Here is a 57,671-nt window from a genome sequence, read left to right on the forward strand (position 1 = left end):
GGCGCGCTGGTGCCGGCGGCGATCATGTCGATCGCCGCGGCCAACCTCTTCACCCGCAACATCTACAAGGACTTCCTCAAGCCCGACGCCACCCCCGCACAGGAGACCCAGGTCTCCAAGATCGTCTCGCTGCTGGTCAAGGTCGGCGCCCTGGTCTTCGTCCTCACCATGGACAAGACCGTCGCGATCAACTTCCAGCTCCTGGGCGGCATCTGGATCCTGCAGACCTTCCCCGCCCTGGTCGGCGGCCTGTTCACCCGCTGGTTCCACCGCTGGGCGCTACTGGCCGGCTGGGCCGTCGGCATGGCCTACGGCACCTGGGTCGCCTACGGCGTCGCCAGCCCCGCCCAGAAGCACTTCGGCGGCTCCTCCGACACCATCCCCGTCATCGGCCAGATCGGCTACATCGGCCTGACCGCCTTCGTCCTGAACGTCGCGGTCACCGTGATCCTCACCTTCGTCCTGCGGGCCCTCAAGGCCCCCGAAGGCGTCGACGAGACCACCAAGACCGACTACACGGCCGACGCCGAGGAGCGCGGCGTGCGCCCGGAGGTTCCGGTTACCGCCGGCCTCTGACGGACCCTCCGGGCGAGTAGCCGAAACGCTCACCTCGTGAGGCCGACTCCACGCATCGATCGCCGCAGCACGCGGGCGGCACATCATGCCGTCCGCAGTTCGAAGGAGCGCTCGTCCGGAGGTCCCCGTGTCCGAGATCGAAGTGGACTACGACGTCCTCGACGGCGCCAAGCAGCGGCTGTAAGCCCTGGCGGGCGAGATCGACCCGCTCATCAGCAAGGGCATCTTCGGCCGCCTCAGCGCAGGCCACTGCGAGGCGGAGTCGATCCTCGGCCATGAGGGCGTGGCACTTGCGATGTCGCTCCTCCACACCAAGGCCAGCGGCACAGTGGGGCGCGCGGACAAGGGCATGAAGAAGCTCGCCTCGGCTTTCGGCTCCGGGAGCGAGGCGTTCCGGGATTTCGACTCCGAGCCGAGCCCCTAGGTCGGTGTGATGAGCGCCAACCTGCACGTGCAGAAATGGAAGCAGCGGAAGGCCCAGTGGGATCACAAGCGGCAGCACTTCAGAGAGTGCGAGGGGCCAGGCGAGCCTGGACTTCTGCTCCGCCACGGACCCTGGTGACACGCCGCCCGACTTCGACTTGGACACCAACCGCGGTCACATCGATTCGCACGTGGAGGTCGACAAGGACGGCAACGTCACCAAAGAGGTGATCACCGTCGAGTGCGACGGCGAGAAGTACACCTCCACCACCACGTACACGGCTCCGAACTACACGACAAACCGCACGTACCCGGACGGCAGCACCGCCCACACGGTGGCGAACATCAGCGGCGACGGCAGCGGCACCACGTCCGCCACCAACAGCGACGGCGGCCACACCGAGTACACCCGCGGCCCCAAGGGTCCCGACGGCAAGACGCCGGAGTGGACGTGGTCCGGCGGCGACGAGCCGGGCGGTGACCCGGACGACCCGAGGAATCCCAACAATCCGGACGGCCATCCGCAGAACCCTGCCACCCACGGCGGCAACAAGCAGCAGATCACCTGACCGGGGCATCCGGCCCCGGCCGGTCAGCAGAACAGAAAGGCGATGCAATGTCTGCGAATCACACCGTTCCCGAGGACGTCCGGCAGCGGGCGGCGGCGCACGCGTCCACCTGCAGCGAGTGGATGCCCCGGCTGGAGGGCCTGAAGGGCCAGGTCGAGAGCATGCTGAACGACGAGCTGGTGCTGCTCCAGGCCGGCGGGGCCGTCCGTGACGCCTACCAGCAGTTCACCGGCAGCCTCACCCAGGCCATCCACGGCCTGGAGAACTTCGGTGAGGCGTTCACCTCGATCGCCAAGAGCGCGGAGGACTTCGACACCCAGGTCGCGAACAACCTCAACAAGAAGTAGGGGTCGCCCGTCAACGACGGAGGGCCGGACGGGAGACCATTCCCGCCCGGCCCTCCCTCGTTGACCGGGACGCGCGCCACAGCCCGCGTGGGGTGCGGGCCCGCGGCGCGGGCGTCACTCCGTGCGGAGCGACGTCAGCGGCACCTGCGGCGCCATCACCTCGCCACCCTTACAGCTCGCTTACGACGCCGCGTGCCCCAGTCGCCCTTGCGGCGGAGAATGCAGTGCGCCGGGACGACGACGAGGAAGGTGCCCCCGCGGCACGCCCATGTCGGCGGCTCCGCTCCGGTCCATGACGTGGACGCGGATGACGGCCCCGCGGTGGGCAGACGGGAGGGTACTCAGCGCGGCAAGCAGCACCGAACGGTCTTCCACGATGCCGGCGTGATCCTCGGAGTGCTCGAGCGCCGTACCCGCGAAGTCGGCGGCGGTGATGGCGACGGGCACGGCGCGTTGGCGGCGGTGGTGGTCGACCACGAGGTTGCGGGTGGCCCGGACAGCCGCATGCGGACCGGCCGCTCGTGCGCATCCAGCCGCCCGGCGCGGCTCCATCAGTTCCCCCGGACACCCGCAGTGTGTCCTTCGTACGGGTCCTCCAGCAGCCCGCCGAGAGGATGTGCTTCTGAAGGGCCCGGACGGGCCGAAACTCGCGCTTCGCGTGCGGAAGTTCGCTTCGGCCGCGTTACCGCAGAACTATCTCGGAGGCTTCCAGGACAAGCCTGGTCTCTTTGGATGTGGCGGCGGTCCGGCCGACGATTCGGCGGGAGAAGGCGTAGGCGACGAATGCGACGTAGATGACACCGGTCCAGGTCGCGATGTGGGTCAAGTGGGCGACTCTGCGGCGGTTTGGGGCCATGGCGACGAAGTCGCGTCGAGATCAGCAGGGGCCGGCTTCACGGCCCGAGATCGGTTCATGCGTCTACGTGGCCGTGAGACGTCAGCGCCCCACCGGCCAGGGCCGCGAACGCTGCATGCGGTGGAACCCGCACCGCGGGCCTTCGCCGGTGCCTCACACGACCCGAGTCACACCACCGGATGTGCGGACCCGCCGGCGAAAGCGCGCGTCGTGGCCCGACCGCTCAGCGCCGCGGAGAACTGGTCCGTGACGTTTCCCAGTGCCGCGGCGGATGGGGGTGCGAGGACCGGTACGCCCTCCTCGCCGGCGATGTCGCGGTCGAGCGTGAACCAGCCGGGCACGATGTGGGAGGCACCCATGGAGCTGAGAACCGGCCGCAAGGCGTAATCGATGGCCAGGACGTGGGCGATGCTGCCACCCGTGGCGAGAGGGAGCACGGTTTTACCGCTCAGGGCGTACTGGGGCAGCACATCGAGGAGCGACTTCAGCAGGCCCGAATAGGCGGCCTTGTACACGGGCGTGCCGATGACGATCCCGTCCGCTCGCGCGAACTGCTCCGCGACGGTCACGATGGCGGGGTGGTGGGAGTCCGCGCTGAGCAGCGCCTCCGCGGGCAGCGTGCGTACTTCCAGTGGGGTTACTTCGTGTCCCTGTCGCCGCAGACGGTCATCCAGGTGGCGCAGGAGACGGTTGGTGCGGGAGGTCGGGGAGGGACTTCCGGAGACGGACAGGACGGCGGCCATGCAGAACCTTCTGTTTTGCGGTCGGGGTGGGGTGGGGTGGTTTCGTGGAGAGTGTCGGCCCGTCACCAGGGGCTGAATTGCACCGGCGTCGGCGGCGGCAGGTCGTCGCGAGGGTCTCCAGGAAGGACACGACCTCGGCCGCCACCGTCCGGTGCCGGAGGTCGTTGAGGACGTCTTGGTGGTCTTCCTTGGTGCGGAAGGCCAGGCCGATGCCGGCGAGGGTGCCGACCTCGGACCAAAGCTCGATGGTGTTGGCGATGGTCTACAGGCCCTCGAGGAACGGAGATTGGTGGAACCAGTCATCGGCTGGGCCACCCGTCACGAAGCCAGTGCCCCCACCGATGACGTTCGCGGCACCGGCACGGCCCAGGGCGTCCCGGGGCCAGGCTGGTCCACGCGGGCAGGCCAAGGCCGGGCGGCACCTCCGTTCCGGCGCGCCCGGCTGTGGCCCTGTTGCCTGCGGTCAATTCGTTCCAGGCCGTACAGCTTGTGTCAGAACAGCTGCCGGCCGGGGGCGAAGCCGAACCGCACACGCCCGACCGCCTCGAAGAGGTCCGCGGAGTGGTTGGCGTGCTGAAGCACGACCATGCCGTCCCGGAAGAGTCGCTCGACGGGATTGCCTCGGTAGAGGGAAGAAGAACTGCCGAGCTCGTACATGTCCACCAGGACCTTCCTACTGACCTGGGCAGCGTGACTCATCGCGGCACGAAGGGACGCGCGCTGCCCGAGGGTGACGGGCTCAGAGCTCTCACGATCGGTGTACATCGCTGCGGCCGCCGAGTGCAGCAGGAGCCGCGCTGCCTGAAGAGCGGCCTCCGACTGGGCGATCACCGCCTGGACGCGTGCGGATTCGGCGAGGGTCCCACCGCTGGGCGTCTTCTTGGACACAGCCAGGGCGACCGTCTCCTCGATGGCTGCCTGCGCCATGCCCAGAACGATGGCGGTACACCCGGGAAGGACGAGCGCGGGGATGAAGCCCTGGTACAGGGGACGGTTGATGCGAGCCGGCTCGTCCAAGCCGGCGGTCAGTTCGTCCGGGACGAAAGCGTCGTGAACGGCAACGTCATTACTGCCCGAACCGAGCATGCCGCTGACGTTCCAGGTGTCCTTCATCTCCCACTGCCCTCGGCGGAGTGCGAAGAGTCGGACGTCCGGCGTTCCTCGATCCGTCATACGCTGGTTGCCGTCCTCGACGACCGCGCCGACCACGGCGAGCCAGGTGGCCTGACCGATACCGCTGACGATCTTCCATGTGCCGGACACGCGATAGCCACCGTCGGTGGGTACCGCGACTCCGGGTGATCCCGAGTTGGCGAAGACGGGCTCATCTCCACTTGCCCAGATTTGGTCGCTGCCCGCCTGGTCGAGCAGTGCACCGAGGAATCCCCAGTTGGCATTCCATACCGTCCAGGCTACCGACGCGTCGAGGCGACCGAGCGCCTCGTACACCTTGAGCACCGTCTCCAAGGTGGCTTCGAACCCGCCGTACTCGCGCGGGGTGAGCATGCGGAGTGCTCCGTGATCGCGCAACTCGTGAAGCAGCTTCTCGGGCAGGGCCCGGCTTTCTTCCATATAGCCGGCAGCTGCGCTGATGGAGGGTGCCAGTCGTGCGGGCAGTTCCAACAGGCTGTACTCGTTCGTACTCATCTTTTCTCCTGGTGTCGCCATGTGCAGCGTGGTTGGCGTGGGGCACAGCGTTCTGTGGCCCGCAAGCCGATGCCGAGGTTCGAGCGGTTCGGCGTGACCGCCTATCCCCGGAGCTGGGTCACTTGTGCCACAGCCAGGTGATTCGGTCGTACATCGGCGCAAATCCAGCTCGCCGCATGTTGTGAAGCGAGGAGTTGTGTTCGCCAGGACCTTCCGCCCCGGTCTCGGCCACCAGCCACCGACAGCCTGCGGCCAGAGCCGCCTGCGCGCGGACGGCGAGTAGCGCGGACTGGGCTCCGCGGCCCCGGCTCTCCGGGAGTGTGGCTCCGCCGAACATATCGGCGCAATCTCCGTTGACGAACAGGCTTCCGACGGCGATGATCCGCTCGCCTTCCCACACGGCATATTGCTGCCAATCGGGATTGCCCACACACGACGCGGCCACGTCGATCAGGCCGGTCCCGCCCATACCGAACGCCGCGATCATGACGGTGGCCCACTCATGGGCATCGCGAGGCTCCACTTTGGCAACGCGCAGACGCGGGTCGAGTCCCGCGATGCCGTCGTGAGCGGACTGCGTGCTCTTCGTCTCGCAGCCAAGCTTGACGATCCGACCTCCGGGAGTCAGCTTCAGTTCGCCGACGATCGTTTCCCAGTCCGCCGGCAGTAGCTGCGGCGCGATCACGAACCTGCCCTGAGACACGCCTTGACTGCGGTAGAAGTCACGGACCTGCGCCAGGACGTTCACGTCGATCGGCGCGTCCGTACCGAAGCCACCGGCCCGATTGAAGAATCCACTCGGATCCTCGCGCATCGCCATCGCTTGCACGGCCCCGACGCTGAACGAACCGACGCCCAGTGCCTCCCGTACCGACGCAGGCGCCCCCGTGACGAAGTCCACGTACGCCTTGATCTCGGTCTGCTCGGCCTCGCGGACCGGCACGGTGCTGCTCATGCCTGTTTCTCTTCTCATAGTTGTCTGTACAGCCAGTGCGGTGAATGTGAACTCCGGCGCTCTGTGTAGCACCGGCCCACGACTGCTTCCGCGCGACTTGCCCAGTTGTGCGTGAGGCGTTTTCGGTGCGCGCCCTGGTTCGAGACGCCCCTATGAAGACGGCCCTTGGAAGGGGCCCGTGTGGGGTTCCTCGGTGCGATCCGCTGACAGTGCCTGACGCACACTGCTCACAGGGCAGTCCGCCGCAATGCACGCAGCTCCCGGATGTCGGAGGTTCGGGAGCTGTCGGTGTTCGCAGTCACACCCGCATGATGCGGTGGGGGGCGGAAAAGTTTGCTCCAGGAGCGAAGATCTTTTCAGGGAGCGCGTGGGCGGTGCAGACGCAGCTCGGGCTTCCCCTGGTTCGAGACGCCCCTATGAAGACGGCCCTTGGAAGGGGCCCGTGTGGGGTTCCTCGGTGCGATCCGCTGACAGTGCCTGACGCACACTGCTCACAGGGCAGTCCGCCGCAATGCACGTAGCTCCCGGACGTCGGAGGTTCGGGAGCTGTCGTTGTTCGCGGTCACACGCGCGTAATGCGGTGGGGGGAAGTCCACCCCGGCAGCGAAGATCTTTCAGAGAGAGCGCGTGTGGTACAAGCGCAGCTTCGTCACGCGTCCACCAGCCAGGGACATCACCCATACGATCCCGGGCGGACAGTGGAAAGGATCCTCCGGGGGGTTGATCAGAGCGGCTTCGTAGATCGCAACTTGCCGGCTGGCCACCACATTCCGGAGGTGCTGCTGCACGCCGATGGCCTCGTTGTTGTCCCAAGCGACCTGCAGGTAGTCGATGCCCGTCCGTTTGCTGGTCGGCCATACCACGTCCGCTTCCGATGACCAGTGATCGGACAGCACGCAGGCGAGCTTGCCTTGTCGCGCGGACGCCAACGTCTCTTCCGCCAACTTGTGGTGCGCCGCTGTCAGAGCAGTGGCGTCGTGGTGCACTTGGTCAGCAGAGCCGAGCAGCCCATCGAGGAGCTTGGAGCGCGCTTTGTGGAGCCGACTGCGAACCGTACTGACTGGCGTGCCGCACACCGCCGCGATGTCGTCATAAGCACGCACATCGGTGAAGTAGCGCAGCATGGTCACAAGCCGAAGGTTCGGGGGGAGGTCCTCCAAGGCACTCCAAACCCAGTCCCTCATTGCGTGCTCTTCGAGTATCTCCGCCGGATCGGAGGGATCGTGCAAACGTTCTCGGGTGACGGCCTTCACAGGTTCGGCCATGGGTGTGGCCGACATTTTCCGCAGCTGCGCGCGACATGTGTTGCGGACCACCATTCGCAGCCATGGGCCGATGGCGTCGGGGTCTCTGACGTCGCTAATGCGGCGCAGGGCGACGATCGCCGCCTCCTGCACGGCGTCTTCGGCGTCCTGGCTATGGCCGAGCACGGCCAGAGCGACGGCACGCATACATGCCTGATGCCTGGCGAGAAGCAGGCCAAGGGAGCCGGCGTCGCCTGCTTGGGCGGCGCGTACCAGCTCGGAGTCCTGGGGCGCTCCACCCACCAATTGATCAGTCATTCGCAGAGTATACCGGAGAGCTTTACGCGGACCTTCTGGACAATTAAGCGGACGATCACCTGGGTATGGTAGGCGATGTGTGGGCGATCCGTGTTGTGTCGTGTTCGCGATCCGATCGTTACACTCATACCCTTGCCCCGTCACCGCACCCAGCTTTGAAATACGGGCCTGTCATGGCTGATCATTGGCTCTTTCCATTCTTCGCCAGATCAAGTCCGTGTTGTCATCCTCCGACGTTTATGGGAAGCCGATTCCGAGCGACGCCGCCCTATTTCACCTTGCCCTCGTGTGCTGCGTGCAGCACACGAGGGCACTGAGGTCTCTCGGCGACCGCACAGCCGGCCGCGACCCACGCCAAAGGCGGCAAACCGTCGACGTCAGGCGACGAAGATATCGAGCGACGGGCGCATCTTGGCGCAAACGCTCAGGATGTCGTGTACGACGTGGCCTTCGAATGAGTCGAAGGCAGTCGGGTCGACCTCCTTGCTGTCTACCGCGGGGTAGGCAGTCTGAGTCAGCAGGTAGTCGAATCGAGGCGCCCACTTCCGTGCTCCCAGGCGGGCCGTGGTCGAGCAGTTGTCGACCATGTACGCAATGCCCCGTGCGTGCATGTAGGGGTTGAGGGAATCGACGGCCTCGATGACCGACTCGTTGGCGATCTCGGAGTACGGGTGGTCCTGCTCCATGAGGAAGTCGACCTGGGCCATCATGACGCCGCAGAAAACACCGGCGGTGAAGGGGTTCAGGGGTGCATCATGGTCGCCTCGTTCGGCCCGCACCTGCTGGCCTACCCGCCACATGTCGGCCTGGTCGATCCTGCCCATGGGGAACCTGGACAGGCGCTGCCCGGCGAGGATGACGCTGCGGATCTCGTTCCCCAGGCTCACCTCGTCGTAGATCTCGGCGATGAGTTCCATGCCCACCGGGTAGGCCGCGGCGTAGGCCTCCGCGAACTCGGCCTTGCCCTCCTCGGAGTCGAGGTGCTCGTAGACACCGATGAGGCCCTTGGTGGAGATGATCGTGGAGATCGGTCCGGTGACGCTCTCCACGGAGTGGCGGTAGGCGTCGGCTCCGGTCATCCCCTGGCTGATGTAGCGGCGATACAGGCTCTCCACGATGCCGTGCACGCCGGCGAGCAGTATCGCGCGCTCACCGGTGAGGTCGGACAGGTACTCCGACTCCAGCGTTGTGCGAAAGGTGAAGGGGGCGCCCAGTGCGACCGACCAGCCCAGCGCCCGCTCTACGGCCCGGCCGCTGACGTCCTGGTGTACGGCGAAACTGGCGTTGATCCCAGCCCCGTTGACGGTCGCGCCCTGCACGTACAGCGCGCGCACCGAGGGGCCCATGCCCTTGGGGCACACCGCGATGACGTCCACGCCGGGAGGGAACTCCTCTCCGATGGCGGAGAGATGGCCCAGCAGGAAACCGTGCGAGAGCCCGAGGGTGGCACCTGGACGCAGCGCTTGGAACACCCCTTGGAAGAGCTCGGCCTGGGCGGCGTCGGAGATCAGCAACAACACCATGTCCGATGCGGCGATGACCTCGAACATTTCGCCAAGAGTGCCGTCTTCCTCGGTGAACCCCGCTTCGCGAGCCGCAGCCGCGGAGGACGAACCGGTTCGTAGACCAACCACGACCTTCACCGCGCCGTCGAGGGAGTCACGCAGGTTCTGCGCCTGGGCGGGGCCCTGGGAACCCCAGCCGATGACGGCTATCTGGTTGACCCCTTCGAAAGCGGCGGGCAGCCGTCCGAACAGGTGCCGACCACCTCGAACGATCGTTTCCTGCTGACCGCCGAGGGTGATGTGCTCGGTGTCGAAGACAGCGCTGGTGAAATCGAGTTCCGCCGATGGCATGGCTCTGTTCCTCTGTGCGGTGGTGTGAAAGCGGGAATGCACTTCTGCCCGAGCCTTGGCCGGCTGCCGGAGGGCCCGATGCTTTTGATCACCGGGTGGTCGTTGGACCGCCGGGACCTGTGTTTCGACCACTGTAGGAAGCCGTCGCCGCAAGCACGTAGAACACGAGCGCCACAACCGGTGCCCGGACAAGGGCCCAGAATGGCACGCGCCCGCCACCCCGAACAGTTCTTGGACTTGGACCACTACTCCACACCCCCGCACGACGCCGCGCGACGGCCCCACCCAGGCTGGGCTCAACCCGAATACCCATCAGGAGACCCATCACAAAACTCCGCGGCGGGAGCGGATGGCCTTCTCACGGCACCCGGGAACTGCGTACCGAACCACATAACCCGTCGAGGCGCAGAAATCCGACTTGGTGCGCGCCGCGTCGGGACGACGGCTCTCCGCCAGCACGTTCACCGTAGGCCGGCCTCGCCGTGTCCGGGCCTTCTGACGCCCACGTTCTATCCGCACCCAGGCACGACGTGATGGGTTGGAGCAGTTTCCGCGCCAAGACTCGGACGGCAGCTCCCACGGGGACCGCCGTCCCTCTTCCTCGTGCTCTTGCGCACGCGTTCGTCCTGCCGCAAGGCGGCTCTCCCGCACGGGTCCTGGCCGGTAGGCGCTGCCCTCCGACCGACGCTCAACTCCCCGAAAGTGATGCATGACACCGATGAACGACCCTCTCCGGCCGGTCGTGTATGCCTACACGGCCGTCTTCGAGGTGCTGTCGGCCGCTGCGACCGGCTGCAACGGACGACACCCCGATGGCACTGTCCTGGCCGTCTCGGGCGCGCCGGTAGCCGCGCTCAACGCGGTCATCAGCCCCAACCTCGAACCGAGCCCAGAGACCATCGAGGAGATGGCCGCCGGCGCCGGGCTGGCGGACCTTCCCTGGAGCATCAAGGTGCGCGGCATACCGGGACCGGGCGTCACCGAGACGGCGGCTCGGCACGGCCTGACCTCCAGTACCGCGCAACCGCTCATGATCAGGCGGCCTGACGCCGGAGCACCGTTGCCGACGATGAACGACTCCCTGCGGATGCTTCGCGTACGCGACGGCGAACTCGACCTCTACGTGACCGCGCTCGCAGAAGGCTTCGGCGTACCGCGCGAGGCGTTCGTCATGTTCGCTGCCCCAGAGCTGTCGAAGATAGCGGGGATCACCCACTACCTGGCATGGGTCGACGGCGTTCCGGTGGGGACGGGAATGGCCGCGGTCTCGGGCGGTCTACTGGGTGTCTTCAACATCGCCGTACTACCGGGCCACCGGCGACGGGGCTACGGGCAGGCCATCACGACCGAGATCGTCCGCGCGGGCCACGAGGTCGGCGCCACCACCGCGTACCTGTACTCAAGCACGATGGGTGAGCACGTCTACTCGTCGGCGGGCTTCCGTGTCGCGGAGATGCTCATTACCTTCACCGCACCCACGTAGAAGGCACCCGGCCGGAGCCACCCCGTACCGCCGGAACATGTCAAGGGGACCTTCATCGGGGAGCCTGCCTCAGGTCGTCGCCGACGAGGTCGTGAAGCGGCTCTGGGCGCCGACCGCTCCTGAGGCCGGCCGAAGGTGCGGGTTGTCGCCGTCTGAGGATCCCCGCCGACCGGCGAAATTTTTCCACGGATGACCAAGGAGTATCGCGCAATGTCCGACCTCGGACGCCTGGTGGCTGGGCGGTATCGGCTCGTCGAGCTACTGGGCCGCGGCGGCATGGGTACCGTCTGGCGGGCCGATGACGAAATGCTCGGACGCCTGGTGGCTGTGAAGCGACTGCACCCGCCCCATCTGCAATCCGAAGATGAGGATGTGGAAATGCTTTTCGAGCGAACGCGGCGAGAAGCTCGCAGCGCTGCTCGAATCAGTCATCCCAATGTGGTGGTGGTGCACGATGTGGTGGAGGACGAAGGTCTGCCATCCATCGTGTTGGAGTACGTTCCGGCGGTCACATTGGGTGATCTGCTGAAGGAGCGCGGGTCATTGACGCCGGTGGAGGCGGCGCGAGTCGGCCGGGAAATGATCGCGGCATTGCGCGCGGCCCATGCGGCTGGGGTGCTGCACCGGGATGTGAAACCGGGAAATGTGCTGTTGTCGGATACCGGCCGCGTGGTGCTGACGGATTTCGGTATCGCACAAGCGTCGGGCATGTCGAATCTGACGCGTACCGGTGAGCTGATCGGTTCGATCGACTTTCTGGCACCAGAGCGATTGACGGGGGGTGCGCCCGGTCCTGCGGCAGACCTCTGGTCACTGGGGGTGACGCTGTTCCAGGCGGTAGAGGGGCGCTCGCCGTTCCGGCGGAACACGGCCATCGAGACGGCGTACGCGATCGCCACCGATGAGATACCTGTAGCGGGCCGTGCGGGCCCTTTGGGATCTGTGATCGCAGGGCTGCTGGTACGGGAACCGGACAGGCGGCTGTCGGCGGATGAGACAGAGCGGATGCTGCACGCCCCCGCCCTCAAGGCCGAGAGCGGGGCGGAGACGGTGATCGGGTCGCGGGGCGCCCTGACGTCGTCGCAGGTCACCAGACCCCTCCTTGCATCGCTGCCTGGGCGGCGCGTGCTCTGTCGCCCCGTGAACCGTCGGGGCGCCCCGCTGTGGATCACCATCAGCGTCCTGGTGGCGGCCCTCGCCGGGGGCGGGCTGTACGTCGCCCCGCACTTCCACGGCGTGCCTCAGGGCGGCGCCGGCTCACTCGCGGACACACCCGCTCCCGGGTCTCCCGGCAATCGGCCTGTCACTCCGGCTACCGCTCCTTCTTCCGACTCGTACAGCCCGCCTCCCCTCTCTGTGCGCTACCACCTGGCCGAGGAGCCGGATCTCGGCATGGCGATTCCCGTGCCCAACGGGTGGAAGCGTAGGGTGATGAGCGATGACGGTCGGCAGCTCGCCTACGTCGATCCGTCGGGACTGGTCGGGCTGCGCGTCGCCTCGCTCAACTTCGCGGGGGCCGATCCGCTCCTGCATCTCAAGGACGTTGAGACGCAGACGGCCTCGGACACGGATGGCTACAAGCGCTTGCGCATGCAGAACACCCGATGGCGAGGACGGCTGGCAGCAATATGGGAGTTCACCTTCCGGGGTACGACCCAGGAATTCCACGCGATCCAGATCGGCTTCGGGCAACCCGGAAAGCGGGAGATCACCGTCTATCTGTCCGCGCCGTCCGCCCAGTGGGCCGACGACCAGGCGATCTTCGACACCGCGGTGGCTGGACTCCGCCTCGGCGAGTAGTGCCGGCGTGGCCGGTGACCTCCGCAGCGGGGTACGCATGCCGCCGGCCGGCCGCGTCCGCCCGAGTTTCCGGGTGGGGGCGGATCCTCTGGTCCGAGGGGTGCGGGGGTCCCCCAGGTCGATGCCGGGGGTGACGGCGGACTGGACGAGTTATCTGCGCATTCGTCCGCGCCGACCGGCTGACCGCCGATCCGGATCACGGGGGACGTCAGAGACCGTGCTTCGCATGGATTCCTACTCCAGGGCCCGCCCGGCCAGATGATGTGTGATCACCGGTTCCCACCACGACCGGCACTTCATTCATCCTCACCGGGTCCCTCGACGGCTCCACCGGACCCGCGGGCGAGCCGGCAGCCCGGCCGCCCACGTCCTTGACACCCTACGAGCCCGCGCCGTCCAGGTTGCGCACGACGGCTCACCTGTTAGGGCCGGTAGACCTCCTCCATCGCGATGACCTGGTGCTTCGCGTTGACATCGAGGTAGAACTCGTGAGTTGCGAGCGCGTCCTTGTTCTCCACCAGCCAGTTCGAACTCACCGTCTCCGGGGTCGAGCTGGTCGAGGTCTCCTTGAAAACCCTGATGGACGCGTCGGAGTCGAGGGTGTACAACTCGGCCGGGCCGACCGGGGTGTACTCGATGTCCTCGATGACGCTCTCGTCCACCTTGCAGGTGTCCTGGGTGACGTGCACGGTGACGACGCCCTGGGTGGCCTCGATCGACTGCAGCCCGAAGAAGTTGTCGTACCCCGTCTTCACGGTGCACGCCTTCAAGATGTCGCCGGAGTCGCCGGGAACGCTCGCCGAGGCCGAGGGGGTGACGCTGGACGCGGCATCAGCCGAGGACGAACCATTCGCTGCCGCACTAGAGGTGTTACCGGACGATCCGCACGCGGTCGTGAGGAACGCGACGGCCAGGCCGATGACGACGGCGGTGGCCTGACGACGATTGCTGGGCATACTGCACCTTCTCAATTTTCTGTCTTTTCAGGGGCTGTGCCGGCGCCGCAGGCGAAATTGAACCAGAGTCGGGAATTGCCGCATCGCATTCACGCGTACACATAAACCGCGTGGCGCTAATCCGGCTTCAAGCGCCGGGCACTGCGCAAACAGTAGGCCAGCCCAACGTCGGGGGCAAATGGAATTTGAGCGTCAAGCCACATGCCGAGCATGCGACCAGACTTCCGCCAATTCCTCGAGAGGACAGCCTCGTTCATGCTGCTGGGCGACGTCCGACCAGCGGATGCGGTGACTCCACATGCACCCAGGAAAGAATATGCCTGCCAAAATGCCGACGGACTGATGGTCATAGTGACCTGCCGCGGACTCATCTGTTACCGAACGAGGACGCCTGCGCCTTCGTGTGTGGGACACCAGGGCCGGCACTGTCGAACTGGCCATCCCCGAGCTACGGCGGGGTAGTTACCTGCCGAACGGGCTATTGGAACGCCACCGTCGGGCCGAACAGCTCTGATCTCGGTGGTGGCCACTGCCTACCCGCTGGGCGTGTCCACTCCCGCGTCGGCCGGCTCGCCGAGCCCCTCGGCGTGACACCGCTGAACAGCTCTCAGGTCAGTGCTGTGTCGCGGCATCTGGACGAGCAAGTGGCCGCAAGGTCGAGCGCTCCCACCGCAACGACGCGGAGGACTGCTACGCCTCGGGCAGAATGCCACAACTCAGATCTGATCGATCAACGCCAGTGACGCGCCGACAATGCCCGAAAAAAGCGAATCAAATCCAGGCGCCTATTTCTGCGGATCGACACGCCGGTTGCACTACGGAGCTTTGCTCCATCGAGGTGAACATTCTCGCGGGCCGGCAGATCCGCGCCGGCCGACTCGACAACTTGCCGTAGCTTGGAATGCCGGGTGCGTGTTAGGGGCTTTCGCGGCTTCGTCGCCACGTGAGCAGCCGCCACAGGAGAGGTTGTGTCTACCGTCTACGTCCGGGGCTCGATGGCGGTCAACGGTGAACACCAGCAAAAGCGTTTCCAGACGCCTCGATAGTCGTGGAACCACGAAACCCTGCTGAGCTCCCACCTCCCGGTGGGGCGATCATTCGATGCTGCTCACCTTGATCGCGCTTCCCTGCGTTGGCGATCCGGCACCCTCACGCAACGGGGCTTCGAGCTACGACGAACGTCGCGTCATGTCCGTAGCCGGCGGAAGTTGGCCGTCATGACTAGAAAATGGCCGCCAAGGAGGTGGCGCGCTCCTTCTGTTCTCTTGATCACGTATCAAACTAGCTTTACTGCGTCGGAGTTTTCGCCGGCATAAGTTCAACCAAGAGAGAGGAACAAGTCGATGCCTACCATCGTCACCTCGGACGGCGTTGAGATCTTCTACAAGGACTGGGGTACTGGTCAGCCGATCGTCTTCAGTCACGGTTGGCCCCTGTCGGCCGACGACTGGGACGCGCAGATGATGTTCTTTCTGCAGCACGGCTACCGCGTGATCGCCCACGACCGGCGCGGTCACGGCCGGTCGGAGCAGGTCAGCACGGGCAACGACATGGAGCACTGGGTCGAGGACCTTGCCGCGCTGACCGCGCACCTGGGCTTGAAGGACGCCATCCACGTCGGGCACTCCACCGGTGGCGGCGAGGTCACCCGCTACGTCGCCCGCTACCAGGACCGAGTCGCCAAGGCAGTGCTCGTCGCCTCCCTGACCCCGAACATGTACCAGTCCGACGACAACCCCGCGGGCCAGCCTCCGGAGTGGTTCGAGGCGATCAAGGACGGAACCCTCAACAGGCGCGCGGACTTCTTCCGCGAGGTACCGGAAGGCCCGTTCTACGGGTTCAACCTCCCCGGAGCCGAGCGGTCCGAGGGGATCATCGCGAACTGGTGGCGGCAGGCCATGGCCGGCAGCATCCAGGCCCACTACGAGACCCCCAACACCTGGCTGGAGGACTACACCGAAGACCTCCAGAAGATCACCGTCCCCGTCCTGGTCATGCACGGCGAGGCCGACCAGGTCGTTCCCTTCGCCAGCTCCGTCCCGCGAGCGGTCGAACTCCTCAAGAACGGCACGCAGAAAACCTACCCGGGCTACCCCCACGGAATGCTCACCACCCACGCGGACGTCCTCAACGCCGACCTGCTCGCCTTCATCCAGTCCTGACACCACCCACACCACCGCTCAACAGCAAAAACACCCCACACGGGCGCCTCGCCACACGAAAACAGCGCGAACGCCCGTGACGCCGGTTGGCCCTGACGTCAACAGGGCCAACCGGCCGAAAACCACGTCCTCCACGGACCGTCCCTGTCGGGCTGCACGGCTCCTTGATCTTGAAACCCGAAAACAGGTTGTGCCGTCGAAAACAACGCAGATGCTGCTACGCCGAGTCGCGACCTCGCAGGCAGTCGGGGGTGCACGGACCGGGGCCGAGTGGCGACGGACGGATCTGTGGTGGTCGAACCAGCGGAACAGATCGGGGGCGAGTGTGGAACTCGTCTCCAAAAGGTCGGCACTGGAGCGTCTGCCGTCGCAGGTCGCGTTCAACGACTGTGCAGGCATCTCGTCAGCCAGAGTGCCGACCGTAGTACATAGCGCTGGAGGGCGCCGTCCAGGCCCTGCGCGGCTGACCCGCGTCCGTCCCACAGGCCCGGAGGGGGCCGGGTGCGTCGTCCAGGCACCCGGCCCCCTCCGATCCACGTTCGGCCCGGCCGTCAGCCGGTGAGGGCCGGGGCCCTGTGAAGCATTCCTCGCTTCTGCGGTTGATACGGTCCCCTGCCGCATCCGGCGCCCCCGGTGCCGCGCGTCCTGGGCATCGGCGAGTTCGCCCTGCACCAGGGCCACGTCCGAGCGACGATCCTGGTTCCCATCGAGACCCGCCGCGCGATCGATCTGCTGCCCGCCCGCACGGTCGAAACCGTCGCAGACTAAGGACCTCAGCCTGTTCCCGCTCGGTGTTGCCGGACCAGTGTGGTCACGCCTGCTGAATCCCACTGCCTCTCCGAGCTTGACCAGTAATTCCCACATATGTCCTTCATGCGCCTGCGGGTCCGGGTGGATTCGGCCGCCAGGGATGACGAGCTTCCATATCTGGATCGGCTCGAGCTACCGGACTCCGGCCGCGGCTGCGGCTGCGTGCTCACGGAGATGCTCGGTTGCCCCGGCAAGTGCTGGAAGCCCGTCAGACCACCGCGCAACCCATGCCGTCGTAGCTGAACGCCCGCTTCAGACAGAGCCCGAGTGATCGCTTCGGAACTTTCATTCCCAGAAACGGCAACATCGGTTGTCCGGTGCATGGATGCCCTCCGAGAGTGGCACCCCGCGCTCTTAGCGGAAGCGTTGCGCATGCGGTGCGACTCGCTCGCCGTCGAAGCACAGGGGCCGTTGCCGTATCCATCACTGGGCAGTCGAGGGAGACCCGAATGAGCAGCTGGCGAGATGACGGTTGGCAGTGGCCCCTGGGCAGGCCCCGCGAGTAGGGACTGGGGGGCGATCCCGGACCTGAAGTACTGCTGGGCTGAGGCGGCAAGGCGGCAGGATCGCGCCGCCGCGCCGCCGAGACCGGAGCAAAGCCCTGCGGCTCTCAAGCCGTCGAGGCTCCTCGAGGCTCCTCGATCCCCTGACCTCACCTCCTCCGTCGTTGGTGAGTCCACCCAGGATCCTTCAAACCTGATGTCGGCCCTGCCACTGCGCGGGCCGGCGCAGGTCGCGCGTCAGACAGATCAAGAGAGGAATTTCCATGACATCTACCATCCCGGCAACGATCCTCGAAAAGGCCGAGGCGGAGGAGATGTATGAGTTCGAAGAGGGTGTCCCCGAGCCTGATCGGTCGCGTTGGGGGATGGACTCCATGCGACTGGGCGGTGGAGTCGTCCTGGCGATGCGGGACGACATAAGTGACTACTGGAGCAAGGCGCTGGGATTTGGCTTCGACGAGCCCGTCACGCTTTCACTGATGGAGGAAGTCATCGACTTCTACCAGGAGCGGGGCATCCGTGAAGCCACGATACAAATCGCGCCGTCGGTCATCCCTGAAGACTGGGCGGACATATGCGAGAAACTCGGCATCGAGCGCGGGCCGGTGATCCGCAAGCTCGGTGCCGATATCGACGCGGCTGTGACCGCCAGTTCACACGCCAGGATCGGCGAGGGTCTGTCCGTTGGTCCGGTGACCCTCGACGATGCCGCGGAGTGGGCCGAGGTCATGCCCCGAGCGATGGGTATGCCGGCGCAGGGTATGCAGCAGATGGCGGCCGCCTCTGTTGGCCGCCCCGGTTGGCACCCCTTCGCTGTTCGAGAAGCAGGTTCCATCGTTGCCACCGCGACCCTGCGCGTACAGGGTGAAGTGGGCAGCCTCTTCGCTGGATGCACTCTGCCCGAGGCGCGCAAGCGCGGCGCTCAGTCAGCACTGATCGCGGCACGGGTCGATGCCGCCCGTGAGGCGGGATGCCGACTGCTTGTCGTGGAGACCTTCGATGAGCCGCCGGGCACGCACAACTCCTCGTACCACAACCTGATCCGTGCCGGATTCACCCTGCGCTATCCGCGCCTGAACTGGATCTGGCGCAACCCGGGAGCAACCTCCCGGTGAGGCTGAGGAACTGGTGATCGGCAGAAGGGGACCGGCTGCGCTCACTGCCCGCACCTCCGCCATGGCCCGTACAGGCCGCACGCCGGCACTCACCAGTTCTTCCGACCGGTGGTGCGGTCCCCGCGCTCTGCGAGAGGGGACCGCACCTCGGCGATGCGGGTGAGCACGGAACGCTCCATCCCCATGCCGGGCCAGCAGGCCTGCGCGTGACGGATGGTCGCGGACGTCGCGAGAAGTCGCTCGACAGCGCGAGACCGTTGGACGACCTGTCCGCCGCCCCAAAATCTTCTGTCGCGGACGGAAACTTTTCGGGTCCTCGCAACATCGTGGGGGCATGAGAAGCAGCAACCACAGAATGGGCTGCCGGGGTACCGAGCACGGTGTCGCGGGTCAAGCACGGAGCGCCACCACGAACGGTGTGGATTCCTGGCGCGCCGGACCGGGGCCCCGAAGAACGGTGACGGTACAGATTTCGCATGCGCGGTCGGGGGTCTGGCCCCGTCGTCGGGTCGGGCCTTCCCAGGTGTCCACCAGTTGATTCTGACTTGACAGTTGGCCACTTACCCACAATCGCCTGAGCCGGCGATTCACAATAATCGTGTGCCTTGTCGTCGAATGCCCGCACACCAAGAGTTTTCGAAATCTTTGGCCACCGAATAGAAGGATGCAAGCCACATGTCCGATCTTTTTCTCGCGACAGCCAGTCGCGACATCTGCGACCGGAGCGCATCTCAGATCACCCAAAACGTCACTGACTATGCAAAGATGCTCATGTCCCTGCGCATCCCACCTCGGCCCATGCCTCAGGCCCAGCAGATTCTTCACCGATGGAGCCGCGCAAACCTGTTCCCGTACGTAACGAATCTCAATCTGTCCCCGTACGGCGGAGAGCGCAGTTTCCGCTTCGACGCGTACGGATACAAACTGGGTGACATGCTCTATGTGAATCAGTACTGTGATGCGGTAACCGGCCTCACGGACAAAGAGTGCCAACCGGATGCCGTGATCGCTCACTTCGTGCTTTCCGGCTCGATCGGATTCGAGAGTGGCGGCCAGGCGATCAGCGTCCGACCTGGGCAGATGTGCGTACGGGACATCAGGCAACAGCGCTTTTGGGTGGAGCCGGGAACGGTGACGCGATGGATGACGGTGCCACGGCCCATGGTCGTCAATCATCTGCGCGATGACAAAATGCCGAATCCCACGGTGGTCTGCAACTCGTCCCCCGAGGCGAAATTTCTGATCTCGTATTTGGAGGCAGTCAAGGCACAGGATCACAAACTCCTGTCACCCGCCGGCACGCGCGCGATCGAACAGGCTGCCGCAACGCTGCTGTCAGGAATCGTCGCGGGGATTTCGCCGCATGAATCGCAGCAATTTCGAAGTGCAACCCTGGGAGCGGCTCGAAGGTTCATCGACCTGAATGTGACGGATCATGATCTTACCCCCGCCTCTGTCGCGCATGGCATCGGCGTCTCAGTGAGGACCCTGCACCGCTCCTTCGCCGCCGCCGACGATACTGTCATGGGATATCTTCGGCGACGTAGAATGCACGAGGCTCATGCCGAGCTGCTCAGAACTCGCGGAGCAGTGACGGTCGCAGACCTTGCCGCGAAATGGAATTTCTCGGACTCAAGTCACTTCATTCGCCAGTTCAAGGACCTGTACGGAACCACCCCGGCGGCCTATATGAGAAATCTTTGAACATTCCGATGGATTCCATCGGGCGACGCGGAATGCACGTGCTCGCCTTGTGCTGCTTGACGGCACCCGATGACACCCGGGCGCGTCACTCCAAGGGCGCCATCAACTCCGCGGCACGACGGGCGATGATGTGTGCCCCGCGTTCATGCGAAACGGCCTCAGCCTATGCACCCGCGGCCCTGACGACGTCCGAAGGCGCGCCCCGCGCGTGCACCACCCTCGTCCGGAGCAGGAGACGCAAGCCTTCGGTGAACCGCACATCATGGACATCGGACAGACATTCGGAACGGTCGAGGGCGGCGTCGGCCTCGTCCGGCAGGTCGGCTGCCAGGAACATCTCGGCGAGTAGGGCGAGGTACTGGGTGAGGCCGTACAGCGGTGGATCAAGCATCGTCGCAACGATGACATGGTCGGCCCCGGCTGCGGCGCCGGCCGGACCGTCACCGGTCATTGCGCGCGCCCAGCATCGGCTCACCCGCAGATAGGAGTCGACGTTGACGAAGAAGTGGTCGGGATCCGCCCTTCGCCATCGCTCCGTGATACGCATCCCCCAAGCCGCATCGCCGGCACACTGAGCGGCATCGGCAGCCCACTGGGCCCAGATCGCAATCGCGTACGGGTCGTCGCCGGCAGCGTCCTCCACTGCGCTCAGCAGGCCTCTCGCGGCATCGACATCGCCGTGCACCGTGATCATCAGCGCCGGAACATCGGGGCGAACATCCGTAGATCGCGCCGCAATGGCTTTTCCTGTCGCCATTGAGCGTCTTCGGGTGCGGTCCCAGTCGTCATCGTTCATCTACCGCGGTCCCGCGCCGGTGTCACCCTGCTCGAACGCATACAGGCCGTTGAGTTGCCGGGCGTATGCACGCGCCGCTCGATCGGCGAATGCCTCACCCTCCTCGACCCTTCGTCGCGCGAGGGCGTTCGTCTCGGGCTGATGGTGGCTGAACGCGGCGACCACCCGCATGAACATGAAGTCAGCGGCTTCGCCCTCCCGCCCAAGAGTGCGCGCCAAGTGCACGGCGCGCGTCAGGAGATCCGCGTAGGACCCGCTGAACCCCGATTGCCTCCAGAAGACGGTGGCCAGGAGCGCTGCCAGGAGAACGCCTTCTGTCTGGGACCCGGATCCAGCTCGACTTCCCCTCGCCACAGTCGCAACGGACCCAAGATCTGAAGACGTAAGGAACGGTTGCCCGCCTGCGGTTCCGAAGCTGCATCCGACGGCATGACCAGGCCTGACAGCTCGCGATGATCGGCGAGTTCGGACTTCACCCTCTACCACCAGTCGTTGTCGGCCGACTGCGTCAGTCCACAGAGAATGGAGACGATGGCCTGGCCGACACCAGCGGCCGACGCCGGATTCTGCCCCGTGACAAGACGCCCGTCCACCACTACGTGGGGGCGGAATTCAGGTGCTGCGCTGTACCTCGCGCCTCGCTCTTCCAGGCGGCTCTGCAGCAGGAAGGGGATCGCGTTCCCCAGGCCGATGGAGCGTTCCTCATCGTTGCTGAAGGCAGCCACCTGCCTGCCGGCGACCAGGTACGACCCGTCGGACAGAACGGTGTTCACCAGCCCTGCCACACCGTGACCCACTGCTCCCACAACCCCACCTGCCTCGTAAATGCTCCGAGCCACATCCATCAGAACCGGGTTCTGGGGGAAGTCCCACATGCCACCGTAGCCACCCGTATAGAGAATCACGTCGTACTCGCCAGGAATCACGTCATCCGGAGTCATCGTGTTCGCCAACTTCCGGGTGATTGCCGCGTCATTCAAGAATTTCATTTGGACGGGATCGGTGACGTCAGTGCAGTCCGGATGAGGGCGCCCCCCTTGCGGTGATACGAGGTTCACCTCGCATCCAGCAGCGGTGAAGATTCTCCACGGATGAGCCGCATCGGCGACATGGAAACCAGTCAACCGTCCGGTCCCTCCCAGTTCGGTGTGACTCGTCAGGGCTAACAAAACATGACGCATGGCCGCAAAATCTCCGCGCTAGGGGCCGGCACTCCGCTATCAGATGGTGGTCAACGCGACCTCCTACCCGCAGGAGGTCTCTCTGCCGAGGGCACAGACTCGCCGACTGCCTGTTGGGGCAGGCGGTAGCCGTCGTGTGCCGATCAGCCCCGACCGAGGCGCATCCGCCGAGCCGTTGGCCCTCCGTAGACCCTGCCGATCGTCCCCTGTGGGCGATCTGCCGACGCGGGCGTCACGCCCGGTCTTGTGACCGGCAAGGAATGTCCGGGGCGCCACGACCACCGGCGGCCGCTGGCGGCCGCGCGTAACGACGGCAACGAGACCGAAGCCGCGTGCGGTCGCATCGGGGGCCGCGTTCCCGTTCGCAGACGCAAGCGGCCGGCAGACGGCGATCCGGCCCGGCGTCGCCGGCGCAGTGGCAGTCGCGGTCCCGAACTCATCCGGTACCAGTGGGGCGAGGCGCCGGTGGTGGGCAATGCGATACCGGGGTGCACCGCGGTGGCTTCCAGGACGCTGGAGGTGTTCGGCAGATACCAGGGGCCCCTGGTATCACGCGACGAGTGCAGCCGGCCCAGCCGCGAAGTAGGACCGGATCCCGTGCAGACGCCGCCACCCGGTCCGATGCCTGGCACCGACTTCCCCAGGGCGGTCAGGTCAGAGCGTCGATCGCCTCGGAGTCGGGATGGACCTCGTCCGGCCAGTCGGCGGCAACGGACAGGACACCCGAAGACGCCGCCCGGTAGCCATCGGCAGCCTGTGCTTGCCCATCGGCGGCAGGTCGCGCCACGATCAACGGCACCCCCGTGGCCTTGTGGAAGGCTTTCGTCAAGCCCTTACTGGGCGTCGAAGTGGTCACGGGCACGACGATGGTCTGGGCGTGGGCCCTGACGGCCGAATCGATGCCCCGGGCGATGCGATACGCCGTCGCGGCCCCCTTGTCGTCGGTAACGGCCAGCGAGTAGATCCGCCCTCTGGGAGCGACGCGCTGGCTGGCCTTGACCACTTCTCGGGCTCCTCACATGATTACGTCTCGCAAGAAATTAGTACAGGAGGACTCCACGCGGAGCATGGAATGTGCGCGCCAATGGATTCGGGAGATCGGGGCACGGAAATTCTACGTCTTCTCCTCCCGGGGTTGTTGGATACGAAGCCACCACTGCAAGAAAGGCGAACGTTTTGGCCTGCCCGGGCCCGCACGGCCCGCGTTCGAGGTGCGAAACGTCTTGCGGGAGTCCCCGGGATCCCCAGCCTCGTTACCGTTTCCGGGAATAGGCCAGTCGGCGAGTACGTTTTGATGTCATGGAGAATTCAGACGCAATGGGCCAGGCGCTGGCAGAAGTGGGCCCTCAGTTGCGGCGGCACCGCGTCCGCTGCGGCGTGACTCTCACGGCGCTCGCCGAGGCAACCGGCATCTCCAAGAGCACCCTCTCCCGCCTGGAGTCGGGCCAGCGGCGCCCCGGTCTGGAACTGTTGCTACCCATCATCCATGCACTCCGCATCAGCATGGACGACGTGGTCCAAGTGGTCCCTCCCGAGGGAGCGTTCAACCGCTTGAAGCCGCACTCCTGGAACGGAATGGTCCGTATGCCGCTCACCCGGGAGATCGGCCCGATCCAGGCGTGGAAGCTCGTGATACCGGCAGGTCGGACCGAGCCAGATCCGCAGAGTCACGAGGGGCACATGTGGATGTACGTGCTGTCCGGCCGCATGCGTCTCGTCCTCGGAGACAAGGATCTGCAGATCAGAGTCGGTGAGTCAGCCGAGTTCTGCACACGGCTGCCGCACTGGTTCGGCAACAGTGAGCAGGAACCGGCCGAAGTCATCTGCATGTTCGGGCGCCAGGGCGAGCAGGTACGGCCCCGTGTGATACCCGCCGCCGGCTCCGGACGTCACCCAGCGGTTGCCGTGGCCGCAGCGATCTCAACCGAGCCGGCCGGCGATGCCACCCCGGAGATGCCTCGTGCCACGGACGGCTTAGACGAGTCGAGCACACGAGTCGGTTCCTGAACGTCTCAACGGCGCTGCTCGAGGGTGATACCGCCGCGGGGCAGAAGCAGGATGGACCCACGCGCGACCCGTGGTGGAGGCCCGGGACTTTCCACCGCCGCAGCTTCGTCGCACTCTATCGGGCGGCGAGCGAGGCCCGCAGTCGGGTCAAAATGACCGACAGCAGCAACGGTAGATACCTTCATGATCACGACGGGCCACTGAAGCAAATTCCTCGAAATCCATACTTGCGATGTGCAGATTTCCATGGACGGAATGGACTATATGCGGGACGACCCTGCACTCCCGACCGAACGCCATCGCTTCCGCATATTCTTTATCGTCGGCAAAATCTTCTCGAGTGACCGTACTTACCGCCAGCAATGCGTGGTGACTGGCTTGCATCGTCAGGGAGTCGGCCAAAAAGAATACCGACAAGCATCCTTTAAGTGATTCATCTGCCGAAACTGCGGCCAGTACCTCATCTACGCCCGCACCCCGCCAAGCGGGATCGTCCACTATCCAAGTAGTCGATCCCTCCTCGGAATGTTCGGCCAGAGTCGCCTTGACGAGCTGCCATGCTTGTTCGTCGCCATAATCACTCCTGATGACAACAGGATCGAACTCGTCGCGACCGGCACTATTCGAAAAGACTCTCACTTTTTGCGCCATCCGCCTTCGCTTCCGATCGACCAAAAGCTTTCTTAATATCTGCTGCCGACTGCGGTGAACGCGTCCTCACCGTGATGCCCGCTCCTCTCCCGTTGCTGGGCCACAGGTTCTGACTACCGCCAAGAAAGGGATCTTCGACGGCATTTTACGCACGGGACATGTACGTCATAGTAGCCCCCTGCAGAGGCAAGCCGGGAGCGATGCGTTTCCTCCCGTTGTTTTATCGCGTGATGCGGGCGGGCTTGATCCGGGGTGTTGTCGGCTCCGTTGTCGATTCCCATTCGGCGACCGGTCGTACGTTTGACGCGACGGAACAGTGAACTACGCCATCAAGACGTAGCCATGCCGGCCTGACGGAACGTCTGCCCACGACCGCAGATTCGTGGGCAGACGCTTCCCCCTTGACACGCCCACGTCGTATGACTTCATGTCAAAATTCTGGGGTCGACGTGCCGTTCCTGTTGTGCAGGCAGCGACGCACGGCCGTGCAGGTTAGGTGTCAGCATGTCTCGGTCGTGCTCTCCGCCCGGTACTTTTCCGTCAGGGTAACGAATTCAGCCACCGCGGCTGTGAACTCGGAAGGTTGCTCAAGATGTCCGTAGTGACCGCTGTCCAGCAGCTCGACCAGGGTGGCATCAGGGAGTTCGGCGATCATCTCCTCGGCCCAGCGCGGCGAGCAGATGAAGTCATGCGTACCAACGATCACCAAGGTCGGGGTACGCATTTCGCCCAGTCGGCCCCGGTGATCGAACGACAAGCCACTTACGTTGTGAACCAACACGGTCTCGGTCATCGCCGCGAACTCCTCTTCGCGACCCCAGTAGTCCTTGAAATACGCGGGCAACAGCTTACGAAACCGTGCGGTCCGCAGCTCGTCTGTAGGATTTTCGGGCAATGGCTCGTCCCAGACCGCACGCACCATCGCAGGGCCGGGGTGACCCGGGAAGCGGACAGACAGGTCTTCGAGCCTGGCGGTCGCCTCCTCTCGCAGTTCCGTGGTGTTGTGTGCCATGGAACTGTGAAGGATGACTCCGGCCAGCCGGTCACGATGCGTCAGCGCATACCCCTGCGCGAAGAAGCCACCCGCGGAGTGACCGAGCACGTAGACCTGGGGGACGCCCAGGTGCTCCACGACCGCGTGCACGAAGCGGACGTAAACCTGCATGGTGTAGCCGTCCGGGTGACTGGGCAACCTGCTGTGACTGGTGGTCCCCACCTGCGTCGGGTACACCATCGTCATCCGTTCCTCCAGGGAAGGAAGCCGAAAATAGCCGCCGTCGATGCCCGGCCCGCCGGTCAGCGCCAAGCACACAGAGCCGCCCACACCGCGCACCTCGTACTCCTGAGGTATGCCGTCGACGTCAATGACGTGGTGACCTGGGGACAGTGGGCTCATGTTCCGTTCCTTGTTGCTGATGTGAAGCTCTATAAGGGTTGAGCGACTGCGATATCCGGATATGAACAGCAGCGCCGACGCTGCCTGATCGAAGTGACCCCAGTCGGTCAGCTCTCACGTCGTTGTGAAGCGCCGCAAGTCCCGCTCGTCCAGAGCCTCGACGACGAGCCGCCCGCATCCTGCGGCGCGGGATGCGGGCGGTGATCAGTGCGGACTGGGCCCCACGTCCACGGACTTCGGGAAGGACGCAACCTGCGAACAGGCCCGCGACTTCGCCTTCCGCCCGCATGGGGACGTCGGCGCCGATGGCGCCGTCCTCGAAAACCGCGAAGGGCTCCCTGCGGTCGTGTCCCCCGCCGTGGTGTAGCCGATCACGCTCTGGCGCCTCCGCTTCGGAGCCGTTCGGTGCGTGCTGCTGCGGGCCGCCCGGCGATCAGGGCTGGTCCCGGCTCGGAGAGCCCCAACGGGGCCTCGGGCGAGGGACATTCGGGCGGCGACCTCGGGATTCCGCCAGCTTGATCGGCTACACCACGAGAAGGGACGCCATCCTCCCTGCCAGGGTGAGACCAGCGGGCGGCCATGTCCCGCATGCCCTGGTACGGCATTCACATCGCCCGTGGCATGAACTCGGCCTGATGGTTGCATCCGAGCGAGGGCTCGGCAGAGGTGGGCAGATGCCCAAGGAGAGGGAATTCATCGACGGGGGTCGGTCACGCCCGCCGCAGAACGCACAGATGCCTATTCGGTTGAGTGGTTCTCGCTGTACATCGGCTTCCAGGAGGCCGTCTCACCTTCCAGGCCGGTTGTGCTGAAGCGGGCGTGTAGTTCATCCAGCTGTTCCGGAGTGGGCCGGCTTCCCAGCTTACCCATCTCGACGAACATTTCCTCGTTCCCCGCAGGTGACGATACGAACAAGGCCCGCCCGCCCGTGGCAGTGGTGAACGTGTGCTGGCTCCCCTTCGGAACAACGATCACGGTCCCTGGCCCACCAGAGAATGTCGCTTCACCCACGCGGAAATCGTACTGACCCTCCAGCACGTAGATCATCTTCATGAAATCGTGGTGGGCGTGCGGAGGATTCTCGGTGATCACATCGTGGGTGAAGACGAACACCCCCAGAGCATCTTCGACATCCTTGCCGCGAACCAGCACCTCCAGCCAGTGCTTCCCACCAGTCTCAACGCGTGTGCCCTCCCCCGGCCCGACGCTCCAGCCATCTTCTCCCCAGACACCCACTGACTCCTCCTTCTGCCCTACCGCTCCGGATGATCCCGAAGCAGCCAAATACGACTTCACGATCCACTGGCACACGCGATATGCGCCGGGCATCCGCAGGCAGCGTGCACGAACCTCGAAGATGCTGCCAAGCCGCGTTGCGGTTTCTGGGAAAGTCCGGCAACGCGCTGCATGACGACGCGGGCGAAGCGGCGTGTGCCTGCTCGCCTTCCAAAGCGCCTCCAACAGGATGCCCCGTCACAGACTCACGGGCACGTACTGCAGATTTTCGTGGCAGGCGTGAGACGTCGCTTTAGTGCCTTAGCTGAGCAGACGATACGAATGGAACATCCCGCAGAGACCACGATGTCAGCGCTGCATGAACCAGTGCCGGCTATCGGGGCGGCGATCGCAGGGCCGCCGATCGAGCCCCGTCCATCGGCAAGATGCCGGTCCAGCACCGCAGGACGTCCTGGAGGGTGTCGAGGAAGATGGTGAAGGGTGAGGCCGGCTGGTCGCGGGAGTTGCTCCAGCTCGCCGGCCCACACCACACCGCGGTCACGCCTTGGCCAACAGCGTCTCCACCGCTATCGCCGTCTCGGGGTGTCGGTCGAGTAGCGTCGCGCCCGCCGGGGCGGGGTCTGCCATCGGCCACGTGCCATCGCAGCCCAGGAGGCCGGCCAGCGCGTCGGTTGTCGCCCGGTGGGCGGCGAGGAGCGTGGCGCCGCCAGCGGGTTCCCTGCGCCGAGCCGCGATCGAAAGAGCTGGCTGTGGCGAGGCCTTCCACGGCGGGACCCACTCGTCCAACGCCGCCAACCGACCGGGGAACATGCGGCCCGCCTCGCGGATCAGGAGGGGGGCCAGTTCCGTGCCGCTCGCGCGGAGGGTCGTGATCAGGGTCGGGAGCCAGGGGAGGAGGACCTGGTCCGGCAGGCGGCCGAAGGCCTTCGAGACGGCTTCGACCACGATGTCCGCCAGGCCCGGGACCGGTTCCAGGGCGTGGAGGAGGCCGCTGAGGTAGCGCGGATACGCGGGGACCACCAGCGGGTTGGCCAGCAACTCGTCGCACTTGGCCCGCAGCTCCGTGCGGGTCTGGGTGCCCAGGTGGACCTGGGCCGCCCACAGCAGTGCTGTCTTCGACGGGTCCTGCGGGTGGGACTGCGCCACCGCCAGTTCCAGCTGCGTACGGTCGCAGCCCAGCGACAGCGCCAGGGTCTCCATGCTGAACAGGAAGCCCAGCATCGCCGCCACCTGCCGCACGGTGGCGTCCTCGTCGGTGAACGCCGTCGGCAGCAGGGTGCAGTAGTGCGCGTAGCCGGTCTTGGTGAAGGACTCGATCCACGAGGGCAGCGTCGGCTCGCTCGTGCGGTAGTAGGCGAGGAGCCGGCGTACCCGGCGCAGCACCTCCGGGGCGCCGTCCACCGTGCGTTCGGCCGACAGCACCTCCAGGGCGCGCGTGCCGAGTTCGTCGGCGAGGCGGCGGCTGTTCAGGTACAGCGTCGCGTCCTCGACGGCTTCCAGGACGGTCGCCGCGGTGGCCTTCGGGTCGTACGCGCGGCGGCGCAGGCGCTGTTCGAGGACCTGCTCGATGCTGACGCCCTCGTAGCCGAGCTCGATCAGCGCGCGCTGGTGCGTGCCGATGGCCAGGTCCCAGGACTCCTGGATCGGGCGCTCGCCGAGCTTCCGCTCGCCCATGATGGGCCTGGCGGTGCCGTCCGGCATCAGCCGGCGCAGCATCCACAGGACGTCGGAGCACGGGCCGAGTTCCGGGCGGGCGGCGATGTCGAGCAGGGCGCGCTGCACCCCGCGCTGCTGGAGCTTGAGGTTCAGGGGGGCGAGCCGGTCGTGCACGTCGCGGGCCAGGGGCGGCAGGGCGTCGTAGCCGACCTGGCCGATCCGGTCGCCGCCCATCATGATCTCGACGAGTCGGCGCACGTCGCGCCGGCCGGGCACCGCGTCCTTCTCGATGCACGTGACGGCCGCGTCCTGGAAGTCGTACGGCGTGGGCCTGGCCCGGTCCCGCATCCCCGCCAGCAGGATCGACGTCTCGAACACGGCGATCGCGTCGGCCGTCGAGGCGAGGTAGCCGTTGCGCCGGGCGGCGCGCACGATGTCCACCGACCAGCCGAGCAGTTCGGCCTCGTCCAACTGGTCCAGTACGGGTGGGCGCTGCAGGAAGCCGGTCAGCTGGTCGGCCGCCGCAGCCTGAGGGGCGGGTGGCACGGTCTTGGCGGGCGTCGTCTTCTTCACGCCCGCCTGTCCCGTCAGGCGGTACGGCTTGACGCGTGTGCGCTTGAGGTTCTTCGTCCACTGCGTCGCCGCGATCGACACCGAGCCTGCCGCCAGCCCGAACTGCGCCTCGATCGCCGCGTGGCTGGACGGGATGAGGCCGTGCAGCCACTTGGTGCCGCTGCGCGGGCTGATCTCGAAGGTGTCGGTGCCGTCCACGCCGAACTCCGCGACCCGGCTGGCGGCGTGGAAGGCGCCGCAGACGTAGACGCAGTCCGCCGGGTCGGTGCCGGTGGCCGCCAGGTGCTCGCGCATCCGGGTCCACATGTGGCGCTCGCGGTCCTCGTCCACGCGCACCCGGTGCGGGTCGCCCGGGGCGAGGCGCCGGAAGAGGCTGCCGATGAGGAACATGACCTGGCGGTAGGTGTCGTGGTCGGCGTCGCCGAGCGGCAGCTCGACGTACTGGTGCCACCACTCCGACCAGTGCCGCACCCGGCCGTGGCGCAGCAGGTGCTCCTCCAGTTCGGCGAAGCGCGGCCGCAGGTCGCCGATCTCCACTCCGACCGCGTCGCCGTGCAGCGCGGCCTCCTCCTCGGCGGGCGGCGCCTCCGGGTCCTCCGTCGTGTCGGGCCGCTCGGCGCGGGCGTCCCACTGGAAGACGTGGTCGGAGGAGCGGTCGACCAGGACGAGTTCCACGCCCGGGGTGTCCAGCGCGTAGGCGATCGCCTGGTACTCCGCCGAGGCCTCGGTGATCGGCGCGACCACCGACAGCGGGGCCCAGTCGGCGGGGAAGCCGTCGACCTCGCTCGCGTACGCCTGGACCGCGACCGGCAGCCGGCAGTTGCGCAGCTCGGTGAGCAGCGGCGTCATGTCCTCGCACAGCTCCAGGTACACGACCTTCGGCTGCTTCTCGCGCAGACGGCGCGCCATGGCGACCGCCGAGGCCGGCGAGTGGTGGCAGACCGGGAAGACCTCCAGCGGCTCGCGCACCGCGCGGTCGACGTCGTCGACCATGCCGAGGAGGATGCCCTCCAGGGAGTCGGGGCCGTCGGCGAACGTCGTGGCAGCCTCCCGCAGCTGCATGCGCAGCGCCTCGAAGGTCTCCTTTTGGGTACCGCTCATCGGCCTTCCTTCGTGGATGCCCCGGCCTCCGGGCCGGGGAGGAAATGGACTGCTGCGAGGCAGGGAGGGGATGGTCGAATCGCCGTCAGGACGACTTGACACCTGCCAACTGCCAGACAATTTCCGCGCCTTACACGGAAGTTGCTAGAATGTGAGGCATGACGCAGCAGGTCAAGCGGGCTTTCAAGTACCGCTTCTACCCGACGGGCGAGCAGGCAGCCGAGCTGTCCCGTACGTTCGGCTGCGTCCGCCTCGTGTACAACAAGGCGCTCGAGGAGCGAACCCGCGCCTGGTGCGGCGAGCAGCGCCGCATCTCCTACGTACAGTCGTCCGCCGCACTGACCGAGTGGAAGAAGTCCGAGGACCTGGCCTTCCTGGCGGAGGTGTCCTCCGTTCCTTTGCAGCAGGCGCTGCGCCACCTTCAGACGGCGTTCGGGAACTTCTTCGCCAAGCAGGCCAGGTACCCGCGCTTCAAGAGCCGGAAAAGGTCCCGTTCGTCGGCCGAATACACCCGCAGCGCATTCAAGTGGCGTGGCGGGAAGCTGACACTGGCCAAGATGGCCCAGCCTTTGGACATCCGCTGGTCGCGGCCCCTTCCGACGGGTGCGGAGCCCACGACGGTGACCGTGTCCCGTGACAGCGCGGGCCGCTGGTTCATTTCGATCCTCGTCGAGGAAACCATCGTCCCGGCCCCCGCCACGAACGCGGTGGTCGGCTTGGACGCCGGAATCACGTCCCTGGTGACCTTGTCCACCGGCGAGAAGATCGCCAACCCCCGGCACGAGCGACGCGACCGTGCCCGGCTTGCTCACGCGCAGCGGGAGCTGTCCCGCAAGGCCAAGGGCAGCTCGAACCGGGAGAAGGCCCGCCGTAAGGTCGCCAGGGTGCACGCCCGCATCGCCGACCGCCGCCGGGACTTCCTCCACAAGCTCTCGACTCGTCTCGTCCGTGAGAACCAAACGGTCGTGATCGAGGACCTCACCGTCCGTAACCTGCTGAAGAACGGCAAGCTCGCGCGTGCCATCTCCGATGTGGCCTGGACGAACCTCCGCACGATGCTGGAGTACAAGTGCGCCTGGTACGGGCGTGAACTCGTCGTGGTTGACCGCTGGTTCCCGTCCAGCAAGCTGTGCGGGAACTGCGGCACGGTCCGCGAGAAGCTGCCGCTGAACGTCCGCGAGTGGACGTGCGACTGCGGCACCGTGCACGACCGCGACGTGAATGCGGCGCGCAACATCTTGGCCGCCGGGCTGGCGGTGTCTGCCTGTGGCGGCGGTGTAAGACCTCAACGGGAGTCCTCCCGGACGGGGCGGTCGTCGGTGAAGCAGGAAACCCAGCGGGCGACCGCTGGAGTCCCCCTCCGTTAGGAGGGGGAGGAAGTCAAGACAGCGTGGCGATCGCGTCGCGGCCGCCCTCCAGGAACTCCGGCCAGGCGCCGCCCTCGTCCTTGCTGCGCGGCTCGACCACGCCGTGCAGGTACTTGTTGAGGATCGCCAGGTCCTCGGGCTCGCGCCGGGCCAGCGAGCCGACGAGCGAGGAGGCCAGGGTGCGGGCGGTCAGGGCGCGCTCGCCGAAGAAGTTGCTGTGCAGGATGGAGTCCTCCAGCACGCCGATCTGCTCGGCGGTGGACAGGGCCGACTCCAGCTTCTCGTCGTCGCTGCCGGCCGCGGCGGCCGAGGCGCGCAGGTCGGCGAAGCTCTGCAGCAGCACGTCGAGGAGGGTCGGCGGCACGTCCAGTTCTATCTGGTGGCGGCGCAGCAGTTCCTCGGTGCGGAAGCGGACGATCTCCGCCTCGCTCTTCTTGTTCGTCACGACGGGGATGCGGACGAAGTTGAAGCGGCGCTTGAGCGCGGAGGAGAGGTCGTTGACCCCGCGGTCGCGGCTGTTGGCGGTGGCGATGATCGAGAAGCCGGGCTTGGCGAAGACGATGTTGTCGCTGTCGCCGTCGAGTTCGGGGACGGAGATGTACTTCTCGGAGAGGATGGAGATCAGGGCGTCCTGGACGTCGCTGGTGGAGCGGGTGAGTTCCTCGAAGCGGCCGATGGCGCCGGTCTCCATGGCGGTCATGATCGGCGAGGGGATCATCGACTCCCGCGACTGGCCCTTGGCGATGACCATGGACACGTTCCAGGAGTACTTGATGTGGTCCTCGGTGGTGCCGGCCGTGCCCTGGACGACGAGGGTGGAGTTGCGGGAGATCGCGGCGGACAGCAGCTCGGCGAGCCAGCTCTTGCCGGTGCCGGGGTCGCCGATGAGGAGCAGGCCGCGGTCGGAGGCGAGGGTGACGATGGAGCGCTCGACGAAGCTGCGGTCGCCGAACCACTTCTGCGCGATCTCGCGGTCCAGGCCGTCGGAGGGCTCGGAGCCCAGGATGAACAGCCGGACCATCTTGGGCGACAGCCGCCAGGAGAACGGCTTGGGGTTGTCGTCGACCGACTCCAGCCAGTCGAGTTCCTCGGCGTACTTGGTCTCGGCGGGGGCGCGCAACAGGTCGGACATGAGGGGCCTTTCGGGCGTGGTGGGGTTGTTCGGGTTACCTGGGTTGCCTTGCGGTGCCTTTGACTGCCTGGAGGCGCTCAGGCGAGGAACGTCTTCAGCTCGTTGACGAGCTTGCGTATGTGGCCGGAGATCACCGGTGTACCGAGGTCCTTGAAGCGCTCGCGGAACCACGGGTTGACGCTGCCGCGGCCGGAACTGGTCACCGACCCGACGGGGATGAACTTGACCCCCGAGCGGTGGAGGGCGGCCATGCTCTCGAACAGCGGCTCGGTCCGCCATTCGTAGAAGTCGGAGATCCACACGACGACCGTGTTGCGGGGCTCGGCGACCTTCGGCTGCGCGAGCGCCATGGCGACCGTGCCGTCGGTGCCGCCGCCGAGCTTGGTGCGCAGCAGGGTCTCGAAGGGGTCGTGGACCCAGGGCGTGAGGTCGAGCGCCTGCGTGTCGTACGCGATGAGGTGGACGTCCACCTTCGGCAGACCCGCGAAGATCGAGGCGAGGATGGTGCAGTTCACCATGGAGTCGACCATCGAGCCCGACTGGTCGACGACGACGATCAGCCGCTGGGGCGTCGTTTTGCGCGCGGTGTGCCGGTAGTAGAGGCGGTCGACGTAGAGCCGCTGCTCCTCCGGGCTCCAGTTGGTGAGGTTCTTCCAGATGGTGCGGTCGAGGTCGAGGTTGCGGAAGACCCGCTTGGGCGGGATCGAGTGGTCGATCGCGCCGACCGTGGCCTTCTCGACCTGGGTGCGCAGCACTTCGGCGACCTCGTCGACGAAGCGGCGGATGAGGGACTTGGCGTTGGCGAGGGCGACGCCCGAGAGGTTGTTCTTGTCCCGGAGCAGTTGCTCGATCAGGGACATGCTCGGGGTGAGCTGCGCGGCGAGCTTGGGGTCGGCCAGCACCTCGCGCAGGTGCATGCGCTTGACGAGGTCGGCCTCGATCGCGCCGAGTTCGGGGCCGATCGCCGGGATCAGCCGGCTGAGGTCGGGCGTGGTGCCCCCGCCGCCGGTGCCGGTGGGGCTGACGCCGGGTCCTGCCATGCGTCCTCCGGCACGGCCGCCGCGCAGCTCGCCGGGCCGCCAGCCGAGCGCGCGTTCCAGCCAGCCCGCGTCGGCCTGCCAGCGTGCCAGCTGCCCCGCGGTGACGGTGCCGGAGCCGGAGGCGAAGACGTTGAGCAGCACCTTCGAGACGAGCGCGGCACGGCGGACTTCGGCAGCCCGGTCGCGTGCGCCGTCCTCGGGATCGGGCTCGGGTGCCATCAGGCCGTCGAACTCGGCTGCCAGCTCCGGGTGGCGCTGCACGATGGAGTCGACGGAGGTCTGCGGGTCCAGCAGGGCTGGCGGCAGGCCGATGTCCTCGACGACGGCGAGGCTCGCCGATTCCAGGCCGGCCTGCTCCTCGTGGTCGAAGAGCCGGGCGAGCAGGCGCCAGTACAGGACCTGGCGGCGGTTGTCGTGGGGGTCGGCCGCGGGAGACCCGTCCGTGGCGTCGGTGTGCGTGGTGGTTCCCTCGGTGGTCTCGGTCATTTGCGCAGCAGCCTTCCTGCGCGTTCCCGCAGGACGTCCACGGCGTCGGTGGCGGCCTTCTCGGCCTTGACGCCGTTCTTGTCGGTCGTCCCGCCCGCCCATGCCCCGGCGTGGACGGTGACGGGCTTCTTCCGCACGGTCGTCTCGACGGCCAGCGGCTGGACCCGGTACGCGCCGTCGTCACAGCGGAGCAGCGCGATGCAGGCGCCCGACGCCGTGACGGCCTCCGGGGTGAGCGGTCCGGCGGCCGGTACGCGGTCGGTGTCGACGGCGAGGGTCTGCCCGGCGACGGTGAACGTCACCGTGTCGTCGGCGATGGCGGCGGCGTAGCCCTCCAGGAAGACGGGTACGGCGATGCGCGCCGGGTGGCGGTCCAGGGGGGCGACGGCCGGGTCGGCGGCGGTGGGCAGCGCGACGCGGGCGGTGGCGAAGGCGTCGGCGGGCTCGCCCGCCTGGGCGTGCGCGTCGTTCCAGAGCAGATCGCCCTCGGCGGTGACCGGCATGCCGGCGAGGTCCATGGAGCGGCCTTCGCTGACGGCCGCGAGCAGCGACATGTGCGGGCGGAGCAGTTGCCACAGTCCGGCGCCGACGACGGTGTCCGGCTTCGGCACCGACACGCTCGCGCGCACCAGGCGGGCCGCCCCGCCGTCCGCGGGTTCGAGTACGGCGTGGACCTGGGCCTGTACGGCGGTGGCGTGCTCCTGCACGTCGACGCCGAGGGGCAGGAGGCGGCCGGTCGCCGTCGCGGTGCCGGAAGCGCCGACCGCGCCGGGCAGTGTCAGCAGCATCCCGCGCGACCACAGGTCGGCCCAGCGGCGTACGGGGAACCGTTCCATGGTGGCGCCGGGGCAGGAGGCGGCGAGTTCGGCGGCGAAGCCGTCGAGGAGTGTGGCCAGTCGGCGCAGTCCCGGCTCGGGCAGCATCGCGGAGACGATCTGCGCCGCGCCCGACACCAGGTCGTGGTCGATGCCCTGCCAGCCGGCGCGGGCCAGGTCGGAAAGCCAGGACCGGGCGGCGGCCAGCACGTTCGGGGCCTGTGCGTCCTCGGGCTCCGGGACGGCCCCGTCGCCGCGGGTCCGGCCGGTGGCCTCCTGGATCCGGGACGTCAGCGCGTCGTGGACGGAGCCGAGCAGCGCGGTACGGGCGGCGGCCAGGACCACCAGGTGGTCCTCGCTCGCGGCGCCGGCGGCCGCCTTCTCGGCCGCCTCCGCGACCCTCGCGGCCAGCGGGGTCCCCGCGACGGCGTGGACGAGTTCCGTCAGGCCGGCCGCCTGGGCGGGCTGCGGGCGCAGGAGTCCGCCGACGAGCGTCGCGTCGAAGGCGTCGACGGCCGTCAGGGCCTCGTCGAGGCCGGGGACGTCCTCGGTGAGCAGGTCGATGCGCATCACGCCACCGCCCTGGTCGGCGGGAACCACTGCATCTCGGGCAGGGGGGCCGTGGTGGGGGCGAGTTCCAGGTAGGCGAGGTGGCGCAGGAACCGGCTGAAGACCGGCGCCGCCGCCTGCTTGTCCCCCGGCGACGGGCGCGCGCTCGTCATGGCGGCCGTGACGCTCTGCGCGTCCGGCTCGCCGGCCGCGCTCTCCACCTTGACGTAGCGGGCGACGCGCTCGGCGCCGTACTGCAGCACGGCCTCGACGATCAGGGCCCGTATGTGGTTGCAGAAGCCGCCCCGCGCACCGCCGCAGGGGCGGTTGTTGTTGGTGCTGCAGGTGTAGGCGTAGCTGCCGGCGGCGACCGACGATACGTAGACGCGCTCGATGTCCGAGCCGCTGGACACCACGCCCTGCAAGCGTCCGTCGGCGAGTTCGACGAACGGAACCTTGGCGAGCTTGCGCGGCCGCGCGGGTGCCGTCACCCGGGCCGTGCTCGACCTCTCCCAATCTGACAACGCGCCATCTCCTGTGCAGCAGGGGGTATTCCGCGCCGGATCGGCGGGACGTCATTGAACATATCCGCGATCACTGACAATGCCGTCCGGTCGTGCACAGGCCCAGGTCAGGGGCACGAGGGCGCTCGGTGCGGGTGCTCCGCGGTGAGGTCGCGGCAGGGCCGCGCGGCGCCGCTTCCGCGGGCCCCGGACCGCGTCACCGCGGCAGGGTGAAACCGCCCCGTTCCGGCAGTGGCGCGGTGAATCCCCAGCCGCGGGCGAGCAGGGCGTCGACGGCCGCCACGGCCGTCTTCAGCCGCTGCTCGTGCGGTCCGGTGAGCACCACGTACGGCAGCCCTCTGCGTTCGAGTTCGGTGCGGAAGCGGCCCGTCATCCAGGAGCGCAGGTGCTCGCCGTCGCGCAGCCCGTCGTCCTCGAAGGGCACGCCGGCGTCGTCGGTGAGCAGCCACAGGTGCTGACGGCCCCGGGCGGCGACGGCCTCGACGCGTGGGGCGGGGCCGCCCATGTAGCGCTCGTGCCAGATGGTCGTGGCCATGGCGTCGGTGTCGCAGAACAGGACGGGCGACCCGGTGCGTGCGGCGGCGTCCTCGTCCGCGGCCTGGCGTTCGGCGATGAGCTCGAACTCGTCCGAGTCCCATTCCACTTCGTCGAACGTGGCGTCCGGACGGGTCGCCAGCAGCCGGGCGTACTTCTCCTCGCTGAGGGTGCGCCCGTACTCGGGCACCCACCGCGTTGCCTCCCAGACGCCTCCGCGCGCCCGGTAGTGGTCCGCGAGGGCGCGGGCCATGGTGGTCGTGCCGGTGGACTCGGCGCCGACGACCACCACCCGGCGGGCCAGGCCCGCCCGTACCGGCGCGGCCAGGTGGTGCCAGCAGGCGACGGGGTCCGCGCGGACGGCGGTGCCGGAGACGGGGTGTGCCGTGCGGTGCAGGTCGACGGTGACCGGCACCGCGCCGAAGCGGCGGGCGAGTTCGTCCCCGTACGGCTCGGAGGTGAAGACGGCGTCGACGGGATCCGGGACGGCGGCCTTGAAGACGGCCAGGTGGGCGTCCCAGACGGCCGGGTCGGTGTAGTCGACGGGGATGTCGTCCACGGCGCCGACGACGTCGACGCCCGCCTCCGGGTGCTCCTCGCGCATCCAGGCGACGCGGTCCTCGAGCGGGACCGACTCCACGGCGGAGGCGCAGACCAGCACTGTGAGCCGGCGGCACCGCGCGGCGGCGCTGCGGACGAGGTGGTGGTGGCCGGCGTGCGGCGGGTAGAACTTGCCGAGCACCAGCCCGTGGTCGAACTCGCTCACGCCGTCACCTCCACCCGGGTCTGCGTGCCCTCCGCACGGGAGGCCGCCTCCGCCCGCCAGCCGCGCAGGCCCGCCAGGCACAGCAGCAGGAAGCCGGCGTAGAGGAGCGAGGTGAGGTGGAGGCCCTTGTAGGCGTACAGGGGGATGTAGACGAGGTCGGCGGCGATCCAGAGGTACCAGGACTCGATCTTCTTCCGGCACTGGCCGTAGGTGGCGGCCAGCGACAGCGCGGTGGTGAGCGCGTCCCAGAAGGGCACCGTGGAGTCGGTGAACCGGTCGAGCGCGATGGTCAGCAGGACGGTGGCGACGACCGTGGCCGGGGCCAGCAGCGCCCAGGTGCGACGGTCGGTGCGGCTGATCGCGAGCCGCCCGGCGGCGGGTCCGGCGGCCGCCCAGGACCACCATCCGTACACCGCGAGCACCACGTAGACGACCTGCAGCGCGGCGTCCGCGTAGAGTCCGGCACCGCCGAACAGCAGGATGAAGAAGAGGTTGTTGGCGATGCCGACGGGCCAGTTGGCGATGTGCCGGCGGGCCACGAGCCACACGCACAGCGCGCCGCTGCCGAAGCCCAGCACCTCCACCCAGCTGACGGGGGTGTCCAGCAGGGTGAACAGCGGTTGCTGGAGCGGGGCGAACAAGTCCGCGAGAGCCACGCGGCGACCTCCTGTATATGTCACCTTGACGATAACTGGGAGGGTGCGGCGAGGCAAGGGAATTACCGCGGCGCGGGCGCACGGGACGGACCTCCGGCCCCGGACCTCGGCCTTGGACCTCGGACCTCGGACCGCCCACACGATCACGTCCGACCCGTCACACCCCGCGCAGCGAACTCTCGCGCCGGAAACGGGCCGGCGTCGTGCCGAGGTGGGCCCGGAAGGCCCGGGAGAACGCGGACTCCGAGTAGTAGCCGACCTGGCCGGCGACGGACGCCACGGTCGCGTCGGTGGTCGTGAGCAGTTCCGCCGCCGCCATCAGCCGCGCCCGGGTGAGGAAGACGCCCACGGTCGTCCCCGTCTCCCGGGTGAAGTGGCGCAGGAAGGTGGCACGGGACATGGCCGCCGTGCGGCTGAGGCGTTCGATCGTCCAGTCGGCGCCGGGGTCGTCGAGCATGCCTTCGACGGCTGCCGCGATGCGACCGTCGGCCGCCGCGGTCCACAGGGTGGTCCGTGTGGCGTCGCCCCGCGCGGTGCGCAGCACCATCGCCAGCAGCACGGTGCACAGGGCGGAGAGGATCGCCGCGGTGCCCTCGCCCTCACGTCGCGCCTCACCGCGCATCAGGGCGCTGAGCATGCGCAGCACCTCGTCGCTCTCCGCCGACTGCCCAAAGGAGACGTGCACAGGGTCGGGCAGGCTCGCGAACAGCAGTGCGCCCGTACCGGCGTCGAAGCTGTAGTGCCCGCAGAACAGGTCGATGACGGGCTCCGCGCCGTGCTCGCTGCGCGTGGTCGCGAACACGTCGCCGGCCGTCTCCGCCGTCCCCACCTGGCCGCCCTCGCCGTCGGTGATCACCCGGTGCGGGGTGCCGCTCGGGATCATGACCACGTCTCCGGGGCGCAGGTCGAGCAGGACCGTGCCCACCTGAAGCCGGCAGGTGCCTTCCAGCAGCACATGGAAGGGCGCCTCCCGCTCACCGTGAGCCGGCACCTCCATCTTTGTGCCGGCCCCGAGCAGGCAGCGCTTGTCGAGGTCGGCCCTGAGCCGGGCCAGGCGCAGCAGTCGGCTGACTGAGTCCACGGTGAGACTTTCGGGCAGGACGGTGAGACGCTTGAGTCTATTTGCACCGGTGGCCCCGCCGCAGACTCGACGCATGGAGATCACCACAGCACTCACCGCGGACCTCCTGGTCATCGGCTTCGGCAAGGGGGGCAAGACCGCCGCCCACGTGCTCGCCGAGGCCGGCCGACGCGTGGTCCTGGTCGAGCGGTCCGAGAACATGTACGGGGGTACCTGCCCGAACGTCGGCTGCGTTCCGACGAAGATGCTCGTCCACTTCTCCGGCGCCAAACGTCTCGAGGACGACGCTCAGAAGTTCTTCGCCCGCTCGATCGCCGGCGTACGCGCGCTGACCAGCGCCTTCCGCGCCGGGAACTTCGAGGCGCTCAACGGCAGGGACACCGCGACGGTCATCACCGGCACGGCCCGGTTCGTCGATCCGCACACCGTCGCCGTCGGGGAGGGACCGGACGTCATCACCGTCACCGCCCCCCGATCCTGGTCAACACCGGGTCGGAGCCGGTGATCCCGCCGGTCCCCGGCCTCGCGGGCAGCCCCCACCTGGTCTCCAGCACGGAGCTCACCCGCACGCAGAACCTGCCCGAGCGTCTCGTGGTCCTGGGAGGCGGATACCTCGGCCTGGAGTTCGCGGGGATCTACCGGCGCTTCGGCAGCGAGGTGACGGTCCTCGAAGCAGCCGACCGGCTCCTGCCGCGGGAGGACGAGGACATCGCCGGGTCCGTCGAGGAGATCCTCACCGGCGACGGCATCCGCGTCATCACCGGCGCGAAGGTCACCGAGGTGCGTGACGGCGGCGCCGTCTCCACCGTCGTCTACGAGAAGGACGGGCGGACCCACAGCGTCGAGGCCTCCGCACTGCTGCCGGCCACCGGACGCCGGCCGGTCACGGACGGCCTCCGGCTCGACGCCGCCGGCGTCCGCACCGCGCTGAGCGGTGCGATCGTGGTGGACGAGTACCTGCGCAGCAGCCAGCCGCACATCTACGCACTCGGCGACGTCAACGGCGGCGAGCAGTTCACCTACATCTCCCTCGACGACGCGCGCGTCGTCCTGGACCAGCTCCTGGGTGAGGGCAAGCGCACCACGACCGACCGCAGGGCGGTACCCCACACCCTGTTCATCACACCACCGCTCGCCACGGTGGGACTCACCGAGGGCCAGGCACGCGCGCAGGGGTTGGACATCAAGGTCTCGCGGGAGAAGGTCGCGGACATCGTGGCCATGCCTCGCGCCTACACGGTCGAGGAGACCCGCGGCGTCATGAAGTTCATCGTGGACCCGGACACCGATCTGATCCTCGGCGCCGCCCTGCTCAGCATCGACGCGCAGGAGATCGTCAACACCGTCGCGCTGGCGATGCGGCACCACATCACGGCCACGCAGCTCCGCGACGCGATCTACACGCACCCGAGCTCGACCGAAGCCCTCAACGAGGTCTTCGACAAGGTCCTGCCCTGACCGGCCCTGACCGGCCCTGACCGGCCGGCCCGGCGCCCCGCCCGCCTCGGGCGCGGGCGGGGCGCGCGATGCAGCGGCCGTCCGGCTATGAGACAAATGGGACAGGCCGGACAGGCCCGACCCGCCTCCCAGAAGAGAAAAGAACCATGCAGCAGAAGAGCAGGCCCTTCGATCCCGCCGACGTCCGGATGCACCCCCGCGAACTCGCAGACGGTGTGTACGCGGTCATGGCAGCGGACGTCGACGACACCGACCACACCGCGACCAACGCCGGTTTCGTCGTCGGCGATTCGGGAGTCCTGGTGGTCGAATCGCTGAGCAACGGACGTCTGGCGTCCCAGGTCATCGGCGCGGTGCGCGCGGTGACCCCGCTGCCCATTCGGTTCCTGGTCAACACCAGCTTCCATGGTGACCACTGCTTCGGAAACTTCGCCTTCCCGTCACAGACGGTGATCATCCACCATGAGGCGACCAAGCGTGTGATCGACGAGCGCTTCGAGCAGGACCGCGCCTTCATGATCGAACTGCTCGGCCCGAACGCGGGCATCGAGGAGGTGGTGGCCCGCTCGGCGGACGTCGCGGTGTCCGGACCGTGCTCCGTGGATCTGGGGGGCAAGCACGTGGACATCGACCACATCGGCTTCGCCCAGACCGACGGCGACCTGGTCGTCCGCGTGCGCGAGGACAACGTCGTCTTCGTCGGGAACATGCTGCAGGCGCCGCCCCCGGCATTCCCGTGGCTGCTGGAGGGGCGGGCGGACGAGGCGCTCGCCACCTACCGGCGCCTTCACGACATCCTCGACGACGACACCCTGATCGTGCCGGGCCACGGCCGCATCATGCGCCGTGCGGACATCCTGCACTCGATCGCCTACCTCGAGGAGCTGACGGGCCTGGCACGGGACGCCCGGGACAAGGGACTGTCGGACGACCAGGCCCGCGAAGCACTCGAGATGAAGGAATACAGCGGCTACAGCATGTACGAAGCCATCCACCGGCAGGTCAACGTCCCTGCCGTGCTGAACACGCAGTGACCGGCGCGGGCGACCCGCGCGGCGGAACTCCGGCAGGATGACCTCGTGACCCTCCTCCACAGCGCCCACGCCCGCCCCGCAGACGTGGCACCGGTCCGTCTGGCGGCCGCCGCGGCAGCGATCCTGACGGTCGGTGCCGGGCTGGGCGTGCGGGCGCTCTCCGCGGGGGGCGTGGCCAAGTACGGCGGAGACGCGCTCTACACCGTCCTGATCCTCACCCTCGTCGTGCTCGTCGCGCCACGGCTCAGCCCGCTCGCGGCCGCCGCAACCGCGTTGGCCTTCAGTTGGGGCGTCGAGTTCCTGCAGCTCAGCGACATGCCTGCGGAACTCTCCCGGGGCAGCGTCGTCGCCCGGCTCGTCCTCGGCTCCACCTTCAACCCGCCCGACCTGTTCTGGTACGCCATCGGGGCCGCGGCGGGGTGTCTGGTTCACAGCGCCGCATGTTCCGTCCTGTCACGTGGGCGTGGGTGAAGGACAGGGCTCCCCAGCTCACGCACGCACCTGGGCGGTTGACCGGCGTCGCCGTCCTGTCCCGTTCGATCGCGGGCCGCGGACCGCTCAGCGCCCTGCCACGAGCTGCGCCGCCATCTCCCGCGCCGAGGACGGGATTCCGCGGACCCGCTCGCCGTACTGCGGGTGCGCCTGGTCGATAGTGGGGACCATGGGCCGCGAGCGTTCCTCCGGGACGCGTTCCAGCACGGTGGTCCCCGTCTCCGCCTCCAGGGCCGGGGCGTAGCCGGCGGCGCGCAGGGCCGCGAGGGTCTCCTCCGGGGGCGCCGTGGAGATCAGCACGGTCGGCGCGATCTTCCGCAGGCCCAGCTTGGCGAGGCCGCGCGCCCGCGCGACCTCCGCGATCAGCGCCGTGTCCTCGGACCGGATGCAGCACGCCGAACGCACGACCCGCAGACGCCCATGGCTCCGGGCGACGTCCTTGACCGTGTACGTCAGCGGCTGCGGCAGTTCCGTTCCCGGCCGGCGGACGGCGGCGAGCCGTTCGTGGATCTCGTCGGCGTCCCATCCCGCGTCGAAGGCCCGGCGCAGTGAGGCGGGCGTGATGCGCCAGACCACGGCGTGCCCCTCGGACTCGATGTCGCCGACCGCCGACAGCAGCGCCGCCAGCTCCGGGGCGGGGGTGCCGGTGACCGTCGCAGTCGAGTCGGCCTGGAAGCTGGCCGTGGTGCTGGGGGCGGGCAGCATCGAGCGCAGGGCTTCGCGCAGTGCGGCCACGGCCTTGGCCAGGTCCTGGCGTTCGGCGAGGCCCTCCCCCAGCCGGTCGGCGCCGCCTGCCGCCGGGTCGGCGTCCGCGCCGGGCACGGCAGGGTAGTGGCGGGCGGCCCCGGCGTCCAGCAGGTCCACGACAGCGCGGCCGACTTCGGTGAGCGCGCCGTGCGCGACCAGGCCGAGCAGCTCCGCCTCGGCCAAGATGGCGTCGAGCCGCCCTTCCAGGTCCTCGTCCTCGTAGGGCGCCATCAGCGCCGGGCGGAACCAGACGGCGCTCTCGAGGAGTTCGACGTGTCCGTCGTCCCTTGCGGTCAGCCCGTACCCGTCCGGCAATGTGGCCAGCGCCTGCAGCACGCCGTGCCGCAGCGGCACCGCGTACGGGTCCTGAGGGCTGATCAGCGCGACCGGGGTCTCGCCCTCCTCCGGCCAGTACGTGAACACCTCCGGGACGACGGCCCAGGCGGCCACCAGCGGGAGCAGCTTCCCGGCGGGGGTGGCCGCGGCCCACGTGTCGTAGCGCTCGCTGGGCAGCAGCCGCGCCTGCTGCGGCGGCGCGGCGGGTCGCCTGCGCCCCCTGCCGCGGGCGGCCGGTTCCTCCTTCTCGGTCCGGGGAGCGGCGAGGCCCGCGTTCACCGCCAGGTCGAGCCACAGCCGGGTGTGTTCCTCGCTCGTCCCTGCCGCCTTGGCCAGTCTCCTGGTGTCGCGCACCGCGATGCCGCCCGCCTTGCGCACCGCCACAGGGTGCGCGGCCAGTTCGCGCAGCACCAGTTCCGCGCGCCATGCGGCGGCCCCTGCCGCCGCCGCGCCCCGGTCCGCCCAGTCGCGGGGCAGCGGCGCGACACACATCAGCGGTTCCGGGTCCAGGCTCGGCGCGGGCGCGGGCTGCTCGCCGCGCAGTGCGTGGCCCACCTCGTACGGCAGCTCCACCAGATCCGTACCGACCGGCACGACCATGCCGTGGTCCGCGAGCCAGTCGGTGCCCTCGTCGCCGCTGCCGCCGTCCCGGAACGCGTACTTCTGGTCCGGCCCGCCGTAGCCGCCGTGCCGCGGGACGAAGCAGTGCGTGCGCAGCAACGGGGGCCCCTGCAGCATGCGGGCGAGCAGTTCGTGGGACGCCGCCGGGGCGGTGGCCACCAACTCACGCACGCGGTCCGGGTCCTGAAGCACGGCACGGATCGCGGTCTGCGCGTCCGCGCGGGTGCGCTGCCCGATGCCGAGGACGGCGGCGATCCGTTTGATCTCCGGCGCGTTGTACGCCTGCGTGAGCAGCAGGTCGGCCGGCCTTCCGTAGCCGTCCATCCGGGCCGCCGACGCGTGCAGAATGGGCGGCAGCGCCAACTGGCCGCGCGGAGCGGGGAGCAGCAGCGCCCGGTCCCGCAGGCGCTCCATGGCCCGGGCGGCCGATTCGCTCGGCGTGCCGCCCTGTTCGAGCCAGTCCAGCACCTCCGCCTCGGGCACCAGCCGGGTGTAGGGATCCACTGGCGGCGGCGCGGGGCGCCAGGCGTACGCCTGCTGCTCGGCCGCGGGCACCGGCCCGTACGCCTCCAGCGCCCGGGCCGCCACGCACGCCAGCAGCTGCGCGTCGCCTCCCGTCCCCGCGGCGACGGCCCGGTCCACGGAGTCGTCGGTGAGGAGGTGCTCCGCGAGCTGCCGGAACGTGGTGAGCGGCGTGTAGCCGGCGGTACGCGGCAGTTCGCGCTCTTCCAACAGGACGGTCAGGCGCTCGGCGGAGAGTCCCGCGAGCCACTTCTCCAGGGCGGTACGCACATGCACCCTGCCGAGCCTAGAACACAGCGAGTCGGCCCCTGTGACGCCCGGAGCGATCCCAGGCCCGGCGGGTGAACGAACGGGCGCGGCCCCACGGCACGGCGCCAGGCCGTGTCGTGGGGCCGCACCCCCGCGGGGACGGGCTCAGAAGCCCAGGCGCCAGGTGTCGAGGTAGCCGGGGAGCACGATGAAGTTGCCCGGGGTGTTGTCCCTGACCCGCAGCTTCCAGGTGCCGTTCGCCGGGACCGCGGAGGCGTCGACGGTGAACGTCTCGTGGAGCTCCGGGATCGCGACGGAGCCCTGCGACCAGCCCTTCACCGGGATCACCCGGCCGTCCTCACTGACCAGGTCGATGACGTAGAAGCCGACGTGGACGGCGTAGAGGTCGACCGTCACCTTGAGGTCGGCGGGGGCGTTGCCCTTGCGGCCGCTGACCGTGAGCGGGCTCTCGATCACCGCCCAGTTGGGGATGTCGTAGCGGTTCGGGTTGACGAAGACGTCGCCGCCGGAGGCCAGCACCGTCCACCGGTAGTGGACCGTGCGGCAGTTGCCCGCCGCGTCCTTGACGGTGATCGCGGGCCGGAACTCGCCGCCCTTGACCGGTGTCCCGGAGACCAGGCCGGTCCTGGCGTCGATCGACATGCCGCGCGGGAGGCCCTTGGCGGAGTAGGTGAGGGCGCCCGGGCGGGAGCTCTGCGCCTGGATCTGCCAGGTGACCGACTGGCCGGTCGCCGTCCGCCGCGGGTCGGTGCTGTCGATCGCGAGGTGGTCGACGTAGCGGTACCCGACCTTGACCGCGGCCCAGGCGTTGCCGACCGCCTCGTACTTCTTGCTGCCCATGCCGTAGAGGTCGGCGGCGGCATGGAGCGTGGCGGTGCGCGCACCGGCGAAGTCCGTGGTGCTGGTCATGTAGACGGTCAGCGCGCGGTACCAGATGTCCGTGGCCGACGCGCGGCCGATGCCGGCGACGGCCTTGCCGTCGGCGGTCGGGCTGTCGTAGCGGACGCCGTTGATCGTCTTCTTGCCGCTGCCCTCGGAGAGCAGGTAGAAGAAGTGGTTCGCCGGGCCTGAGCTCTGGTGCGGGTCCAGGTACTTGGTGCCGGTGGTCCAGTAGTCCTGCGAGGCGCCGTAGCCCACGTCGTCCTTGGAGGGCTGGTCCATGTAACGCAGCGGAACGCCGGTGCCGTAGACGTCGGCCTTCTCGGCGATCAGGTAGTCCGGCACGTCCTTGGGGCTGTCGGTGAAGAACTCCACCGCGGTGCCCATGATGTCGCTGGTCGCCTCGTTCAGGCCGCCGGACTCGCCGCTGTAGACCAGGCCCGCGGTGGCGCGGGTGATGCCGTGCGTCATCTCGTGGCCGGCGATGTCCAGGGCCGTCAGCGGACGGGCGTTGTCCTCGCCGTCGCCGTAGTTCATGCAGAAGCACTCGTCGTCCCAGTACGCGTTGACGTACCGGTCGCCGACGTGGACGTAGGAGCGCGCTCCGACGCCGTCGCCCGCGATGCCGGAGCGGCCGTAGCGGGACTGGAAGAAGTCCCAGGTCTGCTGGGCGCCGTAGGCCGCGTCGACGGCGGCCGTCTGGCGGTCGGCCGGTGTGCCGTCGCCCCAGACGTCGTCGTCGTCCGCCATGACCTCGCGGGTGTCGTAGTCGTACGCCGCGTTGCCGCCGCGCTCGGCGTCGACCAGCTCGAAGACGTCGCCGTTGCGCGTCGTGCCGATCCGCACGCTGCCGTTGTGCTGGCCGGTGCCCGTGCCCGCGTGGATCTGCTCCGTGCTCGCGAGCTGCCGGCCGGTCTTCGCGTCGGTGACCACCTGCAGGCGGCTGGGGGTGCCGTCCTCCCGGACGCCGGTGACGACGGACTCCCAGGCCAGGGTGGGCTTGCCGCCGGCCATCCAGACGACCAGGCGCGGAGCGCCGTCCACCGCGGCCTTGCGGGTCTCCTCCCGGCCGGCGACGTCCAGGGCCGACTTCCGTGCCTTCGCGGCGGCGAGTGCCGGCTCGGTCGTCGGCACCGCGAGCCGCGCGGCGGACGCCTTGGTGACCGTCCGGGTGCCGGTCCGCTCGTGCACCACCAGGTCGCCGCCGAGGACGGGGAGCCCGGCGAAGGTGCGCTCGTAGCGTGTGTGCACGGTGCCGTCGGCGTCCTTGACGACATCCTTCGGTATCAGCCTCTCCTCGTCGCCGAGCCCCAGAGACGCGGCCGTCCGCGCGCTCGCGGCGGCGGCGGCCGCGAGCAACTGCCCGCGCTGCGCCGGGGTGAGCGCGATCGCCCGGGTGCCGGGGGCAGTGGAGGCCGCCGCGGACCGCGGGCTCTCCTGCGCGCCCGCCGAGGCGAGGGGCAGAACGGACGCGATGAGCGTGGCCATGGTGACGGTCGCGGTCGCCGCGGCGCGTCTGCGCCGTGACGCACGGGCTCCGGATGACGACGTGGCTCGGATGGAGGGGAACGTGCTGGGCACTCCGGCGACTCCTTTGAGAGCGGGGGCGATGCGTGGACGGCCGAGGGGGGATGCGTCGGAGCCGCCCTCGCCCCTTGAAGTGGCCCGAACACAGCCCCAGATGCTGGCAGCGGCCATCACCACTGTCACGAAGTGCGGAGATCATTGTCCGGAATCCGGTGAGCCGCCCGTCGCGGTGTCACAAATCGGCGGCCTGGCCGGTCGCGGGCCGTTCCGCCCGATGATGACGGCACGTCAGGCAGGCCTGCGGAGACCGCGGTCCACGGGTCGCGGCGTCCTCCGGCCCGATGCGCCGTACGCCGGTCGGCCCGCACCCCGGCCCGGTTCTTCGCAGGCATCACCAGCGCATCGCCTTCACGTCCTCGCTGGTCAGCCGGACGGCGGCAGGCGCGACACCCTCTGCGACGACTGCGCCCCGGAGCGGTGGCGGGCCGGGGCACGGCCGGCCCGCGGGGGATGGGAAGTGCCCGCGAGCGGCCGCCGCTCCCCCGCCGTGTCACCGGGAGCTCCCACGCGGAGGTGAGCGGCGCCGAGGCGGCCGACGACCGATGCGTTTCGGCCAAGTTGGCTGCCGGGCAACCTCGTTGAGCCCCGGTCCGCCCGGCCTCCGGGCTCTGCCGCCTCCGATGTGGCGACTGTATGCTGTCCGCCTGTATACAACCGCCGACGGCCGGAGGAGACATGGCAGACCTGGACCCCGAGGTAGTGCTGGGCATGACGGCGCAGGCACCCGACGGCGTGGTCATCATCGATCGTGAAGGGCTCATCCGTTACTGGAACCACGGCGCCGAGCGGATCTTCGGGTTCTCCGCCGCCGAGGTCGACGGCCGCAGCCTGGACGTGATCATCCCGGAACGGCACCGGCAGCGGCACTGGGACGGCTTCGACAAGTCCATGGCGAGCGGCACCACCAAGTACGGGGACGACGACCTGCTGGCCGTCCCCGCCGTGGGCGCCGGCGGCCGCAAGCTGTCGATCGAGTTCAGCGTGGTGCTGCTGAACGACGCCGAGGGGCGCCCCGGTTACGTCGGCGCGGTCATCCGCGACGTCACCGAACGGCGCGCCCACGAGAAGGAGCTCTACCAGCAACTGGCGGCCGCCAAGGCCGAGGCCAGGACGGCTTGACGCCTCTGCCGCGAACGCGAAGCGGGGTCAGGGGTCACCGGGATCGCCGTGACGTCGGCGGTCGGGGGATCCTTCGTCTCCCCCGGATGCGGCCTTTCCCGCACGGTCCACGAAGACCGTGACCACCCGCTTCCGCGGTGTCGGCCTGACATCGAAGAGGGCCCGCCGGCGCTGATGCCGACGGGCCCTGCGGAGTGTGTTCCTACTGAGGGAGCCATTCGATCTCCCACTGGGAGGACTCCACGAACGACGCGAGCTCCGTCCTGTCCGCCACCCAGTAGTCTCCTCCGTCCGTCGGTGCGGACAGGTCGTTGATCAGGTGGATGTAGTACCCGCCGGTGACCCCGGAATCGTCCTGGAATTTCACGAAGTAACCCTCGTAGAACCCCGACAGAACGCGCCCGTATCGATCCGGTTCGACCTTGGTCATCACGGTTCGGCCGGGCGGACGTGGTTCTTGAGCCATGGCTTCCTGCCTCGCCGAAGATCTCGAAGTGGACGCGCGGATCACAGGGCCGGTGCCCTCCCGCCGGCGATGGGCGGTCGGCGGAATCCACGGAGGCCTGCACCGCCCTCCCATCGTATGGTCCAACCCCCGTCCCCACGGACGCCGTCACGCTCATCCTTCGGTGACCCGTCCGACGTCGGGCTGCGCGACCCCGGCCGGGTCGTGAGAGCCCACGGAACGCGAAAGCCCCCGTGCCGGGACGACACGGGGGCTTCGCCGTACGCGGGCGCGGGGCCCGCCGGTACGGCGGCACGGGCGCCCCGCGCGCACGGATCGCGCGGAGCACCCGTGGGACTGTCCGGGCCGGCGGCCGGGTCAGACGATGATCTGCTTCTCGCGCAGGGCCGCGATCTCGTTGCCGTCGTACCCGAGGTCCGCCAGGACCTCGCTGCCGTGCTCGCCCAGCAGCGGGGCGCCCTTGATCTCGGGCGTGAAGTTGGAGAACTTGATGGGGCTGCCGACCGTCAGGTAGGTGCCGCGGTTCTTCTGCTCGACCTCGACGATGGTGCCGCTGCGGCGCATGTCGGGGTCCTCGGCGAGCTCCTTCATGCTGAGCACGGGCGCGCAGGGCACCTCCCACTTGCGCAGGATGTCGACGGCCTCGTACTTGGTCTTGTCGGCCAGCCACTTCTCGATCTCGCCGAAGATCTCGAAGATGTGCGACTGCCGCGCCTTGGCGGAGGTGTACTCCGGGTCCTCGACCCACTCGGGGTGGCCGATGGCCTCGGCGGTGCGCTTCCAGTTCTGCTCCTGGATCGTGAAGTAGATGTAGGCGTTGGGGTCGGTCTCCCAGCCCTTGCACTTCAGGATCCAGCCCGGCTGGCCGCCGCCGCCGGCGTTGCCGCCGCGGGGCACCGCGTCGCCGAACTCGCCGTTCGGGTACTGCGGGTACTCCTCCAGGTAGCCGACCTTCTCCAGGCGCTGCTGGTCGCGGAGCTTGACGCGGGTCAGGTTGAGCACGGCGTCCTGCATGGACACCGAGACCTTCTGGCCCACACCGGTCGCGTTGCGGTGGATGATCGCCGTCAGGAGGCCGATCATCAGGTGCATGCCGGTGTTGCTGTCGCCGAGGGCGGAGCCGCTGATGGTCGGCGGGCCGTCCCAGAAGCCGGTGGTGGAGGCGGCACCGCCGGCGGCCTGGGCGACGTTCTCGTACACCTTGAGGTCGTTCCAGGACGACTCGGCGTTGAAGCCCTTGACCGAGCCGAAGATCAGGCGCGGGTTGAGCTCGTGGATGTGGTCCCAGCCCAGGCCCATGCGGTCCATGGCGCCGGGGGCGAAGTTCTCCACGAGGATGTCGGCCTCGCGGATCAGCTTCTCCATGACCTCCTTGCCCTCGGGGGTCTTGGTGTTGATCGCCAGCGAACGCTTGTTGCTGTTGAGCATCGTGAAGTACAGCGCGTCGAGGTCGGGGTCGTCACGGAGCTGGTTGCGGGTGACGTCGCCGCCCTGGGGACGCTCGACCTTGATGACGTCGGCGCCGAACCAGGCGAGCATCTGGGTGCACGCGGGACCGGCCTGGACCCCGGTGAAGTCGATCACCTTGATCCCGGCGAGCGGCTTTTCACTCATGGTGGCTTCCTTCTTGTCTGTTCGCGGTGCGCGGGTGTGCGGTGCTGGGGAACGCTGCTTCGGGGTACGGGGCTCCGCCGGGCGAAGCGGTCACTTCTTGGCCGGCACGATGTTGCCGACGGTGATCCCCTTGGGGTTGAGGTGCGCGATGTGGCCGCTCTCGGTACCCGCCGAGGGGTCGATCACGCAGTCGATGAGGGCGGGGCCGCCGGAGGCGAGCGCCTCGGTGAGAGCGGCGGTGACCTCGGCGGGGGTCGTCGCGCGGTAGCCCTTGCCGCCGAACGCCTCGAACATCACGTCGTGGCGCGCCGCGGACATGAGGGTGGTCGGCGACGGGGCGTCGTCGTAGGGGTTGACGTCGTCACCGCGGTAGACGCCGCCGTTGTTCATGATGACCGTGACGACCGGCAGCTTGTAGCGGCAGATCGTCTCGATCTCCATCCCGCTGAAGCCGAAGGCGCTGTCGCCCTCGACGGCCACGACCGGTGCCCCGCTCTCGACGGCGGCGGCGATCGCGTAGCCCATGCCGATGCCCATGACGCCCCAGGTGCCGCTGTCGATGCGGTGCCGCGGTACGTGCATGTCGATCACGTTGCGCGCGATGTCCAGCGCGTTGGCGCCCTCGTTGACGAGGTAGATCTCGGGGTTCTGGTGGATGACGTCGCGTACGGCCTTCAGTGCGCCCATGAACTGCATCGGGTGCGGGTCGGCCTTGAGGCGCTCGGCCATCTTGGCGACGTTCTGGGCCGAGCGGGCGCCCAGTTCCTCGCGCCAGGCGGTGGGCGCGGCGATCCGGCCCGGCTTCGACCGCTCGATGAGGGCCTCGACGACCGACTCGATGTCACCGACGAGCGGGGCGGCGATGGGCTGGTTGCTGTCCATCTCCTTCGCCTCGATGTCGATCTGGACGAACTTGGCGTCCGGGTTCCACTGCGGCGCCTCGCCGTGGCCCAGCAGCCAGTTGAGGCGGGCGCCGATCAGCATGACGACGTCGGCCTTCTTCAGCGCCAGCGAGCGGGCGGTGGCCGCGGACTGCGGGTGGTCGTCGGGCAGCAGGCCCTTCGCCATGGACATCGGCACGTAGGGGATGCCGGTGGACTCGACGAACTCGCGGATCTGCGCGTCGGCCTGGGCGTAGGCCGCGCCCTTGCCGAGGACGATCAGCGGCCGCTGCGCGCCGGCCAGCAGCTCGATCGCGCGGTCCACCGCCTCCGGGGCGGGCAGCTGGCGCGGCGCCGGGTCGACGAGACGGCTCAGCGTCTTCGCGCCCTCCTCCGCGTCCATGATGGAACCGAGCACCGCGGCGGGGATGTCGAGGTAGACACCGCCGGGGCGCCCGGAGACTGCGGTGCGCAGGGCGCGGGCGATGCCGCGGCCGATGTCCTCGACGCGGCTGATGCGGTAGGCGGCCTTGCAGAACGGCTGCGCGGCGGCGAGCTGGTCCATCTCCTCGTAGTCGCCCTGCTTGAGGTCGACGAGGTGGCGCTCGCTGGAGCCGGAGATCTGCACCATCGGGAAGCAGTTGGTCGTCGCGTTCGCGAGCGCCACGAGTCCGTTGAGGAAGCCGGGGGCCGACACCGTCAGGCAGATGCCGGCCTTCTTGGTGAGGTAGCCGGCCGCGGCCGCCGCGTGTCCGGCGTTGCTCTCGTGACGGAAGCCCACGTAGCGGATGCCCTGCGCCTGGGCGAGCCGTGCGAGGTCCGTGATCGGGATGCCGACCACCCCGTAGATGGTGTCGACGTCGTTCATCTTGAGCGCGTCGACGACCAGGTGGTACCCGTCGGTGAGCTCGGCCGGTGCGTCGGCGTTCGCCGCGGTCTCCAGTGGTGAGGGGGCGGTCATGGTCCGAGGTCCTCCTTGGGCAAGTCATGCGTGCGGCTGCTTCCCCCACCATCCGCAGCCCGCTCCGCCGCGTCCAAGACCTATCGGCGACCAGCCGATAAACGGCGTTTATCGACGCACGCCACAGGGGCGTTGAGGTGGGTTGATAGACCTCCGCTATCGACCGTTCGGCAGCGCGTATTGGACGGCTGCTCGGCGCCCCGCGCAGTCTCGCTGGGGACGGTTCATCAGACATTCCCGGCGCGAGGAGGTGCGGCCATGGCCGTTCCGGCCGCAGCATCCGTGCGCGACCCCGACCGCTACCGGCCGCCGGCGGTGACGGGCCTGACCGATCTGCTGGACCGGCCTGCTCGCGGGCGCCCGCAGGCACCCGCGCTGATCGCGGGCGCCGACCGCGCGGAGGTCTCCTACCGGGCCCTGGACGAGCTGGCCGACGCGGTGGCGGCGCGGCTGACCGCCGCGGGGCTGCGCCCCGGGGACCCGGTGGGCCTCGTCAGCGCCAACACCGTGGAGTTCGTCGCGGCGTTGCTGGGCGGGGCGCGGGCCGGGCTGGTGGTCGCCCCCGTGGACCCCGCGCTGCCCGGGCCGCGGATGACGGCCCGGCTGGAGGCGCTGGGGGTGCGGGCCGTCCTGCTGGGCCCGGTCGCGGGCGGCGCCCCCGCGGCGGCCGTGGGGCCCTCCGTCCCCGCCTGGACGCTGCGGGTGGACCTCTCCCCCGCCGGGACGGCGACCGCGGTGCTGGACACACGCCCGGGTACGGGTACGGGCGCACCGGCCGCCGCGCGGGGCGCGGCCGGTGAACTCGTCGCGCAGGACGCCCTGGTGCTGTTCACGGCGGGCACCACCGAGGCGAAGATGGTCCCGCTGACGCACGGCGCGGTGGCCGCCTCGGTGCACGGCGTGTGCGCCACGTACGAGCTGGGTCCGGGCGACGCGACCGTCGCGGCGATGCCGTTCTTCCACGGTCACGGGCTGTTCGCCGCCCTGCTGTCCACCCTGGCGAGCGGGGGCTGCGTGCTGCTGCCGGCGCACGGACGGTTCTCGGCGCACACCTTCTGGGACGACATGCGGGCGGCCGGCGCCACGTGGTTCACCGCGGTGCCCACCATCCACGAGATCCTGCTGGAGCGGGCCGCGACGGACCTCCCGGGCCCCCAGACCCCGCCGCTGAGGTTCCTGCGCAGTTCCAGCGCGCCCCTCAACACGGCCACCCAGCGGGCGCTGGAACGCACCCTGGGCGCGCCCCTGCTGTCGGCGTACGGGATGACCGAGACGGCGCACCAGGCGACGAGCGAGCCGCTGCCGCAGCACGGGTCGCTGAAGCACGGTTCCGTCGGCCGGCCGGTGGGAATCGAGCTGCGGGTCCTGGACCCGGACGGGAAGCCGTGCCCGCCCGGCGGCGAGGGCGAGGTGTGGGTGCACGGGCCGACGGTGGCTCGCGGCTACCTCGGCAATCCGGCGGAGACCGCGCACGGCTTCGCGGACGGCTGGTTCCGCACCGGCGACCTCGGTTCGCTCGACGAGGACGGCCACCTGTTCCTGACCGGGCGGCTGAAGAACCTCATCATCCGCGGCGGCGAGAAGGTCTCGCCCGAGCACGTCGAGGACGTCCTCGCCGGGTGCCCGGGGGTGGCCGAGGCCGCGGTGTTCGCCGTGCCCGACGCGACGTACGGGCAGCGGGTCGGCGCGGCCGTGGTCCTGTCCGGTGCGGAGGCGCCGGGGTCCGAGGTGCCCGGGCCCGAGGAGGTGCGGCGGTACTGCCGCGGCCGCCTGGCCCCCTTCGAGGTCCCCGACCGGATCCGGGTCGTCGCCTCGCTCCCGCACACGGCGAAGGGAGGGCTGGACCGGGCGGCGGTGGACCTGCTCTACGCACAGGACCCCGGATGGCCGGGGCTCATCTGACGCGGTGCTCGGCCGGCAGCGGCTGGTCGAAGAACTCGTCCAGCGACAGGCCGGCCGCGGCGTTCATGAACGCCCGCGCCGCGACCGAGCCCGGGGTGGCCGCGTGGATGGCGACGGAGACCTTGGCCCTGGCGTCCGGCTCGACCAGGCGCACGGCCCGCATCCTGCCGAGCGGCGGCATCGCCCGCAGCCAGGTGTGCGGGACGATGCTCGCGCACGCGCCGGCGCCCACGCTGGCGTAGAGGGCGGCCACCGAGTCCGTCTCGACCTGCGGGGTCACCACGACCCCGCTCTCGGCGAAGGCGTCGTCGATGACCTGGCGGATCCTCATGTCGGGGGTCAGCAGCGCGAGCGGCATCGTGGCCGCGTCCGCCCACTTCATGGTGTCGGTGTGCGGCAGCAGCTGGTCGCTGGAGGCGAGGAGCATGTACCGCTCCTCGTACAGCGGCATCATCTGCAGGTTCTCGCGGTCGTGCGGGGCGAAGTGGGCGATCGCGGCGTCCAGTTCGAACGCGAGCAGCTGGCGGTGGAGTTCGGTCGTCGACAGCCGGGAGCGGACCTGGACCTTGGCCAGCGGGTGGGCCGCGCAGAAGGCGGCGACGGGGAGGACCAGGGTGGTGGACGCGGTGGGTTCGGTGCCCAGCCGCAGGGTGCCGGTGATGCCCGACTGGACGGCGGCCACCTCGGCCTTGAAGGCCTCCTGCTCGGCGAGGATCCGCTTGGCCCACACCACCAGCCGTTCGCCCTCGGGGGTCAGGCCCTGGTAGTTGTGGCCGCGGTTGATCAGCGTGACGTTCAGCTCCCGTTCGAGCTTGGCTATCGCCGCCGACAGCGCGGGCTGCGACACGTAGCAGGACTCCGCCGCCCGGGCGAAGTGCCGCTCCCTGGCGACCGCCACGAAGTACTCCAGCTGACGGAACAGCATGAACGACTCCTCTCTGCCTGGGGCCGCGGCCCTGCCGGCACTTCCCGCTGGAGTCGCAACGCCGTCGGTGCCGGCGGACCGACGCTCCCGGGGCGGCGGACGTCCCCGGGCGGCCGGCGGCGGACGAGCTGTTTGCGGTGTGACCTGGCAAAGCCTACCGAGCCGGATCGCGGCCCTCGTTCGTGCCCGCGAACCGGTGCGGGCCCCCGCCCGGGGCCCGGTTCCGTCGCCGCTGCGACGGGACCGGGCTCCGGGGGTACGGCCGCGGTCAGTCCGGCGGTGGGCCGGCGTTCCGCGGGTCGGCTGTGTACGGGATCGGATGTGCGGGACGGGAGGGACACGGGATCGGGATCGGGTGCGGGGGACGGCCTGGGGCCGCGGACGGCGGGACGGTCGGGCGGCGCGGAAGGCCGGGGTCAGGCGGCGGGGGCCGGATCCGGCGCGGTGGCGCCGTTCTCCTGCCCCGCGATGACGCCGCGCGCCAGCAGGTCGGTGGCGGCGTGGACGGCCCGCAGGTTGGGGGCGTCCGCGCCGGAGATGTCGGCCATCTCCACGACGGCCGTGACGATGGCGTCGAGTTCGAGCTGCTTGCCGGCCTCGAGGTCCTGGAGCATCGAGGTCTTGTGGTGTCCCACCCCCTCGGCGCCCCGAAGCCGCTTCTCGATCGAGATGTCGGGGGTGCTGCCGACCCTGGCCGCGATGTCGAGGGTCTCCTCCATGAGCTGGGTGACCAGCCGCCTGGTGTGCGGGTGCTTGCAGATGTCGACCATGGTGGCCCTGGTGAGGGCGCTGATCGGGTTGAAGGCGACGTTGCCCATCAGCTTGATCCAGATGTCGTCGCGCAGGTTCGGCTCCACCGGGCACTTGAGGCCGCCGGCGATCATGGCCTCGCTCAGTTGCGTGCACCGGTCGGAGACGCCGCCGCCCGGCTCGCCGATGGAGAACCGGGTGCCCTCAAGGTGCCGGATGACACCGGGGGACTCGATGACCGTCGCGGGGTAGACGACGCAGCCGATGGCGCGCTCCGGCGCCAGGACCTCGCTGGTGGCGCCGCCGGGGTCGACCGCCTCGATCCGCCGCCCCTCGTAGGGGCCGGCCAGCTTGTGGAAGTACCACCAGGGGATGCCGTTCTGACCGGCCACCACCGCGGTGTCGTCGCCGAGCAGCGGGGAGATCAGCGGTCCCGAGCTGGCGTAGGAGTGTGCCTTGAGGCCCAGGAAGACGTAGTCGACGGGGCCTATCTCCTCAGGGTCGTCCGTGGCGTGGGGCTTGGCCACGAAGTCACCGCGCGGGCTGTTCACCCGGACTCCGTGGGCGCGTATCGCCTGAAGATGCTCACCCCGGGCGATCAGGTGGACGTCGGCGCCACCACGGTGCAGTGCCGCGCCCACGTAAGCGCCGATCGCACCGGCTCCGAGGACTGCGATTTTCACGGCGACTCCTCTCCATTCGAAGGGGGAGTGAATACTGTATGCAGTACCCTCTGGGGATGTACAGTCCCCTCACGGGAAGTCGCGCTCTCGGAACCGGACAGCACCCCGGCCGGCACCGCGGCGGAGGTCTCCGGCGTCTCCCCCGGCCATGAACCGGGTCACACAGGCCCCGGACAGGTTGATCGAGCACGAAGCAGGGGAACGCTTCGCCGCACACGCGGTCCCGGGCCCGCACGGCCGTACCAGGAGGCCGGGGAACACGCACTGCGGACGACGGCCCGGCCGGGCAGCCGAAGGCGTCGGCCGGTAGCGACGGAAAAGGAGAGCGATGTCGGATTCACCCCCTCAGCAGATCGGTGTCGTCACGGAGTCCACCGCCGGGGAGACGCGGGTGGCGGCCACGCCGGACAGCGTCCGCCGGCTCCTCGGCCTCGGTTACGAGGTCGTCGTGGAGTCGGAGGCCGGAGCCGCCTCCGGCTTCCCCGACGAGGCCTACGTGGACGCGGGCGCGCGGATCGGCGACGCCTGGCAGGCGGACGTGGTCCTCAAGGTCAACGCCCCCTCGCACGAGGAGATCGAGAAGCTACGTGAAGGAGCGACCCTCATCGGGCTCATCGCTCCGGCCCACAGCCCCGACCTCGTCGAGGAACTGGCGGCACGGCCGATCACCGTCCTGGCGCTGGACGCCGTCCCGCGCATCTCCCGGGCCCAGTCGATGGACGTGCTCAGCTCGATGGCGAACATCGCCGGGTACCGGGCGGTGATCGAGGCGGCCCATGTCTTCGGGCGCTTCTTCACCGGACAGGTCAC

Annotated in this window: 44 protein-coding genes and 2 pseudogenes (1 of these 46 running past the window's edge); 19 read left to right on the plus strand and 27 right to left on the minus strand. The window is 68.7% G+C overall.

Annotated features, from left to right (window positions below; all coding sequences use genetic code 11):
• From ACZ7MY_RS40190 to ACZ7MY_RS40205, 4 genes and pseudogenes are all read left to right on the plus strand, one after another.
• Positions 1 to 576, plus strand: a pseudogene (locus ACZ7MY_RS40190) (sodium:solute symporter); the annotation flags it as partial.
• A 283-nt stretch (positions 577 to 859) separates the two neighbouring features.
• Complete coding sequence (locus tag ACZ7MY_RS40195) at positions 860 to 1,000, plus strand: hypothetical protein (RefSeq protein ID WP_499610598.1); 141 nt, start codon at positions 860 to 862, stop codon at positions 998 to 1,000.
• Between the two features lie 190 nt (positions 1,001 to 1,190).
• Positions 1,191 to 1,568 (plus strand): hypothetical protein, encoded by a 378-nt coding sequence (locus tag ACZ7MY_RS40200; protein ID WP_499610601.1) that lies wholly within the window; start codon positions 1,191 to 1,193, stop codon positions 1,566 to 1,568.
• Positions 1,569 to 1,615: 47 nt separating this feature from the next.
• Entirely contained in the window at positions 1,616 to 1,915 is a 300-nt protein-coding gene (locus ACZ7MY_RS40205) for a hypothetical protein (protein ID WP_499610603.1), read from the plus strand.
• Positions 1,916 to 2,938: 1,023 nt separating this feature from the next.
• Here ACZ7MY_RS40205 and ssuE read toward each other — a convergent pair.
• The 5 genes from ssuE to ACZ7MY_RS40230 form a co-directional block, all read right to left on the minus strand.
• Positions 2,939 to 3,514 carry an NADPH-dependent FMN reductase gene (gene ssuE / locus ACZ7MY_RS40210; protein ID WP_499610606.1) on the minus strand — a complete coding sequence of 192 codons (576 nt, stop codon included), beginning with the start codon at positions 3,512 to 3,514 and terminating at the stop codon, positions 2,939 to 2,941.
• A gap of 492 nt (positions 3,515 to 4,006) precedes the next feature.
• Entirely contained in the window at positions 4,007 to 5,161 is a 1,155-nt protein-coding gene (locus ACZ7MY_RS40215; protein WP_499610608.1) for an acyl-CoA dehydrogenase family protein, read from the minus strand.
• Positions 5,162 to 5,279: 118 nt separating this feature from the next.
• Positions 5,280 to 6,116 (minus strand): GNAT family N-acetyltransferase, encoded by an 837-nt coding sequence (locus ACZ7MY_RS40220; RefSeq protein WP_499610610.1) that lies wholly within the window; start codon positions 6,114 to 6,116, stop codon positions 5,280 to 5,282.
• 614 nt (positions 6,117 to 6,730) lie between these two features.
• Positions 6,731 to 7,678, minus strand: a complete 948-nt coding sequence (locus ACZ7MY_RS40225) for an RNA polymerase sigma factor (protein ID WP_499610613.1) — start codon at positions 7,676 to 7,678, stop codon at positions 6,731 to 6,733.
• A 377-nt stretch (positions 7,679 to 8,055) separates the two neighbouring features.
• Entirely contained in the window at positions 8,056 to 9,534 is a 1,479-nt protein-coding gene (locus ACZ7MY_RS40230) for a ketol-acid reductoisomerase (RefSeq protein WP_499610615.1), read from the minus strand.
• Between the two features lie 718 nt (positions 9,535 to 10,252).
• Here ACZ7MY_RS40230 and ACZ7MY_RS40235 point away from each other — a divergent pair.
• Positions 10,253 to 11,017 (plus strand): GNAT family N-acetyltransferase, encoded by a 765-nt coding sequence (locus ACZ7MY_RS40235; protein ID WP_499610618.1) that lies wholly within the window; start codon positions 10,253 to 10,255, stop codon positions 11,015 to 11,017.
• A 210-nt stretch (positions 11,018 to 11,227) separates the two neighbouring features.
• A complete protein-coding gene (locus tag ACZ7MY_RS40240; RefSeq protein WP_499610736.1) occupies positions 11,228 to 12,817 on the plus strand; it encodes a serine/threonine-protein kinase in 1,590 nt (529 codons plus the stop codon).
• Between the two features lie 422 nt (positions 12,818 to 13,239).
• Here the strand turns inward: ACZ7MY_RS40240 and ACZ7MY_RS40245 are convergent, their stop codons facing one another.
• Positions 13,240 to 13,773 (minus strand): hypothetical protein, encoded by a 534-nt coding sequence (locus tag ACZ7MY_RS40245; protein WP_499610620.1) that lies wholly within the window; start codon positions 13,771 to 13,773, stop codon positions 13,240 to 13,242.
• Positions 13,774 to 14,173: 400 nt separating this feature from the next.
• On the opposite strand from ACZ7MY_RS40245, the pseudogene ACZ7MY_RS40250 reads away from it, so the two are divergent.
• The 4 genes and pseudogenes from ACZ7MY_RS40250 to ACZ7MY_RS40265 all read left to right on the plus strand — a co-directional run.
• Positions 14,174 to 14,441 (plus strand): annotated as a pseudogene (locus tag ACZ7MY_RS40250) (transposase); the annotation flags it as partial.
• A gap of 675 nt (positions 14,442 to 15,116) precedes the next feature.
• The gene (locus ACZ7MY_RS40255) at positions 15,117 to 15,935 is read left to right on the plus strand and encodes an alpha/beta fold hydrolase (protein WP_499610623.1); all 819 of its coding nucleotides are present in this window, start codon (positions 15,117 to 15,119) and stop codon (positions 15,933 to 15,935) included.
• A 1,576-nt stretch (positions 15,936 to 17,511) separates the two neighbouring features.
• Entirely contained in the window at positions 17,512 to 18,363 is an 852-nt protein-coding gene (locus tag ACZ7MY_RS40260; RefSeq protein WP_499610626.1) for a GNAT family N-acetyltransferase, read from the plus strand.
• Between the two features lie 675 nt (positions 18,364 to 19,038).
• Positions 19,039 to 20,067: an AraC family transcriptional regulator gene (locus tag ACZ7MY_RS40265; RefSeq protein ID WP_499610628.1), complete on the plus strand. Its 1,029-nt coding sequence runs from the start codon at positions 19,039 to 19,041 to the stop codon at positions 20,065 to 20,067.
• A 163-nt stretch (positions 20,068 to 20,230) separates the two neighbouring features.
• On the opposite strand, the gene ACZ7MY_RS40270 is transcribed toward ACZ7MY_RS40265, so the two are convergent.
• The 3 genes from ACZ7MY_RS40270 to ACZ7MY_RS40280 form a co-directional block, all read right to left on the minus strand.
• Positions 20,231 to 20,863 (minus strand): hypothetical protein, encoded by a 633-nt coding sequence (locus ACZ7MY_RS40270; protein ID WP_499610630.1) that lies wholly within the window; start codon positions 20,861 to 20,863, stop codon positions 20,231 to 20,233.
• Between the two features lie 479 nt (positions 20,864 to 21,342).
• Positions 21,343 to 22,044, minus strand: coding sequence for a type 1 glutamine amidotransferase domain-containing protein (locus tag ACZ7MY_RS40275; protein ID WP_499610633.1), 702 nt, complete (start codon positions 22,042 to 22,044; stop codon positions 21,343 to 21,345).
• 649 nt (positions 22,045 to 22,693) lie between these two features.
• Positions 22,694 to 23,047, minus strand: coding sequence for a S8/S53 family peptidase (locus ACZ7MY_RS40280; protein ID WP_499610637.1), 354 nt, complete (start codon positions 23,045 to 23,047; stop codon positions 22,694 to 22,696).
• A 296-nt stretch (positions 23,048 to 23,343) separates the two neighbouring features.
• Here ACZ7MY_RS40280 and ACZ7MY_RS40285 point away from each other — a divergent pair, with 296 nt between their 5' ends.
• Complete coding sequence (locus ACZ7MY_RS40285) at positions 23,344 to 24,051, plus strand: helix-turn-helix domain-containing protein (RefSeq protein WP_499610640.1); 708 nt, start codon at positions 23,344 to 23,346, stop codon at positions 24,049 to 24,051.
• A 147-nt stretch (positions 24,052 to 24,198) separates the two neighbouring features.
• Here ACZ7MY_RS40285 and ACZ7MY_RS40290 read toward each other — a convergent pair whose 3' ends face one another.
• The 4 genes from ACZ7MY_RS40290 to ACZ7MY_RS40305 all read right to left on the minus strand — a co-directional run bounded on the left by ACZ7MY_RS40290 (position 24,199) and on the right by ACZ7MY_RS40305 (position 30,664).
• Positions 24,199 to 24,702, minus strand: a complete 504-nt coding sequence (locus tag ACZ7MY_RS40290) for a DUF6924 domain-containing protein (protein WP_499610642.1) — start codon at positions 24,700 to 24,702, stop codon at positions 24,199 to 24,201.
• 499 nt (positions 24,703 to 25,201) lie between these two features.
• A complete protein-coding gene (locus ACZ7MY_RS40295; RefSeq protein ID WP_499610645.1) occupies positions 25,202 to 26,098 on the minus strand; it encodes an alpha/beta fold hydrolase in 897 nt (298 codons plus the stop codon).
• Between the two features lie 738 nt (positions 26,099 to 26,836).
• A complete protein-coding gene (locus ACZ7MY_RS40300) occupies positions 26,837 to 27,334 on the minus strand; it encodes a cupin domain-containing protein (RefSeq protein WP_499610647.1) in 498 nt (165 codons plus the stop codon).
• A 537-nt stretch (positions 27,335 to 27,871) separates the two neighbouring features.
• The gene (locus ACZ7MY_RS40305; protein ID WP_499610649.1) at positions 27,872 to 30,664 is read right to left on the minus strand and encodes a DUF5682 family protein; all 2,793 of its coding nucleotides are present in this window, start codon (positions 30,662 to 30,664) and stop codon (positions 27,872 to 27,874) included.
• Positions 30,665 to 30,822: 158 nt separating this feature from the next.
• Here ACZ7MY_RS40305 and ACZ7MY_RS40310 point away from each other — a divergent pair, with 158 nt between their 5' ends.
• Positions 30,823 to 32,031: an RNA-guided endonuclease InsQ/TnpB family protein gene (locus ACZ7MY_RS40310; RefSeq protein WP_499610651.1), complete on the plus strand. Its 1,209-nt coding sequence runs from the start codon at positions 30,823 to 30,825 to the stop codon at positions 32,029 to 32,031.
• 13 nt (positions 32,032 to 32,044) lie between these two features.
• On the opposite strand, the gene ACZ7MY_RS40315 is transcribed toward ACZ7MY_RS40310, so the two are convergent.
• From ACZ7MY_RS40315 to ACZ7MY_RS40345, 7 genes are all read right to left on the minus strand, one after another.
• Positions 32,045 to 33,163 (minus strand): ATP-binding protein, encoded by a 1,119-nt coding sequence (locus ACZ7MY_RS40315; protein WP_499610654.1) that lies wholly within the window; start codon positions 33,161 to 33,163, stop codon positions 32,045 to 32,047.
• Between the two features lie 77 nt (positions 33,164 to 33,240).
• Complete coding sequence (locus tag ACZ7MY_RS40320; RefSeq protein WP_499610656.1) at positions 33,241 to 34,689, minus strand: VWA domain-containing protein; 1,449 nt, start codon at positions 34,687 to 34,689, stop codon at positions 33,241 to 33,243.
• Positions 34,686 to 36,074 carry a hypothetical protein gene (locus ACZ7MY_RS40325; protein WP_499610658.1) on the minus strand — a complete coding sequence of 463 codons (1,389 nt, stop codon included), beginning with the start codon at positions 36,072 to 36,074 and terminating at the stop codon, positions 34,686 to 34,688. Before ACZ7MY_RS40325 ends, ACZ7MY_RS40320 begins: the two co-directional genes overlap by 4 nt.
• Positions 36,074 to 36,544, minus strand: a complete 471-nt coding sequence (locus ACZ7MY_RS40330) for a hypothetical protein (protein WP_499610660.1) — start codon at positions 36,542 to 36,544, stop codon at positions 36,074 to 36,076. Before ACZ7MY_RS40330 ends, ACZ7MY_RS40325 begins: the two co-directional genes overlap by 1 nt.
• A 229-nt stretch (positions 36,545 to 36,773) precedes the next feature.
• Positions 36,774 to 37,877: an AAA family ATPase gene (locus ACZ7MY_RS40335; RefSeq protein ID WP_499610662.1), complete on the minus strand. Its 1,104-nt coding sequence runs from the start codon at positions 37,875 to 37,877 to the stop codon at positions 36,774 to 36,776.
• Positions 37,874 to 38,533 (minus strand): nicotinamide riboside transporter PnuC, encoded by a 660-nt coding sequence (gene pnuC, locus ACZ7MY_RS40340; protein ID WP_499610665.1) that lies wholly within the window; start codon positions 38,531 to 38,533, stop codon positions 37,874 to 37,876. The genes ACZ7MY_RS40335 and pnuC overlap by 4 nt, the downstream gene beginning before the upstream one ends.
• Before the next feature lie 157 nt (positions 38,534 to 38,690).
• Positions 38,691 to 39,614: a cupin domain-containing protein gene (locus ACZ7MY_RS40345; protein WP_499610668.1), complete on the minus strand. Its 924-nt coding sequence runs from the start codon at positions 39,612 to 39,614 to the stop codon at positions 38,691 to 38,693.
• 73 nt (positions 39,615 to 39,687) lie between these two features.
• Between ACZ7MY_RS40345 and ACZ7MY_RS40350 the strand changes: the two genes are divergently transcribed.
• From ACZ7MY_RS40350 to ACZ7MY_RS40365, 4 genes are all read left to right on the plus strand, one after another.
• The gene (locus tag ACZ7MY_RS40350; protein WP_499610670.1) at positions 39,688 to 40,119 is read left to right on the plus strand and encodes an FAD-dependent oxidoreductase; all 432 of its coding nucleotides are present in this window, start codon (positions 39,688 to 39,690) and stop codon (positions 40,117 to 40,119) included.
• Positions 40,116 to 41,072 (plus strand): dihydrolipoyl dehydrogenase family protein, encoded by a 957-nt coding sequence (locus ACZ7MY_RS40355; protein ID WP_499610673.1) that lies wholly within the window; start codon positions 40,116 to 40,118, stop codon positions 41,070 to 41,072. Before ACZ7MY_RS40350 ends, ACZ7MY_RS40355 begins: the two co-directional genes overlap by 4 nt.
• Positions 41,073 to 41,218: 146 nt before the next feature.
• Positions 41,219 to 42,106 (plus strand): MBL fold metallo-hydrolase, encoded by an 888-nt coding sequence (locus tag ACZ7MY_RS40360; RefSeq protein WP_499610675.1) that lies wholly within the window; start codon positions 41,219 to 41,221, stop codon positions 42,104 to 42,106.
• Between the two features lie 45 nt (positions 42,107 to 42,151).
• The gene (locus ACZ7MY_RS40365; RefSeq protein WP_499610678.1) at positions 42,152 to 42,577 is read left to right on the plus strand and encodes a ribosomal maturation YjgA family protein; all 426 of its coding nucleotides are present in this window, start codon (positions 42,152 to 42,154) and stop codon (positions 42,575 to 42,577) included.
• Positions 42,578 to 42,664: 87 nt separating this feature from the next.
• Here ACZ7MY_RS40365 and ACZ7MY_RS40370 read toward each other — a convergent pair whose 3' ends face one another.
• Both ACZ7MY_RS40370 and ACZ7MY_RS40375 read right to left on the minus strand, forming a co-directional pair.
• Entirely contained in the window at positions 42,665 to 45,100 is a 2,436-nt protein-coding gene (locus ACZ7MY_RS40370) for a helicase-associated domain-containing protein (protein WP_499610680.1), read from the minus strand.
• A gap of 138 nt (positions 45,101 to 45,238) precedes the next feature.
• Complete coding sequence (locus ACZ7MY_RS40375) at positions 45,239 to 47,461, minus strand: M4 family metallopeptidase (RefSeq protein ID WP_499610682.1); 2,223 nt, start codon at positions 47,459 to 47,461, stop codon at positions 45,239 to 45,241.
• Positions 47,462 to 48,235: 774 nt separating this feature from the next.
• Between ACZ7MY_RS40375 and ACZ7MY_RS40380 the strand changes: the two genes are divergently transcribed.
• Positions 48,236 to 48,679: a PAS domain S-box protein gene (locus ACZ7MY_RS40380; RefSeq protein WP_499610683.1), complete on the plus strand. Its 444-nt coding sequence runs from the start codon at positions 48,236 to 48,238 to the stop codon at positions 48,677 to 48,679.
• A gap of 202 nt (positions 48,680 to 48,881) precedes the next feature.
• Here ACZ7MY_RS40380 and ACZ7MY_RS40385 read toward each other — a convergent pair whose 3' ends face one another.
• The 3 genes from ACZ7MY_RS40385 to oxc all read right to left on the minus strand — a co-directional run bounded on the left by ACZ7MY_RS40385 (position 48,882) and on the right by oxc (position 52,601).
• Positions 48,882 to 49,046: a hypothetical protein gene (locus tag ACZ7MY_RS40385; protein WP_499610685.1), complete on the minus strand. Its 165-nt coding sequence runs from the start codon at positions 49,044 to 49,046 to the stop codon at positions 48,882 to 48,884.
• Between the two features lie 456 nt (positions 49,047 to 49,502).
• Complete coding sequence (gene frc / locus ACZ7MY_RS40390; RefSeq protein ID WP_499610686.1) at positions 49,503 to 50,759, minus strand: formyl-CoA transferase; 1,257 nt, start codon at positions 50,757 to 50,759, stop codon at positions 49,503 to 49,505.
• 90 nt (positions 50,760 to 50,849) lie between these two features.
• Positions 50,850 to 52,601 carry an oxalyl-CoA decarboxylase gene (oxc, locus tag ACZ7MY_RS40395; protein WP_499610687.1) on the minus strand — a complete coding sequence of 584 codons (1,752 nt, stop codon included), beginning with the start codon at positions 52,599 to 52,601 and terminating at the stop codon, positions 50,850 to 50,852.
• Positions 52,602 to 52,859: 258 nt separating this feature from the next.
• Here oxc and ACZ7MY_RS40400 point away from each other — a divergent pair, with 258 nt between their 5' ends.
• On the plus strand, positions 52,860 to 54,503 hold the full coding sequence (locus ACZ7MY_RS40400; protein ID WP_499610689.1) for a FadD7 family fatty acid--CoA ligase: 1,644 nt from the start codon (positions 52,860 to 52,862) through the stop codon (positions 54,501 to 54,503).
• On the opposite strand, the gene ACZ7MY_RS40405 is transcribed toward ACZ7MY_RS40400, so the two are convergent.
• A complete protein-coding gene (locus ACZ7MY_RS40405) occupies positions 54,496 to 55,428 on the minus strand; it encodes a LysR family transcriptional regulator (protein WP_499610691.1) in 933 nt (310 codons plus the stop codon). The two genes, ACZ7MY_RS40400 and ACZ7MY_RS40405, sit on opposite strands and share 8 nt — an antisense overlap.
• Positions 55,429 to 55,844: 416 nt before the next feature.
• The gene (locus ACZ7MY_RS40410; protein ID WP_499610693.1) at positions 55,845 to 56,861 is read right to left on the minus strand and encodes a 2-dehydropantoate 2-reductase; all 1,017 of its coding nucleotides are present in this window, start codon (positions 56,859 to 56,861) and stop codon (positions 55,845 to 55,847) included.
• A 328-nt stretch (positions 56,862 to 57,189) separates the two neighbouring features.
• On the opposite strand from ACZ7MY_RS40410, the gene ACZ7MY_RS40415 reads away from it, so the two are divergent.
• A protein-coding gene (locus ACZ7MY_RS40415; RefSeq protein ID WP_499610695.1) for a Re/Si-specific NAD(P)(+) transhydrogenase subunit alpha crosses the window boundary here: on the plus strand, positions 57,190 to 57,671 show its 5' end (the start). Its footprint extends 1,069 nt past the window's final position; the window shows 482 of its 1,551 coding nt (coding positions 1-482); it begins with the start codon at positions 57,190 to 57,192; the stop codon falls past the right edge of the window.

The organism is Streptomyces sp. NPDC111520 (assembly GCF_055635295.1).

Bases quoted from the DNA above. Each gene is read 5' to 3' on its own strand.
- ACZ7MY_RS40205 (WP_499610603.1), top strand. From the start codon at position 1,616: ATGTCTGCGAATCACACCGTTCCCGAGGACGTCCGGCAGCGGGCGGCG.
- ssuE (WP_499610606.1), bottom strand. From the start codon at position 3,514: ATGGCCGCCGTCCTGTCCGTCTCCGGAAGTCCCTCCCCGACCTCCCGC.
- ACZ7MY_RS40215 (WP_499610608.1), bottom strand. From the start codon at position 5,161: ATGAGTACGAACGAGTACAGCCTGTTGGAACTGCCCGCACGACTGGCA.
- ACZ7MY_RS40220 (WP_499610610.1), bottom strand. From the start codon at position 6,116: ATGAGCAGCACCGTGCCGGTCCGCGAGGCCGAGCAGACCGAGATCAAG.
- ACZ7MY_RS40225 (WP_499610613.1), bottom strand. From the start codon at position 7,678: ATGACTGATCAATTGGTGGGTGGAGCGCCCCAGGACTCCGAGCTGGTA.
- ACZ7MY_RS40230 (WP_499610615.1), bottom strand. From the start codon at position 9,534: ATGCCATCGGCGGAACTCGATTTCACCAGCGCTGTCTTCGACACCGAG.
- ACZ7MY_RS40235 (WP_499610618.1), top strand. From the start codon at position 10,253: ATGAACGACCCTCTCCGGCCGGTCGTGTATGCCTACACGGCCGTCTTC.
- ACZ7MY_RS40240 (WP_499610736.1), top strand. From the start codon at position 11,228: ATGTCCGACCTCGGACGCCTGGTGGCTGGGCGGTATCGGCTCGTCGAG.
- ACZ7MY_RS40245 (WP_499610620.1), bottom strand. From the start codon at position 13,773: ATGCCCAGCAATCGTCGTCAGGCCACCGCCGTCGTCATCGGCCTGGCC.
- ACZ7MY_RS40255 (WP_499610623.1), top strand. From the start codon at position 15,117: ATGCCTACCATCGTCACCTCGGACGGCGTTGAGATCTTCTACAAGGAC.
- ACZ7MY_RS40260 (WP_499610626.1), top strand. From the start codon at position 17,512: ATGACATCTACCATCCCGGCAACGATCCTCGAAAAGGCCGAGGCGGAG.
- ACZ7MY_RS40265 (WP_499610628.1), top strand. From the start codon at position 19,039: ATGTCCGATCTTTTTCTCGCGACAGCCAGTCGCGACATCTGCGACCGG.
- ACZ7MY_RS40270 (WP_499610630.1), bottom strand. From the start codon at position 20,863: ATGAACGATGACGACTGGGACCGCACCCGAAGACGCTCAATGGCGACA.
- ACZ7MY_RS40275 (WP_499610633.1), bottom strand. From the start codon at position 22,044: ATGCGTCATGTTTTGTTAGCCCTGACGAGTCACACCGAACTGGGAGGG.
- ACZ7MY_RS40285 (WP_499610640.1), top strand. From the start codon at position 23,344: ATGGAGAATTCAGACGCAATGGGCCAGGCGCTGGCAGAAGTGGGCCCT.
- ACZ7MY_RS40290 (WP_499610642.1), bottom strand. From the start codon at position 24,702: ATGGCGCAAAAAGTGAGAGTCTTTTCGAATAGTGCCGGTCGCGACGAG.
- ACZ7MY_RS40295 (WP_499610645.1), bottom strand. From the start codon at position 26,098: ATGAGCCCACTGTCCCCAGGTCACCACGTCATTGACGTCGACGGCATA.
- ACZ7MY_RS40305 (WP_499610649.1), bottom strand. From the start codon at position 30,664: ATGAGCGGTACCCAAAAGGAGACCTTCGAGGCGCTGCGCATGCAGCTG.
- ACZ7MY_RS40310 (WP_499610651.1), top strand. From the start codon at position 30,823: ATGACGCAGCAGGTCAAGCGGGCTTTCAAGTACCGCTTCTACCCGACG.
- ACZ7MY_RS40315 (WP_499610654.1), bottom strand. From the start codon at position 33,163: ATGTCCGACCTGTTGCGCGCCCCCGCCGAGACCAAGTACGCCGAGGAA.
- ACZ7MY_RS40320 (WP_499610656.1), bottom strand. From the start codon at position 34,689: ATGACCGAGACCACCGAGGGAACCACCACGCACACCGACGCCACGGAC.
- ACZ7MY_RS40325 (WP_499610658.1), bottom strand. From the start codon at position 36,074: ATGCGCATCGACCTGCTCACCGAGGACGTCCCCGGCCTCGACGAGGCC.
- ACZ7MY_RS40350 (WP_499610670.1), top strand. From the start codon at position 39,688: ATGGAGATCACCACAGCACTCACCGCGGACCTCCTGGTCATCGGCTTC.
- ACZ7MY_RS40360 (WP_499610675.1), top strand. From the start codon at position 41,219: ATGCAGCAGAAGAGCAGGCCCTTCGATCCCGCCGACGTCCGGATGCAC.
- ACZ7MY_RS40375 (WP_499610682.1), bottom strand. From the start codon at position 47,461: ATGGCCACGCTCATCGCGTCCGTTCTGCCCCTCGCCTCGGCGGGCGCG.
- ACZ7MY_RS40380 (WP_499610683.1), top strand. From the start codon at position 48,236: ATGGCAGACCTGGACCCCGAGGTAGTGCTGGGCATGACGGCGCAGGCA.
- frc (WP_499610686.1), bottom strand. From the start codon at position 50,759: ATGAGTGAAAAGCCGCTCGCCGGGATCAAGGTGATCGACTTCACCGGG.
- oxc (WP_499610687.1), bottom strand. From the start codon at position 52,601: ATGACCGCCCCCTCACCACTGGAGACCGCGGCGAACGCCGACGCACCG.
- ACZ7MY_RS40400 (WP_499610689.1), top strand. From the start codon at position 52,860: ATGGCCGTTCCGGCCGCAGCATCCGTGCGCGACCCCGACCGCTACCGG.
- ACZ7MY_RS40405 (WP_499610691.1), bottom strand. From the start codon at position 55,428: ATGCTGTTCCGTCAGCTGGAGTACTTCGTGGCGGTCGCCAGGGAGCGG.